The sequence below is a fragment of the Acetobacterium malicum subsp. dehalogenans DSM 11527 genome, from assembly GCF_000472665.1.
Lineage (GTDB): Bacteria > Bacillota > Clostridia > Eubacteriales > Eubacteriaceae > Acetobacterium > Acetobacterium malicum.
This window is the reverse complement of the sequence record NZ_AXAC01000034.1, coordinates 1-56305: the sequence shown is the minus strand read 5'-3', so window position 1 is coordinate 56305 and position 56305 is coordinate 1. Positions and strand designations below refer to the sequence as shown.

61 protein-coding genes, 1 pseudogene and 2 riboswitches are annotated in these 56305 nt (G+C 42.8%); of the genes and pseudogenes, 16 read left to right on the top strand and 46 right to left on the bottom strand.

What is annotated here, in order from left to right; genetic code table 11:
• Positions 1–438 (top strand): IS256 family transposase (locus A3KS_RS0113720; protein ID WP_026395388.1); only part of this gene is annotated, 438 nt, incomplete at its 5' end.
• 143 nt (positions 439–581) lie between these two features.
• Here the strand turns inward: A3KS_RS0113720 and A3KS_RS23560 are convergent.
• The 5 genes from A3KS_RS23560 to A3KS_RS0113695 form a co-directional block, all read right to left on the bottom strand.
• Positions 582–743 (bottom strand): response regulator, encoded by a 162-nt coding sequence (locus A3KS_RS23560; RefSeq protein WP_156913291.1) that lies wholly within the window; start codon positions 741–743, stop codon positions 582–584.
• 260 nt (positions 744–1003) lie between these two features.
• Positions 1004–1129, bottom strand: coding sequence for a MetS family NSS transporter small subunit (locus A3KS_RS24300; protein ID WP_156913289.1), 126 nt, complete (start codon positions 1127–1129; stop codon positions 1004–1006).
• Between the two features lie 34 nt (positions 1130–1163).
• Positions 1164–2699: a sodium-dependent transporter gene (locus tag A3KS_RS21370; RefSeq protein ID WP_035356339.1), complete on the bottom strand. Its 1536-nt coding sequence runs from the start codon at positions 2697–2699 to the stop codon at positions 1164–1166.
• A gap of 131 nt (positions 2700–2830) precedes the next feature.
• On the bottom strand, positions 2831–4213 hold the full coding sequence (locus tag A3KS_RS0113700) for a tryptophanase (protein ID WP_026395387.1): 1383 nt from the start codon (positions 4211–4213) through the stop codon (positions 2831–2833).
• A gap of 65 nt (positions 4214–4278) precedes the next feature.
• The gene (locus tag A3KS_RS0113695) at positions 4279–4662 is read right to left on the bottom strand and encodes a RidA family protein (protein ID WP_026395386.1); all 384 of its coding nucleotides are present in this window, start codon (positions 4660–4662) and stop codon (positions 4279–4281) included.
• 432 nt (positions 4663–5094) lie between these two features.
• Between A3KS_RS0113695 and A3KS_RS0113690 the strand changes: the two genes are divergently transcribed.
• A complete protein-coding gene (locus tag A3KS_RS0113690; protein WP_026395385.1) occupies positions 5095–5769 on the top strand; it encodes a helix-turn-helix transcriptional regulator in 675 nt (224 codons plus the stop codon).
• Between the two features lie 275 nt (positions 5770–6044).
• Positions 6045–7103 (top strand): chitobiase/beta-hexosaminidase C-terminal domain-containing protein, encoded by a 1059-nt coding sequence (locus tag A3KS_RS0113685; RefSeq protein WP_026395384.1) that lies wholly within the window; start codon positions 6045–6047, stop codon positions 7101–7103.
• A gap of 291 nt (positions 7104–7394) precedes the next feature.
• Here A3KS_RS0113685 and A3KS_RS0113680 read toward each other — a convergent pair whose 3' ends face one another.
• From A3KS_RS0113680 to A3KS_RS0113615, 14 genes are all read right to left on the bottom strand, one after another.
• Positions 7395–8237 carry an MORN repeat-containing protein gene (locus A3KS_RS0113680; RefSeq protein WP_026395383.1) on the bottom strand — a complete coding sequence of 281 codons (843 nt, stop codon included), beginning with the start codon at positions 8235–8237 and terminating at the stop codon, positions 7395–7397.
• Positions 8238–8308: 71 nt separating this feature from the next.
• Positions 8309–9070, bottom strand: coding sequence for a creatininase family protein (locus A3KS_RS0113675; protein ID WP_026395382.1), 762 nt, complete (start codon positions 9068–9070; stop codon positions 8309–8311).
• 92 nt (positions 9071–9162) lie between these two features.
• Entirely contained in the window at positions 9163–9876 is a 714-nt protein-coding gene (locus tag A3KS_RS0113670) for a type 1 glutamine amidotransferase (RefSeq protein ID WP_026395381.1), read from the bottom strand.
• A 487-nt stretch (positions 9877–10363) separates the two neighbouring features.
• Positions 10364–10548, bottom strand: a riboswitch (cobalamin riboswitch).
• A gap of 50 nt (positions 10549–10598) precedes the next feature.
• A complete protein-coding gene (gene cbiT / locus A3KS_RS0113665; RefSeq protein WP_026395380.1) occupies positions 10599–11177 on the bottom strand; it encodes a precorrin-6Y C5,15-methyltransferase (decarboxylating) subunit CbiT in 579 nt (192 codons plus the stop codon).
• Positions 11170–11796, bottom strand: coding sequence for a precorrin-6y C5,15-methyltransferase (decarboxylating) subunit CbiE (gene cbiE / locus A3KS_RS0113660; protein ID WP_026395379.1), 627 nt, complete (start codon positions 11794–11796; stop codon positions 11170–11172). Before cbiE ends, cbiT begins: the two co-directional genes overlap by 8 nt.
• Entirely contained in the window at positions 11784–12929 is a 1146-nt protein-coding gene (gene cbiD, locus A3KS_RS0113655; RefSeq protein ID WP_026395378.1) for a cobalt-precorrin-5B (C(1))-methyltransferase CbiD, read from the bottom strand. Before cbiD ends, cbiE begins: the two co-directional genes overlap by 13 nt.
• 12 nt (positions 12930–12941) lie before the next feature.
• Entirely contained in the window at positions 12942–13673 is a 732-nt protein-coding gene (cobI, locus tag A3KS_RS0113650) for a precorrin-2 C(20)-methyltransferase (protein WP_242834770.1), read from the bottom strand.
• Between the two features lie 2 nt (positions 13674–13675).
• Positions 13676–14305 carry a precorrin-8X methylmutase gene (locus A3KS_RS0113645; RefSeq protein WP_026395376.1) on the bottom strand — a complete coding sequence of 210 codons (630 nt, stop codon included), beginning with the start codon at positions 14303–14305 and terminating at the stop codon, positions 13676–13678.
• 57 nt (positions 14306–14362) lie between these two features.
• On the bottom strand, positions 14363–15247 hold the full coding sequence (locus A3KS_RS0113640) for a GHMP family kinase ATP-binding protein (RefSeq protein WP_026395375.1): 885 nt from the start codon (positions 15245–15247) through the stop codon (positions 14363–14365).
• Positions 15244–16608, bottom strand: a complete 1365-nt coding sequence (locus A3KS_RS0113635) for a cobyrinic acid a,c-diamide synthase CobB (protein ID WP_026395374.1) — start codon at positions 16606–16608, stop codon at positions 15244–15246. Before A3KS_RS0113635 ends, A3KS_RS0113640 begins: the two co-directional genes overlap by 4 nt.
• Positions 16609–16705: 97 nt before the next feature.
• On the bottom strand, positions 16706–17998 hold the full coding sequence (locus A3KS_RS0113630) for a heme ABC transporter ATP-binding protein (RefSeq protein ID WP_026395373.1): 1293 nt from the start codon (positions 17996–17998) through the stop codon (positions 16706–16708).
• Between the two features lies 1 nt (position 17999).
• Positions 18000–19031: a FecCD family ABC transporter permease gene (locus tag A3KS_RS0113625; protein WP_035356335.1), complete on the bottom strand. Its 1032-nt coding sequence runs from the start codon at positions 19029–19031 to the stop codon at positions 18000–18002.
• A 92-nt stretch (positions 19032–19123) separates the two neighbouring features.
• On the bottom strand, positions 19124–20080 hold the full coding sequence (locus tag A3KS_RS0113620) for an ABC transporter substrate-binding protein (protein ID WP_242834769.1): 957 nt from the start codon (positions 20078–20080) through the stop codon (positions 19124–19126).
• A 105-nt stretch (positions 20081–20185) separates the two neighbouring features.
• Positions 20186–20370: riboswitch (cobalamin riboswitch) on the bottom strand.
• Positions 20371–20380: 10 nt separating this feature from the next.
• Positions 20381–21175 carry a sugar phosphate isomerase/epimerase family protein gene (locus A3KS_RS0113615; RefSeq protein ID WP_026395370.1) on the bottom strand — a complete coding sequence of 265 codons (795 nt, stop codon included), beginning with the start codon at positions 21173–21175 and terminating at the stop codon, positions 20381–20383.
• A gap of 146 nt (positions 21176–21321) precedes the next feature.
• Here A3KS_RS0113615 and A3KS_RS0113605 point away from each other — a divergent pair, with 146 nt between their 5' ends.
• Positions 21322–22062: a hypothetical protein gene (locus A3KS_RS0113605; RefSeq protein WP_026395369.1), complete on the top strand. Its 741-nt coding sequence runs from the start codon at positions 21322–21324 to the stop codon at positions 22060–22062.
• Positions 22063–22236: 174 nt separating this feature from the next.
• Here the strand turns inward: A3KS_RS0113605 and A3KS_RS0113600 are convergent, their stop codons facing one another.
• The 7 genes from A3KS_RS0113600 to A3KS_RS0113570 form a co-directional block, all read right to left on the bottom strand.
• Positions 22237–23205, bottom strand: coding sequence for a glycosyltransferase (locus tag A3KS_RS0113600; RefSeq protein WP_051355890.1), 969 nt, complete (start codon positions 23203–23205; stop codon positions 22237–22239).
• Positions 23202–24368 (bottom strand): FAD-dependent oxidoreductase, encoded by a 1167-nt coding sequence (locus A3KS_RS0113595; protein ID WP_051355889.1) that lies wholly within the window; start codon positions 24366–24368, stop codon positions 23202–23204. Before A3KS_RS0113595 ends, A3KS_RS0113600 begins: the two co-directional genes overlap by 4 nt.
• Position 24369: 1 nt before the next feature.
• The gene (locus A3KS_RS0113590; RefSeq protein ID WP_026395366.1) at positions 24370–25482 is read right to left on the bottom strand and encodes a DegT/DnrJ/EryC1/StrS family aminotransferase; all 1113 of its coding nucleotides are present in this window, start codon (positions 25480–25482) and stop codon (positions 24370–24372) included.
• A 16-nt stretch (positions 25483–25498) separates the two neighbouring features.
• Positions 25499–26236 carry a glycosyltransferase gene (locus A3KS_RS21365; RefSeq protein ID WP_051355888.1) on the bottom strand — a complete coding sequence of 246 codons (738 nt, stop codon included), beginning with the start codon at positions 26234–26236 and terminating at the stop codon, positions 25499–25501.
• Between the two features lie 22 nt (positions 26237–26258).
• Positions 26259–27290 carry an S-methyl-5-thioribose-1-phosphate isomerase gene (gene mtnA / locus A3KS_RS0113580; protein ID WP_026395365.1) on the bottom strand — a complete coding sequence of 344 codons (1032 nt, stop codon included), beginning with the start codon at positions 27288–27290 and terminating at the stop codon, positions 26259–26261.
• Positions 27291–27292: 2 nt separating this feature from the next.
• Positions 27293–28048 carry an S-methyl-5'-thioadenosine phosphorylase gene (gene mtnP / locus A3KS_RS0113575; protein WP_026395364.1) on the bottom strand — a complete coding sequence of 252 codons (756 nt, stop codon included), beginning with the start codon at positions 28046–28048 and terminating at the stop codon, positions 27293–27295.
• A 382-nt stretch (positions 28049–28430) separates the two neighbouring features.
• On the bottom strand, positions 28431–29858 hold the full coding sequence (locus tag A3KS_RS0113570) for a DUF2284 domain-containing protein (RefSeq protein ID WP_084505008.1): 1428 nt from the start codon (positions 29856–29858) through the stop codon (positions 28431–28433).
• 278 nt (positions 29859–30136) lie between these two features.
• Between A3KS_RS0113570 and A3KS_RS0113565 the strand changes: the two genes are divergently transcribed.
• Positions 30137–30829: an iron-sulfur cluster assembly scaffold protein gene (locus tag A3KS_RS0113565; RefSeq protein ID WP_026395362.1), complete on the top strand. Its 693-nt coding sequence runs from the start codon at positions 30137–30139 to the stop codon at positions 30827–30829.
• Between the two features lie 11 nt (positions 30830–30840).
• A complete protein-coding gene (locus A3KS_RS0113560; RefSeq protein ID WP_026395361.1) occupies positions 30841–31839 on the top strand; it encodes a GGGtGRT protein in 999 nt (332 codons plus the stop codon).
• Positions 31840–32024: 185 nt separating this feature from the next.
• Here the strand turns inward: A3KS_RS0113560 and A3KS_RS0113555 are convergent, their stop codons facing one another.
• The 5 genes from A3KS_RS0113555 to A3KS_RS23540 all read right to left on the bottom strand — a co-directional run bounded on the left by A3KS_RS0113555 (position 32025) and on the right by A3KS_RS23540 (position 37899).
• Positions 32025–33059: a PDDEXK nuclease domain-containing protein gene (locus A3KS_RS0113555; RefSeq protein ID WP_026395360.1), complete on the bottom strand. Its 1035-nt coding sequence runs from the start codon at positions 33057–33059 to the stop codon at positions 32025–32027.
• Between the two features lie 341 nt (positions 33060–33400).
• Positions 33401–33556, bottom strand: coding sequence for a hypothetical protein (locus A3KS_RS23545; RefSeq protein ID WP_156913285.1), 156 nt, complete (start codon positions 33554–33556; stop codon positions 33401–33403).
• Between the two features lie 171 nt (positions 33557–33727).
• The gene (locus A3KS_RS0113540) at positions 33728–36283 is read right to left on the bottom strand and encodes a hypothetical protein (protein ID WP_051355887.1); all 2556 of its coding nucleotides are present in this window, start codon (positions 36281–36283) and stop codon (positions 33728–33730) included.
• Positions 36284–36641: 358 nt separating this feature from the next.
• A complete protein-coding gene (locus tag A3KS_RS0113535; RefSeq protein ID WP_156913283.1) occupies positions 36642–37424 on the bottom strand; it encodes a hypothetical protein in 783 nt (260 codons plus the stop codon).
• A gap of 310 nt (positions 37425–37734) precedes the next feature.
• Positions 37735–37899, bottom strand: a complete 165-nt coding sequence (locus tag A3KS_RS23540; protein ID WP_156913281.1) for a hypothetical protein — start codon at positions 37897–37899, stop codon at positions 37735–37737.
• Positions 37900–38456: 557 nt separating this feature from the next.
• On the opposite strand from A3KS_RS23540, the gene A3KS_RS22760 reads away from it, so the two are divergent.
• Positions 38457–39341, top strand: coding sequence for an Ig domain-containing protein (locus tag A3KS_RS22760; RefSeq protein WP_051355886.1), 885 nt, complete (start codon positions 38457–38459; stop codon positions 39339–39341).
• Positions 39342–39651: 310 nt separating this feature from the next.
• Here A3KS_RS22760 and A3KS_RS0113515 read toward each other — a convergent pair whose 3' ends face one another.
• The 5 genes and pseudogenes from A3KS_RS0113515 to A3KS_RS0113495 form a co-directional block, all read right to left on the bottom strand.
• Positions 39652–40023, bottom strand: a complete 372-nt coding sequence (locus A3KS_RS0113515; protein WP_026395357.1) for a hypothetical protein — start codon at positions 40021–40023, stop codon at positions 39652–39654.
• 223 nt (positions 40024–40246) lie between these two features.
• A pseudogene (locus tag A3KS_RS21350) lies at positions 40247–40504 on the bottom strand (Txe/YoeB family addiction module toxin).
• Complete coding sequence (locus A3KS_RS21345; RefSeq protein WP_341349850.1) at positions 40497–40709, bottom strand: type II toxin-antitoxin system RelB/DinJ family antitoxin; 213 nt, start codon at positions 40707–40709, stop codon at positions 40497–40499. Before A3KS_RS21345 ends, A3KS_RS21350 begins: the two are co-directional and overlap by 8 nt.
• Before the next feature lie 341 nt (positions 40710–41050).
• Complete coding sequence (locus A3KS_RS0113500; protein ID WP_026395356.1) at positions 41051–41440, bottom strand: hypothetical protein; 390 nt, start codon at positions 41438–41440, stop codon at positions 41051–41053.
• A 61-nt stretch (positions 41441–41501) separates the two neighbouring features.
• Complete coding sequence (locus A3KS_RS0113495) at positions 41502–41747, bottom strand: type II toxin-antitoxin system prevent-host-death family antitoxin (protein WP_026395355.1); 246 nt, start codon at positions 41745–41747, stop codon at positions 41502–41504.
• 262 nt (positions 41748–42009) lie between these two features.
• Between A3KS_RS0113495 and A3KS_RS22755 the strand changes: the two genes are divergently transcribed.
• Positions 42010–42786 (top strand): hypothetical protein, encoded by a 777-nt coding sequence (locus A3KS_RS22755; protein WP_051355885.1) that lies wholly within the window; start codon positions 42010–42012, stop codon positions 42784–42786.
• Here A3KS_RS22755 and A3KS_RS23535 read toward each other — a convergent pair.
• Complete coding sequence (locus A3KS_RS23535) at positions 42685–43146, bottom strand: alpha/beta fold hydrolase (RefSeq protein WP_156913279.1); 462 nt, start codon at positions 43144–43146, stop codon at positions 42685–42687. The genes A3KS_RS22755 and A3KS_RS23535 overlap by 102 nt on opposite strands.
• A gap of 240 nt (positions 43147–43386) precedes the next feature.
• On the opposite strand from A3KS_RS23535, the gene A3KS_RS0113485 reads away from it, so the two are divergent.
• Positions 43387–43653, top strand: a complete 267-nt coding sequence (locus A3KS_RS0113485; RefSeq protein ID WP_026395354.1) for a glutaredoxin domain-containing protein — start codon at positions 43387–43389, stop codon at positions 43651–43653.
• A 336-nt stretch (positions 43654–43989) separates the two neighbouring features.
• Here the strand turns inward: A3KS_RS0113485 and A3KS_RS0113480 are convergent, their stop codons facing one another.
• Entirely contained in the window at positions 43990–44469 is a 480-nt protein-coding gene (locus A3KS_RS0113480) for a YbaK/EbsC family protein (RefSeq protein ID WP_026395353.1), read from the bottom strand.
• Between the two features lie 213 nt (positions 44470–44682).
• Here A3KS_RS0113480 and A3KS_RS0113475 point away from each other — a divergent pair, with 213 nt between their 5' ends.
• From A3KS_RS0113475 to A3KS_RS24295, 4 genes are all read left to right on the top strand, one after another.
• On the top strand, positions 44683–45264 hold the full coding sequence (locus tag A3KS_RS0113475) for a helix-turn-helix transcriptional regulator (RefSeq protein WP_026395352.1): 582 nt from the start codon (positions 44683–44685) through the stop codon (positions 45262–45264).
• Positions 45245–45958: a 4Fe-4S binding protein gene (locus A3KS_RS0113470; RefSeq protein WP_026395351.1), complete on the top strand. Its 714-nt coding sequence runs from the start codon at positions 45245–45247 to the stop codon at positions 45956–45958. The genes A3KS_RS0113475 and A3KS_RS0113470 overlap by 20 nt, the downstream gene beginning before the upstream one ends.
• A gap of 342 nt (positions 45959–46300) precedes the next feature.
• Positions 46301–46618, top strand: a complete 318-nt coding sequence (locus tag A3KS_RS0113465) for an SOUL family heme-binding protein (RefSeq protein ID WP_026395350.1) — start codon at positions 46301–46303, stop codon at positions 46616–46618.
• Positions 46561–46812, top strand: coding sequence for a heme-binding protein (locus A3KS_RS24295; RefSeq protein ID WP_084505007.1), 252 nt, complete (start codon positions 46561–46563; stop codon positions 46810–46812). The genes A3KS_RS0113465 and A3KS_RS24295 overlap by 58 nt, the downstream gene beginning before the upstream one ends.
• Before the next feature lie 227 nt (positions 46813–47039).
• On the opposite strand, the gene A3KS_RS0113455 is transcribed toward A3KS_RS24295, so the two are convergent.
• The 4 genes from A3KS_RS0113455 to A3KS_RS0113440 all read right to left on the bottom strand — a co-directional run bounded on the left by A3KS_RS0113455 (position 47040) and on the right by A3KS_RS0113440 (position 48906).
• A complete protein-coding gene (locus tag A3KS_RS0113455) occupies positions 47040–47492 on the bottom strand; it encodes a hypothetical protein (RefSeq protein WP_026395349.1) in 453 nt (150 codons plus the stop codon).
• The gene (locus tag A3KS_RS0113450) at positions 47489–47830 is read right to left on the bottom strand and encodes a TfoX/Sxy family protein (RefSeq protein ID WP_026395348.1); all 342 of its coding nucleotides are present in this window, start codon (positions 47828–47830) and stop codon (positions 47489–47491) included. Before A3KS_RS0113450 ends, A3KS_RS0113455 begins: the two co-directional genes overlap by 4 nt.
• Positions 47831–47900: 70 nt before the next feature.
• Positions 47901–48431 (bottom strand): cysteine hydrolase family protein, encoded by a 531-nt coding sequence (locus tag A3KS_RS0113445; protein WP_026395347.1) that lies wholly within the window; start codon positions 48429–48431, stop codon positions 47901–47903.
• A 58-nt stretch (positions 48432–48489) separates the two neighbouring features.
• Complete coding sequence (locus tag A3KS_RS0113440; protein WP_026395346.1) at positions 48490–48906, bottom strand: secondary thiamine-phosphate synthase enzyme YjbQ; 417 nt, start codon at positions 48904–48906, stop codon at positions 48490–48492.
• A gap of 289 nt (positions 48907–49195) precedes the next feature.
• Here A3KS_RS0113440 and A3KS_RS0113435 point away from each other — a divergent pair, with 289 nt between their 5' ends.
• Positions 49196–49561 carry a winged helix-turn-helix transcriptional regulator gene (locus A3KS_RS0113435; RefSeq protein ID WP_026395345.1) on the top strand — a complete coding sequence of 122 codons (366 nt, stop codon included), beginning with the start codon at positions 49196–49198 and terminating at the stop codon, positions 49559–49561.
• Positions 49562–49709: 148 nt separating this feature from the next.
• Positions 49710–50261: a cysteine hydrolase family protein gene (locus A3KS_RS0113430; protein WP_026395344.1), complete on the top strand. Its 552-nt coding sequence runs from the start codon at positions 49710–49712 to the stop codon at positions 50259–50261.
• Between the two features lie 53 nt (positions 50262–50314).
• Here the strand turns inward: A3KS_RS0113430 and A3KS_RS21335 are convergent, their stop codons facing one another.
• Positions 50315–51526, bottom strand: a complete 1212-nt coding sequence (locus A3KS_RS21335) for an aspartate aminotransferase family protein (RefSeq protein ID WP_035356330.1) — start codon at positions 51524–51526, stop codon at positions 50315–50317.
• A gap of 141 nt (positions 51527–51667) precedes the next feature.
• Between A3KS_RS21335 and A3KS_RS0113420 the strand changes: the two genes are divergently transcribed.
• A complete protein-coding gene (locus A3KS_RS0113420; protein WP_026395343.1) occupies positions 51668–52108 on the top strand; it encodes a MarR family winged helix-turn-helix transcriptional regulator in 441 nt (146 codons plus the stop codon).
• A gap of 47 nt (positions 52109–52155) precedes the next feature.
• On the opposite strand, the gene A3KS_RS0113415 is transcribed toward A3KS_RS0113420, so the two are convergent.
• The 3 genes from A3KS_RS0113415 to A3KS_RS0113405 all read right to left on the bottom strand — a co-directional run bounded on the left by A3KS_RS0113415 (position 52156) and on the right by A3KS_RS0113405 (position 55923).
• Positions 52156–54420, bottom strand: coding sequence for an ABC transporter permease (locus A3KS_RS0113415; RefSeq protein WP_026395342.1), 2265 nt, complete (start codon positions 54418–54420; stop codon positions 52156–52158).
• 9 nt (positions 54421–54429) lie between these two features.
• Complete coding sequence (locus A3KS_RS0113410; RefSeq protein ID WP_026395341.1) at positions 54430–55128, bottom strand: ABC transporter ATP-binding protein; 699 nt, start codon at positions 55126–55128, stop codon at positions 54430–54432.
• 174 nt (positions 55129–55302) lie between these two features.
• Positions 55303–55923 carry a TetR/AcrR family transcriptional regulator gene (locus tag A3KS_RS0113405; RefSeq protein ID WP_026395340.1) on the bottom strand — a complete coding sequence of 207 codons (621 nt, stop codon included), beginning with the start codon at positions 55921–55923 and terminating at the stop codon, positions 55303–55305.
• Positions 55924–56305: the final 382 nt, after the last annotated feature.

The following is a 56305-nucleotide window of genomic DNA, read 5'->3' as shown; positions in this document are numbered from 1 at the left end:
ATCCACCAGATCAGAAATACCACCCGGTTTGTTTCCTATAAAGATATCCGGTCACTCATGGCCGATCTGAAGCGGGTTTATACGGCGCCAACTGAAGATGCTGCTTTGAGCGAACTGGCTACATTTGAGGGAAAATGGGGCAAAAAATATCCTAAAATTCCGGATTCCTGGCGAAACAACTGGCCGAAACTCGCGACCTATTTCAAATATCCGCAGGAAGTTCGAACCCTCATTTATACGACCAATTCCATCGAGGGATTCAACCGGCAGCTCCGAAAAGTAACGAAAAGCAAAACCGTATTCCCAACGGATGATAGTCTCTTTAAAATGCTGTATCTGGCAACCATGGATATCACCCAAAAGTGGACGGGTCGGAGGAAAGATTGGGGCCAGATTCACTCCCAGCTGGAAATCTTTTTTTCTGAGCGGCTGGATTAATTCCTAAAAATCACATCCGTGCATTCCAGAGTTAGATTCAGTCTTGCTTTTTATTGACATGCAATCAATTCGGATTATAATACAGGTAAGGGGCAAGCGTCATTTTAATGCCCTTGCCCCTTAATTAAATTCTCTATTCTACATCAATTTTCGCAAATACACAAAACTTGAAACACTCCCACAAACTGATCCAGAATATGATGAAAATCCTCAACTATTTGGGTTTCAAGTTCCCATTTGTCCAAATGATTTTTCAGTGCCTTGGCAATAATCTGATCGTCTTCTATAATTAGTATTTTATACATGCGAACCTCTTTTCTTTATTTAAGGGCATTGCGCGTGATTTTTTATCCTAAATATCATAACATATTCTATTTATTTAGTATTGAGCTTTCGTTATTCTTTTTTCTCACAATTTTTTGCACATAAAAAAACTGAGGAAGAGTTAAATTATTCAACTCTTCCTCAGTTCTAATATAATCAGTTTCTTTGTACTGCTCAAAATTGTTTCTTGACTTAATTTATCGATTTTTTCGTAGCATTTTTACTATTTTGGAAAATTTCTCTATTTTAGCCTTTCGTCTGCGGCCTTTTTCTTATCCACAACTAACGCGATTGTAATTGCTAAGATTACTCCACCCCAAACGATTCCACACCCGACCACCATCATTGCTATTGCACTTGCCGACATAGTAGTTCCTCCATTTCAAACGTTTACTTAATGGTTATTCTTCATCGGGACTTGTTTCCAATGAATCCAGTTTTACATCTGTAGTCCATTTTCTCTTATAAAACATATATGCTACACCGACCATGATGACTACTGTTCCCCAACCAAATATGATATTCGACAGTACGACAACTGTTTCTGAACTAAACAATCCGGTAACTAAATTAAATGTATTAGTAATAACTACAATTCCAAGTAATAATGGGGTAAAGTATCTTAATAGATAATCCCACCATTTTCCAATTTTGTAATCGGAATACTGATTTGCTTCTTCCCGGAGCTTGCTTGTACCATAAATATAGCTAATTAAAATAACTTCTACCAAACCCAAACTAGCGATAATAATATTTCCAACATAAGCATCGACGATGTCCAAGATAAAATTGAAACCCGCATAGCTCGCAAAACATGCACTTCCTGTTAAACCCACAATGCTAATAATTGAAACCAATTTTGATCTCGAAATACTAAACTTATCCAGCGCTGCCGTTGTGAACGATTCCAACATTGAAATACTGGAGGATATCCCGGCAATAAACAAGCAGAAGAAAAAGACAAATCCCAGCAAACCCTGGACAACTATGTTTGACGACATTGTCGAAATTGCAATCGGGAATGCAATAAATGCTACGCCTGCGCCGGTACCAAAAGATGTGAATTCTACACCCATACTATTTACCAAATAACCAAGAGTTGAAAATACCAATATCCCGGCAATCAGATCAAAACTGGAATTTGCTAAAACGGTTATGACGGCACTGTTGACAACATCTGCTTTTTTATGCAGATATGAACCATATGCAATCATAACACCAACCGCTAAGGTCGTCGAAAAGAATACCTGGGCGTAAGCGGCAACCCAAATGCTCGGATTTAAGATTGTTGAAAAATCCGGTTTAAAAAGCGCTTCCAGTCCGATTGTAGCGCCGTCTAAACGCACTGCATTAATCATAAATACGATCATTAACACCATCAACATAGGGGTGAAGATGGTTGACATTTTTTCGATCCCACCTGAGATACCTTTTTTGACAATAATCCAGTTGCAAAACCAGACTAAAACGACTGCAGCCAAGATATACATACTGATCCCAGCGCCAAAATCCAATGCACTATCTGCGGTACCCGTGACCATACCCATGATAGGTCCCGGATCTGAAAGCCAGTTTATAATTCCAAATGCATGTCCTAATGAAAAGACCATGAAAACAACGGCTACTGCAATGATTGTTGGATAATAAGTCATAACAACAATTGGTACCATAACCTGAATCCAACCTACTACTTCTAATTTTTTCTGTAGTTTGGAAAATGCTTTTACTGATCCACCACGGATTTTTCTGCCATAGGCATATTCCATAATCATTAATGGGATAGCGCAAGTAATCAACGCTACTAAATAGGGTAAAAGAAAAGCACCGCCCCCATTTTTATATGCTTGAAATGGAAATCGCCATAAATTACCTAAACCTATCGCAGCTCCTGCCGCTGCAAAAATAAAGCCTTTCCTGCTCTGCCAAACCTCTCTCATCGATTGCTCCTCCTTGGAAATATCTGCTATTTTTTTTATCGGGGGGGTAATACTTTTTAGTTTGAGGTTTTAACAATAACACCTACGGTTATTGTTAAAACCTCTTGTTTACAACAGAAACCGGTTTTTTTCTATTCTATTGGTGCAAGACTTGCCTGGAAATGTCTGAGAACAGGTGGCTCCCATGTGATTTTGTATCCTTTAATTGAGCTTGATCTTTCTTTTATCGCAATTAAAGCATCTGCCATAATATCGATATGTGATTGGGTATAAACACGTCGTGGAATTGCAAAGCGTGTAAACTCAAATTCTGAATGGAGTTGTTCTAATGTGTCAGGATCGTTCCCTAACATATATGATCCAATATCACATGTTCGAATTCCAGCTTCGATATATAGTTCAATCGCCAGAGCTTGACCAGGGAACTCATAGTATGGAATCTGAGGCAATAAAGCTTTAGCGTCTACAAATACACCATGTCCGCCTACTGGCGCCTGATAAGCAATCCCGGCTTCGTCAAGTCTGCCAGCAAGATATTCCATCTGTCCAATACGATATTTTAAATAATCTTCGTTGAGTCCTTCATAAAGACCAATTGCTAAACTTTCAAGGTCTCGACCAGAAAGCCCTCCATAAGAAATGAAACCTTCAAACAGAATTGTACGTGCTTTACAAAGGGTAACCAGTTCTTTATCATCTTTAATTCCAATTAATCCACCCATATTTACAATGGTATCTTTCTTGGCACTCATTGTAAACATATCCGCAAAACCGAACATTTCTTTTACAATGTCTTTAATCGACACATCTGCATAGCCTTCTTCTCTTTGCTTGACAAAGAAAGCGTTTTCAGCATAGCGAGCTGCATCAATACATAATTTAATTCCATATTTCTTGCAAATTTCAGCTGTTTTTCTGACATTCTCCATGGAAACTGGTTGACCGCCGGCGGAATTGTTTGTAATCGTCATAACAACAAGACCGATCTTATCGACTCCATACTCGTTAATTAAAGATTCCAGTTTTACAACATCCATATTTCCTTTGAAAGGAGCACGTATAGATGGATCCTTAGCCTCAGCAACAACACAGTCAATCGCTCTGGCGCCGGTTGCTTCTACGTGAGCTCTTGTTGTATCAAAAAACGTATTTGAGATCGAGTATTGGCCTTTTCCCATCAATAATTCAAACATAACTTTTTCAGCGGCACGACCTTGATGAACAGGTTGAATATATTCATAACCAAAAATATCTTGTCCTGCCGCCACAAGTTTAAAATAACTTGATGAACCAGCGTAAGCTTCATCACCTCTCATGACACCAGCCCATTGTTCCTGGCTCATTGCGTTCGTTCCACTGTCTGTTAGCAAATCAATATAAACATCTTCACCCTTCAGGTTAAACATATTATATTTTGCTTCGGCAATCTTTTGAATTCTTTCCTCACGGGTAAGCATCTTAATCGTTTCCACCATCTTAATTCTAAATGGTTCTGGTACATATTTTACACTCATTTCAAACCTCCGTTTTTTAAATTATTTAAAAAGCAATCATTTTCAATTTGATAAAACATTGTATATCAACCTTGTAAAGCAATCGCCTCTATTTCTACTAGCGCATCTTTTGGTAATCGGGCAACTTCTACAGCAGATCTTGCCGGAAAGTTATCCGTTCCAAATACTTCTTGATAAATCAGATTCATGTCTCCAAAATTATTCATATCACTCAAAAAAACCGTCGTTTTAAGTACATTTTTCAATTCGGATCCTTGAGCTTCTAATATCTGTTTTAAATTTCCAAGTGATTGCTTTGTTTGTTCTTTGATACTTCCTTTAACAAATTCTCCAGTTTCTGGGTCTATCGGAAGCTGACCAGAGATAAATAATAAACCCGCCCCTACTGTCCCTTGAGAATATGGTCCAATGGCAGATGGAGCTTTTGTAGTTGCAATAATTTTTTTCATTTTTTGCACCTCCTTTCTTATGAAATTATTTTATCACGATAATGATAATTAGTCAACGATATTATTATTTTTTATTATATTAATTATAAACTATTTTTATTCTTGCTAAAAACACGTATTTTTTTGATCTTAGCGGTGTTTTCTTATAATATTATTATCATACAGATAACTTTTTATCTTTTTAATAAATTTTATCAACACATTATTGTAGACTATTTATTAATGTGTTATTATATACTAGAGCCCGCCCATACACCTTTCTATCTTGGATTGTACAATTCACTAGTATTATATGAATATTTTTAGGTTCTCTATAGTAATTAGGATTGATTTTTTATTCGAAATTTACATCTGTTATTTAGTATTCAATCTTAAAATAATTTACAACCCATGACAAGGTGTTTCAATGAATATATTAAAGAAGGTGAAAAAATGACTGATTTTATGTTAAAACAATATAGCATTCTTGTGGATTTTTTGGGAAAATCACTAGGTCCAGACTACGAAGTCGCTTTACACGACATTGGATACGATACCAATTCCATTGTTGCGATTTCCAATGGCAATATCAGCGGTCGAACCATTGGTGCCCCAATGACCGATCTTGCGCTGAGTATTGTTTCAGACAAAAGCTATAGAAACAGCAATTACAAAATCAATTACAAAGGAATTTCTAAAGAACTTCGCATTTTAAGATCTTCAACCATGTTCATCAAGGATGAAACTGATGAGCTGGTGGGATTATTATGCATTAATTTTGATAATAAAAAATACGTAGATATAAGTAATCAGGTTTTAAGCCTTTGTCAGCCTGATAATCTAATTGAACAAAACGTCACTTATGAATCTATCAATTCTCTTTTAGATGATGAAAGCGAAAGTTTCTCCGGTTCTGTTGCTGAGTTAACCGAAACTGTTTTAAATAAGATATTAGCTGACAAAAACATCCCTATTGATCGGTTGACACAAAGCGAACGTCTTGATATCATTGATGTATTAAACAAAAAAGGCATTTTTATGCTCAAAGGAGCAGTTAGCGAAGTCGCAAATCAACTTCGTTGTTCAGATCCCAGCATTTATCGCTACCTCAGCAAACTTAATAAATAAAAATATGCCGCTGTAATGTAACAAGATCTACATTTCTTTCACAAACCTTGAAAAAGACAACCGAAAAGACCATGGCCTTTATTTGGCCGTGGTCTTTTCGGTTGTTTTTTTTATAAAAAATGTCTCAACTGCCATATAAAAGAGATTTATGGGTATAGATTTAATATAGACCCTGATCGATCTTTCCAATTGTAAATTGCTGGCCATTCGTTTCAAATTTTCGCTACCATAACTATTTTGCGTTTTGATTCCAACCCGGACAAGGAGGGTTTAAAATGAAGGATCACGAACACCAATCGAACAACTATGAAGGTACCCCGGCTAACGACGAATTAAATTGGGCTGAACTGGAACGGACTGAAGTTGATTCTGAAATTGTTCCAACCAGACGTCCCCCGCCGAAGAAAAGCAAAAAAACACTGATCATCATCCTGGCAATTGTCGGGGGGGTACTGATTCTGGCCGGTCTCACTTTTTTTCTTTACAATCAATTTGTCGTTTCAAATCTGACCAGTGAAGAAAAAATTGAAAAAACCACGGATCAGGCCGAATTGAAAAAGCTCTATGATGAATTAATCAGTTCCTATCTATCGTCGGGAAAATCTGAAGCCGAGATTCTCGCTTTGCTGGAACGGGCTGCCACAGAAACCGGAGATCAAAGCTATATAACAAATAAGGACAGTTACCTGGTTAAAAAGCCCAACTTCAACCTGGCGCCAGGAACCTATGAGGGCTCCCAGAATCTGGAAATCATCAAAGGCAGTGCTGACGATGCGGTCTATTATACCATCGATGGCAGCCTCCCAAATCAGACTTCCGCTAAATATACCGCTGCGATCCCCCTGGCGATTGGTGAAACTACCGTCAAGGCCATTGCGGTGAGTGCTAAAGGTTTTTCCAGCCCGGCAATTGAAGGGCATTATATCCTGACTAGTCCCCCAACCACGACCCAATCCGTTCTTAGTGAGGAGGAGTTCATCAATAAATTATATGGGATTTGGTATAATTCCGACTCTGGAACAGTTTTATCGGTATCACAAGCCACCTATCGTGAATACATCCCCACGCCGCTCAGTGTGGCCAGCGGTGATTATATTGTTGTCTCAACCACTGAAAACGGCGGTACCATCAAGGTTCTGGATTTCACCTATGATGGTTATAATGCTGGCGATACGCTGGTAGAATTCGATTTTGGAACAATCGGAGACAACCAGATTCAACGCCGCTATGCCGGTAAATCCTGGTTGAATTATACCGCCGCTGAATACCTCGGCAGCGGCCAGTATCGGATTCCTTTCTTATTCGCTGGTCAAGATATCTTCACCTTTGATTAAATTTCTTCGCCACTAACGTCAAAACTCCCAGTCGCGTGTCTGGGAGTTTTAGACTGTCCAAAACGATAACCCAGTACCGACAATTGTTACATCATGTTGTACGCATCGGAGCGGACACGGCAGAGCCTGTCCGATTCTGCGCGAAGGCAACGAGCCAATCACAAGCTTGCTTGTAGTTGGCGACTGCCCGCGACCAATGCGAAAGGAGCAAAGCGGATTTCGCATGGCGCGGCGAACAACAGATTAACAATTGGTCGGTACGGTAGTTTGAGGTGTTACAGCGTTTAAGTTTTACTCCACGCTCCAGGCTTCCACATTGGGGATGGTGTTCTCCTGACCGGCATCGGTGGTGTAGGTATAGAGATATTCAACGGTGCCCCAGACTGTCACCATCTGGCCTTCAACCAGCGGTGATTCTCCGGAGTTTAAGCGATAGTAGACCTGCACCATTTGATTGGGATCATCATTTAAATCCATGATAAAATCACAGAAGTATGGTTGATTTTCAAAGTTTTCATAAACCTGATAAACCCGCCCCGTCATCTTGACCTTATTTCCGGTTTCATTTTTGGCCGCTTCAAGTATTTCGGTATAAGATAATTCCGCGGTCTGAGCTTTAAATGGATCCAATCGGACCTTTCTCTGGACAGCGGTCTCATTGTAGTAGCCCATGTCAAAATCGCCTTCGTAGATCACCTCGCCATAATAATTGTAAAGCGTACCCTGTCCGTCATAACGATTATCGGTGTAATTGCCATCATATAAAAGATTCTTATCAAGATATTCTTGTCCCAGCCCATTTAAAAGATCATTCTGGTAGTTACCTTCCTGCATAAACCCATCTTCCCAGACGGTTTCCCCGACGCCCTGGAAATGACCTTGTTCCCATTCCCCTTCATAGGTCCAGGCCACTTCTTCCTCGTTGGAAACAGTGAAGACACCGGTGCCCTGGGGCAAACCTTTGACCAGCTGCCCGGTATAGGTGCCAGTTTTTTCACCAAATGACAAGGCCAGGGTAATTTCCTGATTTTTCACCGACTCCGATTTATTACCAAAAATCCCCGGGATCAACGAACAGCCTGACAGGAATAAGGCTAAACCAATAGCTGTCAGTATCAACATTAATTTTTTCATGATTGACCACCTCTTTTCTTTTATTCAGAAATGCTTCTTCTGTTTATCAAACCTTTTCTTAAACCTAAAGATTAGTATTCCCAGCCCCGCTGATTCATCTCTTCGATGGCGCTGGCCACCAGATCCACAAAGATCTCCAGCATCTGCTCGCCTTTTTCAATGCTGGCTTTGGTGGGATCGCCGGTGGCACCGGTGGCCGTAAGTTCCTTGATGTCCCAGATAATGTCCGCCTTCTCATTAATCTTAATGACGTTTCCCGGCACCTGGGAAACCGCATCTTCCAGCTTGACCAGTTCCGGCCGTAATGCCATCATGATCGAGGTTTCCCCTTCGCCACCATGTCCCAGTCCATTCCAGACCTCAAAACGGTCACCCATAATCGGTCCAACCTTGGTCCACCAATCCGACAAATACAGGAATTTAGCATCGCCATGGCGATCCTTAACCTTATGGGCGGCGATTTCCAGCGCCGGAATATTGCCGTCATGACCATTTAAAATATAAATGTGTGTGATGCCGTTGTTAATCAGGCTCTCGAAAATATCTTCGGCAATGGCAATTTCCGTTTCGTAGCGCAGCGTAATCGACAGCGGGTAACGGTTATAATGAATCGAGGTCCCAAAGGGGACACAGGGCAGCACCACCACATTGTCCAGCTTCTGCGCCACGCGTTTGGCCACCTCTGATGGCACGAAAAAATCCGGCCCCAGGCAGCAATGCCAGCCATGGCTCTCACAGGAGCCAAAGGTCACAATGGCGGTTACCTGATCGGCATTTTTTAACATCTCCTGAACTTCCAGTGCGGTCATTTCGTTAAGCATTACCTTTTTCATCTTAAAATTCCTTTACACAAAATATTTTAAAACATCCTGGTTTATATTTACCCAAATTTTCAGCAGTCATTTGTTGTGAAAGAAAATTTTTATTAAATCCGGCCTTCCTCAGCCAGTTGTTTCAGTTGATCCAGAAAGGCTGCCATCCACTGATTGTCCTGAAGGATGTATTCCGGGTGGGCCAGGACTTCCTCCGGTAACTGCACATAATCACCGGGAATCATTTCATCACCGCAATTTGCAATCAGATCTTCAATAATCGGCAAGGTGTTTTCCAGGTGAAACTGAAAGCCAAAAACTCTTTGTTGGTAGACGAAGGCCTGGTTTTTACAAGCGGTACTGGCAGCAATGACCGTGGCTGCCTCAGGCAGCTCGACAAAGGTATCGCCATGCCAGTGAAAGACCACCGGATGCTCCGGAAAAAAGGCAAACAGCAGTGACGCTTTGGCTTCTTCCGAAAACGTGATCGGAAACCAGCCGATTTCTTTTTGGTTGTTTTGAACGACCTTCCCGCCGATGATGTCAGCAATTAACTGACTGCCGAGACACATACCAAGGACCACCTTGTTGGCTTCAATGGCGGCTTTGATCAGCGCTTTTTCGGCCTTCAGCCAGGGATATTGCTCTTCTTCATAAATGTTCATCGGCCCCCCCATCACCACCAGCCAGTCAAATTCGTTCACCTCTGGTAGCGCTTCATCGTTATACAATTGCGTTGAGGTGACGAGACCGTTATTGGCTTTTGCCCATTCCAGAATACTGCCGGGGTTTTCAAAGGAGACGTGCTGTAAATAGTGAATTCTCATCTGTGACCTTCCTATCTGATTATTTATCAGTATCTTTGTTTTTTTATGCAAGTATACCATTTTAGGTGCATATTTAAAAATCTTTTTTAAATTGGAAGACCCATACGCGCCAATAAAAAAAGCGCATCCGAAAGCGAATGCACTTCTTTTATTGGTGCTCAAATTTTTGGCCAGAAAAATCTAAGCAGAGGAATAATGTTCTATCAAAAATGTAAATTAATGAAAGCTAAATAAATTCGGGGATGTCACACACCATCCCCGAGGAAGGGCATTAAATACTGACTTGGAGATGTCCTTCTATTCGAAGAGATTCTACTATTGGCTAGGAGAAATTAACCAACTCCCAAGAATCACACACTTCCCGGGTTCGCTTCTGGTCGCTGACGGCTAGAAAACGAAAAAAATCCTTCTCCAATGGAGAAGGATAAAAGAATCATACTTACAAATTTAAATATAATGCTCTTACAGTCCTCTAAATCGGAGGTTTCATAAGAAATCACTACAAACAGGTCTTCTGGCTCAACAATCAACTTTCCATCTGCCTTCCCATTAATTTCTTAACAGTGGCTTTGAGACGGTCATCATGTTTTACAGCTGCGATTACAGCAAAGGATTTACACCTTTTTCCCTTGAATATAGGACAAGTTCACTATTTAATTGAATTCATTTTACACCAGGTCATGCTTCTTGTCAATAGCCTTTTGCACCTTTAAATCGTTAATTTAATTCACGTCGCCAGTAATAATAAAAATCGGGTTGGCGGCCTTCAGCATCGTTAAACCACCGATGCCTTCGCCTCGGCTGATCCCTACCTGAATCAATTCCACATTCTGAAAATACTGGTTCATCAGGGTGGTGGCCTGGGCAGCGTTCTCCAGGGTAACGAAGTTGGCAATGACCCGACCGCCAGCGCGGGTGTTGGCCTTGCACCACTGGAACAGACCTTCCATGTTACCGCCGGAACCACCGATGATGACCCGATCCACCGGTTCTTTGATTTCGACCAGTGCCTCTGGCGCTTTACCGGGAATAATCACTACATGGTCGGCGTTAAAATGCTCTTTGTTCTTTTGGACCAGCTCCAGCGCCGTTTCCTTGGCTTCCACCGCATAGACCTTACCCTGGTCAGCGGCATAGGCCGCTTCCATGGTGAGACCGCCGGTACCGGCGCCGATATCCACCACGACATCGCCAGGATTTATCCCCAGCAATGAAATGGTCAGGATGCGGATTTCTCGTTTGGTCATCGGGGCCTTACCCCGAATATAGGCATCGTCCTTATATCCTGCGATCTTACTCATTGATTACCACCACGACTGCCAGTCCTTCCTCCTGATAGCTCAGGGCTTCTGCCACGGTTAAGCGGGTTATCTTTTCATTGGGATAGGATAACTCCTCGCCGACATAAAGCATGCTGTTTTCACAACCGGCGGATTGAAGAATCCCGGCAATGAATGCGGTATTATTATTCTTATCGGTGAGAATACCCAGCTTTTTATTTTCAGCCAGGGCCGCCGCCAAATCCTGATCGCGGCCATGAAGACTGATCAGCTTGGCATCCTCCCAACTAATTGCCAATTTGGCAAAAAAATACTGCAGCGAACTGATCCCCGGGATACAGACAATGTCCTTTTCCGGCACCACTTTTTTGGCATAGGTCAGCAGACTGTAAAAGCCACAGTCGCCGGAAACTACCAGTGCGGTTTTCCGGTTCTGGTACACCTGGGCAACCTTGTCCATCAGCTCGCTCAGAGGGGTTCCTTTACCGATAAAAAGCATTTCTTTACCACTGGCATCAAAGCTTTCAGCGTGGCGGGTGCCACAAAGGATCACTTCTGCCGCCTCAATTTCTTTTAATGCGATCGGTAATATATAATCCGGATGTCCCGGTCCCAGTCCAATAATTTTTAATGGGTACATAATCGTTTCCTCAACTCTTCTGCATCTTTGCTTTGTCCGAGCAAGCCATGGATCTTGGAAAATAGCACGACTTCTATTTCAATGGTTCCATAAACTCGATCAGTGACCTTTTTTCGTACGACCTCGGCCAGATGATTAAAATAGTCTGGCAGATTTTCGGCCAGAATAATATCGGTCGCTTCATCGGTGGTTTTGGACGCCATAATTTTTGCCATCGTTTCCCGGGTTGCCCCGAGTAAACCGGCATGGGCAGTCAGAATTTCCATCCGGCCGTCGGCAACGCTGCTGTGGGTATTAAAAATCCCCCCCGCCACTTTGACCAGTTTCCCCAGATGTCCGATCAACAGAATTTTCTCAAAGCCCATCCGTTCGGCCTCATCCAGCATAAAACCCATAAAATTGCTGGTCTTCACCAGCACATTTTCATCAAGCCCCAATTCGTCTGAAAAATCTTTCCCATAATTACCAGGGACAAAGATGATTTCTTTAAAGCCTCTGGCATGCAAAACTGACAACTCCAATTTTAATGAAGCTGTCCAGGCCTCTTCGCTCATCGGCTCGACAATCCCGGTGGTGCCGATTATTGACAAGCCCCCTTCAATTCCCAACTTGGGATTAAAAGTACGCTTGGCCAGTTCCACCCCCTGGGGAATTGACAATTCCACCCGCCAGCCCTTGGGTAAATTTGACCGCTGTCGTACCGCGTCAGAATTCAAAATCGTGTTAATCTCCTGAGTAATCATCTCTCTGGGAGTCGGATTAATCGCCGGTTCACCGGGTGGAATACTGAGTCCCACCGAGGTCACGGTGCCGACGCCAAGGCCGGCAGCAAACGCGATTCCGTCCTGATCGGATGGGGTGATTTTCGCAAAGATCTTGACGCCATTGGTCACATCCGGGTCATCGCCGGAATCTTTGACCACTGAACAGGAGGCTTCGTTTTCTGAAAAATTCTGATCGTGCAGCACCAGATCCAGCACCCAGCCCTTGGGCGTATTGATTTCAACCGTTTCCCATTTCTGCTGATTTAAAAACATCAGCAAGGCTGCTTTGGTCGCCGCCGTGGCACAGGAACCAGTGGTATAACCATAGCGCAGGGTTTTACCGTTTTTTTCAATGGTTTTATCTAACATCGCTTACCTCCCTTACTGAAGGGGATAATTCTTTTTGATTAATAGGGTCGATAAGTATGGAATCTTGCCTTTTAACACCTCAATATCCCGGACTACCTGCTGGGTTTCCATCCCGATGTTGGATACCAGCACAAAGCTTTTTTCCAGACCGCGGGCTTCAAGTTCCTCAGCCATCCAGGCATTGTTGGCGGAAATTTTCATCACCACAATATTCTGGTGGGCATCCAGAATCGCCCGGATTTCTTCCACCGGCTGAGTCATCGCCACAATCCCCAAAGACTCTTCCCCCTGGGTCAGCGGAATGTTCAGTTGCGCTCCCAGATTACAGAATGACGGCACCCCGGACAGGGTTATCACTTCGATATCGCGTTTTAACAGATATTCCATCACATAAGAATAGGTACTGAAGACCATCGGATCACCCAAGGTAATAAAGGCGACATCCTTGCCCTGATTGAGCAGCACTTCAATTTCATCGGCATTCTCCTGCCATTGTTTCTGCAGTGCTTCCCGTTCCTGAGACAGGGAAATCATTGGGAAATTCATTTCGATAACCTTGGACAGATCGGAAATATGACTTTTAACAATTTCAAAGGCGACACTGGTGCTGCCCATCTTTTTTACTGGGGTAATCACCATATCGCAGGCATCTAAAACCTTAGCGGCCTTAACGGTGAGCAGATCCGGATCACCGGGACCAACCCCGATGCCATAAAAAATCCCTTTTTTTGCTGCGGTCATCATCCTTACCATTCCCTTCCCAGTTGATAAAGCATGGCGTTAAGAATGGCGGCCACGACTGGGCTGCCACCTTTTCGTCCGTTGATCCGGATGATCGGGCTGTCGATCTGATCCAATGCTTCCTTAGATTCAGCTGCCCCAACAAAACCAATCGGAGCGCCAATGATCAGAGCCGGTTTGGCATTGCCCAGTTTGACCTGTTCAATCAGGGTATATAAAGCGGTGGGGGCATTACCAATGGCAAAGATACCGACGCTGTCGTCCTTCAAGGCTTTTTCCATGCTGACTGTCGATCGAGTCACGCCCCGTTCTTTGGCTTCGGCCGCCACATCGGCGTCGTGGACAAAATTGACAATTTCAATACCGTGATCGGCCAGAGCTTTTTTATTAACGGCAACCTGAATCATCCGGGTATCGGCGTAGATTTTCTTGCCTTGTTTAAGGGCTTCCATCCCGCTTTCGTAGCCATTGTTCAGAATTTCCAATAAATCCGCATATTCAAAATCAGCGGTGGTATGAATGATCCGTTTGACCATCGGGGCAATCGCTTCCGGGAAAACCTTATCGCCCATTTCAGCGGTGATAATCTCAAAACTACGCTCTTCAATTTCTCGGGGGTTGTTAATATATTCCATATTTTCTCACTCTCTTCGTTCAATTTTTTTATTTTTTTGTCATTTAAAGCTCTATGGTCACACCGCGTCGGTGGTAATTTTTATGCCGCCCGGGATCAGGCGATTCTGGTAGATTTCGGCGTAAACCGAATTGGGAACAAATTTTTTGAAGGCCTTGAGGAACTCCTCTTCCTGAAAATCAATCTTGTCATACATAATCCCAATCACCGTGCCACTATGGCCGATGACGGTGCCCAGCCCGCCAAAATCCCGGGACAGACTGATCAGACAATCCAAATAGTTCTTCCGTAACCGTTTCTGGTTAAGCAGAGCACTTTGGGTACAGGCCGCGCCAATATCCTTGAGGTTGTTACTGCGGACGCCTTTTTCAAATTGCGCCACAATTTCGGCAAAGGTATCCAAATCAGCGGGGGAATAGTCATCCTGGGTTTCATTAAAGGTCATCGTATCGATGCCGCCATGAAAATCAATAATCAGGATATCCGCTGCCACGGTGCCCTCAAATTCCTTTAATACCGAACCACTGATATGATTAAATAAATTCAATTCGGTAAACATTAGATTGTCGGACGGCTCAATGCCGGTACACAGCGAACCAATATCCGCCTGGGTCAGATCCAGCCCGAAATAGGCAGAAAGCCCGGCGGCCATGCCGGCAATGTCGGCGGTGCTGCTGGCCATCCCCTTTTCCAGCGGAATGTCGCTGGTCATGGTAACATGCAAATGCTCTTTTTCCCGCTGAGGAATCGCAAAGCGCCGGAAAACCGCTTCGACCTGTTTTCGGGTTTTGGGTTTTAACGTTGCCAGATTTCCCGGTCCTTCGGCGATCGTGATCCGGGAATAGCGATCAATCGGACTGGATACCAGACAGGGATTGCCGTCATACCAGCCCTGAATATATTCGCCGCAGGTGCCCGGGGTTTCGACCCTGACCCGCCTCATGCCTGCCCCGCTTGATGCTCCAGGACGGCATTTAAGAGACTGGTTAAAAACATCGGGTTGCTGTAAAAATGAATATGAGGATAGCCGGCCAGGACGTTTTTCTGGCGGTACCCACAGGTCCAGGTTCTGCCTTTTTTGGTGATCACATAGGCGGTGGGCAAGGCTTCCGCGGTGGTCACCAGACTGTGATGAAATTCATGGCCGCGGATCTCAATGGTTTTACCACCAAGATAGGCGGTAATATTCACATAGCCAAACCGCTGCAGCCGTTTGGTCATCTGGGAATCAGCCGCGAAAAAGCCCACGGCCGGATTGGTTTCACCGCTGTTTAAGGTCATCGAGTTGGTCAGATACATCAGACCGCCGCACTCCGCATAACAGGGCAGTCCGGCTTCCAGTTTGTTTTTGATATCGGCGATCATCGCCGTGTTGGCCGCCAGCTCGGCGCCGAATATTTCCGGAAAGCCACCGCCGATATATAAACCATCGAGATGCGCTGGTAAAGCAGCATCATTCAAGGGACTGAAAGGAACCACTTCCACCCCGGCGTTGGCCAGGGCCATAAAATTGTCATCATAGTAAAAATTAAAGGCCCGGTCTTTAGGAACGCCGATCCGCAGCCCCTGATATTTGTCAGCATAGCCTGAAAAAGGATCCATAAAGGGACTCACCACCTGGTCATGCTGACTGATTTCCAATAATTTATCGAGATCAATATGGGCTTCAGCCAGTTCCCCAGCCTTATCCACCTTGTCCCGGAAATCGGCAATCTCTTCGACCGGTACCAGTCCCAGATGACGGCTGTCCATGACAATGTCGGGATTATTGGGAAAATAGCCCAGGCAGGTCACATCATTATAGGCTTCAATCATTTCTTTTAATAAAGAATAATGGGATTCGGATGAGATCCGATTGATGATGACTCCGACGATATTAGCCTCGGGATCAAAATCGACATAGCCTTTTACCAGCGCCGCAGCACTTTTAGCCATGCCCCGGCCATCGATGATCAAAATCACCGGTGCCCCAATGGTTTTGGCCAAATAGGCACTGCTGCCCACGTCCGATTCCAGACTATGACCGTCATAGAGACCCATGACCCCTTCCGCAATACCCAGATCATCCGACTCCAGCCGCCTAAAAAAGAGGCCCCGGATCGTTTCTTCGTCTAACATCCAGGTGTCCAGATTAATCGAGGGTTCGCCGGTTACAAAGCGATGAAACATCGGATCGATATAATCCGGACCGGTTTTAAAGGGTTTTACCCGCAGGCCCCGTTTCTTGAAGGCCGCCATGATGCCCATGGTAACCGTTGTTTTGCCGACATTACTGCTGGCTCCGGCCAGCATAAAATAATTCATAATTCTGCCTCCTTTTTTAATGACACGATCTATCTTAGCAATTTCGCAAAGCGGCGGCTGCTACCAGCATACCGACCCCTTGCCAAACTATTTTTCTTCAATTTGAGTCAATGCTTTTTTCTTCAATCAGGGTCAACGCTTTGATTATTTCGATAAATTCCTGATGATCATCAATTTCGTTGACCTTCTTTTGCTTTTTAATCGCCGCCAGTCGCTTTTTCAGCTGGCCTTCGGTGAAATCATTGTTCAGACAATTGCGGTGAAAATAAATCTCCCCGGTCAGCTTTTCCAGACCGATCAGGTTAGCAATGTTACCGTGACCAAAAGGCAGATCGGAAATCAGAATCACGTCACTCTCCGCCATCACGGCCAGATTTTCGGCCTGTTTTTCGCTGCTGATGGCGGTAAAGGGGCTTTCTTCAATCATCGGAATCCCCAGCACATCACAGATGGTCCAGTCGTCACTGCCCTGGTTGACCACCCCGGCAGTAACCTGATGGCCCATCGCCTCCAGTTCTTCCAACACCTGGGAAGCCTTGTTGCTGCCGCAAATGACATGAATCCGCAAACTACGGTAATCTTCCGATTCTTTAATCACCCGCAGCGGAATAATCTCCGGTTTTCCAAACAGCTTATTCTCCTGAATAAACATTTTCATCTCATAGACTTTTTTGAGATTGGCTTCGGTGATCACATCTTTAGGGGTGCCGTCCACAACCACCCGGCCATCTTTCATTAAAATCAGCCGGTTGCAGTAACGGGCCGCCAGATTAATATCATGCAGCACGGCTACCACGGTCATTGATTTTTTTAAATTCAGATTGCGGATCAACTCCATTACTTCAATCTGGTGGTGGATATCCAGGGCCGAGGTGGGTTCATCCAAGAGAATGATATCCGGTTCCTGAGCAATCGCCCGGGCAATAATCACCCGCTGTTTTTCGCCGCCGCTGAGATTATTGTAGAGCCGTTTTCGAAACTGGAGGGTCTTGGTAGCCCGCATCGCCTCGGTCACAATCGTATAATCATTCTGGCTTTCCTTGGTTCGATAACTCAGATAAGGGTTTCGTCCCATCAGAACGATGTCCTCGACGGTGAAATCATAGTCGATATCAAAGGACTGGGGCACCACTGCAATCATCTGGGCCCGTTCCCGTTGGGTATAGCTGGTGTTGTCCTTTTCTTCCAGGGTAATGACCCCGGATTTCACCGGCAACAGTCCCGATAAACATTTTAACAGGGTCGACTTGCCGGTGCCGTTGGGACCGATCAGTCCGACAAACTCGCCCTGGCAGATAGTGGCGTTAAAGCCCTGCAGGATATCTTTTTCACCATAGCCAGATACCACATCCTTGAAATCCAGCATGATTCTTGGCATTAACCGTTCCATCTCAGGCACCCCCTTGCTTGCGTTTTCTCAAGAGATAAACAAAGAAGGGACCCCCGAAGGCGGCGGTGATAATCCCTACCGGGATCTCCTGTCCGGCCACGGTGCGGGCCAGGGTATCGCACAGAATCAGAAAGGCCCCGCCAAACAACAGCGAAAAAGGAATCAACACCCGGTGTTTGGGCCCGGTTACCAACCTGACAATATGCGGTACCACCAATCCGACAAAGCCGATGATCCCGGTCACCGAGACCACGGCGGCGGTCAGCAGCGATGAGGTAATCAGAATTTTCTTTTTTAACCGCTCGGTATCCACCCCCAGCTGGGTGGCCGTTTCCTCGCCCAAGAGCATGATATCCAGCTCCCGCACCGAGGTCAGCATGATCACCCCGCCAACCAGCACATAGGGCAACACCGTTAAAACCTGGCCCCAGCCCTTGCCATTTAAACTGCCCATGATCCAGAACATAATCTGGGTCATTTCTTCCTGATTGAAAATCATCAGCAAATACATAATCGCACTGATGGTTTGGCCGATGGCGATGCCACTGAGCAGCAGCGTCGCGACCGGCACCTTGCGGCCGACTCGGGAAATATTATAAACCACCAGAATTGATGCAAAAGATCCGACAAAGGCTAAAATCGCCGTGCCATTCATCCCGAACAAACTGCTGGAAAAATTCATGACAATGCCGATGGTTGCCCCCAGAGCCGCCCCGGAGGACACCCCTAAAATATAGGGATCGGCCATGGGGTTTTTAAAAATGCCCTGGTAGGCGGCGCCGCAGATGGCCAGCACTCCACCGGTAATAAAAGCCAGAATAATCCGCGGCAGCCGGACATTCCAGATAATCGCAACGGCGCCGGCACTGATATTCTCCATGCCCAGATCGATATGAAAGAGCTGGTCCAACAAAATTTTATTGGCATCCCAAAAAGATATCGATGCCACCCCCAATAAGGTACAGACGTAAATGATGATGATACAAATGGCAATGGATATGATGATACTGTATTTTTTGACGCTATTTTTCATGATTTCTCCCATTGATCGTTTTGTCTGTTCACCCCCTGGGCCTCTCATTAAGAAAACCAGGGGGCGAACAGCCTTCGCCCCATAAGACAGGTTTATTTAGTAAATATTTCCGGATAAATGCTTTCCGCAATCAGGGCCATTCCGTCAATAATCCGGGGACCGGGGCGCTGAATCATATCGCTTTCCGGGGTCAGATATTCAAAGTAGACCAGTTGATCATTGATAATCGCATTGATCTTGTCAAAACCAGGAGTGGCCTTAACATCCTCTGGTTTTGTGTATAGCGAAATATAAACATCCGGGTTGTCGGCAATGATTTCTTCGGTGCTAAGCTGCGGCCACTGTTCCGCTCCGTCAGCCGCAATATTCACCGCGTTCAAATCAGTCAGCATCGAGTCCAGGGTGGAACCGGGGCCGGCGGTGTAGAATTTTCCGATATCAAAGAAGACTGATTTTGGGGTTTTAGCGGTTTTAGCCTTTTCGATTAAGGCTGCTCGGTCGGCGGCCATTTTTTCGACGATTTCGGTCGCTTCATCATTGGCATTGGTCACTTCGCCAGCCTGGACAATATTGGCCAGCACCCCGTCGATATCGGCCGCATTAAAGGTGATGACCTTAGCGCCGGTGGCTTCCAACTGTTGTTTGATATCATCGGAAACAAAGTCTGAGGCCACCACAATATCCGGAGCCAGCTCAATGATTTTTTCCAGGGTCGGTGCGTTAAAGCTGCCAATATCCGTTACCGCCAAAGCGGCTTCGGGATAATCACAGTATTTGGTCCGTCCCACCACCTTGTCGCCCTGATCTAGGGCAAAGAGGATTTCGGTTGTCGCCGGCGATAGCGAGACAATCTTTTGGGGTTCCTTATCAATGGTCACGGAATTGCCGGCATTATCGGTTACCGTTACCGGGTAAGTGGTTGAGCCGCTTTTTGTTTCGACGCCTGCTCCAGCCCCTGTCGTTTTGCTTTGCTGACATCCCGTAAAGGATACCATCAGGGTTAAAACAACTAAAACAGCAAACAGATTTGTCATGCTTTTCTTTTTCATTTTCTTCCTTCTTTTTCTTTATTTTTTTGCATTTTTTGCAAAAATAAATCCAGCTTCCTGTGGAGGCTGGATACTAAACAAAAGGTTTAATCCTGTTCTTCCCACCGAAGAATTTCAATGATTATGAGTGTCCTGACTTATGCGTATCCTTGGTTCTCCCTTCCCGTCCTGAGACAGTGGTACAAGAACCGCGTTGGCAATTACAGTAGCGGGGGCTGTAGGGGTCTTCCACCCCTTTCCTCATCAATTTTCTATTATATTAGTGGCAGTGTATCATAGAATCGGCAACTTTTCAATTGATTATTTTTGCCGTGGTTTTCCATCGTTTACTGCCAGACTGTGAAGCACTGCCCGGGCAAAATCCCCAGGCTCTTTTTCCTGCCAGGCTTCGTTAGCCAGCACCTCATAAGAAATGGTTGTAATGGTTGGGACTGTCAGAATTTCGGCCATCACTTCATCCAGTGGGATCTCACCTTCGCCGGGGATCCAATGACGGTCGGCCTGAAAGTCATTGTCAGAAAGGTGCAGGGCCTTGATCCGGTGCTTGTGTGTTTTTAAAATCCGGCCGCAGTTCTGCTCTTCCAGAAAATCGTGGGAGCTGTCATAACACATCCCAAACCGGGGGGCATCAATCTGCTCCAACAGATAACTAAGCAGATGCTGCCGGGAGACGTTTTCCACCGCCAGATCAACATCGTATTTTTCAGCGGCATCCGCCAGCTCCGAGAAAAAAGCGCGCCCCTTATCAAGATCCGGCTGAAATTCATCAAGATCATTGGTATGCATCACCATCGCCGGAATCTCAAAAGCCTGGCAGTCTTTTAAATAATCTTTGAACATCTGCAGCTTGGGCTGAATCTCCATCCGCGAGGCTGTCCAGATATCACTATAACCGATAAAGGGGGCATGAATATTGGTGATCTCCAACCCGTTTTTTCTGACCAGCTCCGGGAATTCCTCTTTCTTTAAGGCCCAGGGTTCAAACTCATCCTCCCAGGAAATCATCGCTTCTTCAAAACCGGCATCGGCAATGACTTTAATCCGATCCTCAAAATTCATAAAATAACCAAACCAGGAAAACATACTATAGTTCATAACGATCTCTCATTCTAAAATAAATTTTACCAAACAAAATTTTATTGCTTATATTTACCCCACGACCACAATTGAAACGCTGGTCAACTTTTTTAAACTGCGTTATAATACAATCAAAATCAAACATACAAAATTGGAGATAATCTATGAAAAAATATTCCAAGGGCATCCTGATCGGCATCGGCTTTATCACCTTATCCGCCATTCTTTATTATGCACATTTTTTAATCTTTAAAGATTCCCATCATATCTTTCTCTATCTCCTTGGCGACATTGCTTTTTTACCAATTGAAGTGCTGCTGGTTTCGGTAATTTTCCACAAAGTCATCGAAGATAAAGATAAAAAGGAACGTTTGAAGAAAATCAATATGGTCCTCAGTGTTTACTTTTCCGAAGCCGGCGTCGAACTGATGCAGTTCTTTTCCCGGGAAGATGACAATTTATCTGATTTTCAGGAATTCCTGTTAATTAAACCCCAATGGGATACCAGAGATTATAAAAACGCCCTAAAAAATCTGAAAGCGATCAACCATCATCTAAATTTTAGCGGGCCCTGTCTGATCAGTCTCCGCGACTTCCTCACATCTCACCGGGATCTTTTCCTAAAACTGCTGGAAAATCCGTTTCTGGTTGAGCATGAAACCTTCACCGACCTGATTATGTCACTTTCCCATGCTGAGCAGGAATTGTCCAGCCGCAAGAATCTGCTGGAACTCAACGAGAATGACTACCGCCACCTGATGACCGATATTGAACGGGCCTATAAACTGCTGCTGGTGGAATGGCTGCTGTATATGAACCATCTGCGGAAGTCCTATCCCTTCCTGTACTCCTTTTCGATTCGGACCAACCCCTTTGATCCCAATGCCGAAGTCGAAATTCAATAACCAACGTTCTTCTCAACCTTTAGGGTTATCGATCAACTACCGTACCGACCAATTGTTAATCTGTTGTTCGCCGCGGAATCGGACAGGCGATGCCATGTCCGCTCCGATGCGTACAACATGATGTAACAATTGTCGGTACTGGGTTATCTTGAGACAACAAATAGCTTTTTGATCTTACTCGCTGATCGTTTCCACCGACTCGATGGTGTATTTCTGTTTGCTGAAAACCAGTTCCATCAGCATTGATAAGTATTTGATGATGACGGCCAGAATCACAAAGACGCCGAAGAAGCCAAAGACGATGACCAGCATCATCGAGGTATAGCCGGACACCACTTCTTCGGTAACATAGCTGACCAGGGTATAGATGCCGATGCCAAAGGTGGCCACCATCATAAAGACCGCCGCCAACAGGGTCATCTTATAGGCCACATTAGTGAACAGGATCAGTGAATCAGCGGCCATTTCTTTACGCTGATGCCGGGTTTCCTTGTCGTAGGCCTTGGTGCAGGACAGATCATTGTCGTACTCGATGGTGTCGATCTTCAGGCCGCAGTTGGCATAAACCGCCTTGCGGTAAGGGATCGTCTTGCTCATCGAATGAACCCGATTAATCGCCCGTCGTGACAGCACCCGGAAGTTTTCGGTCCGCAGTGGATGGGGGCTGTGGGAATAACGGTTGAAGACCGTGTAAAAAAGCCGGGAGGTCTTGCGCCCGCATTTTTTCGGGGCGGCATTGACGATATCAAACCCGGTCAGACTGTGATGATAGACTTCCATCATCAGCTCAGCCTCATAATCCATGACCATATTGTCAAATTCAAAAACAAAATCGCCGATAGACAGATCAATGCCGGCATTCATAGCCAGTTCGACGCCCTGGTAAAAGCTCATATTGACGACGTTGATGACCGTTCCGGCGATACTTTTGCCGATCTCCCGGATCACTGCCAGACTGTTATCATCCGAGGCGTCATTGACGCAGATAATCTGATAGTTCTCAAAATTGGCGTTTAACACCCCGTTAATTTTTCCCAGAAAATCCCGAATCCGCTCTTCATCATTATAAATGTAGATCACCGCCGAGACAAAGTTCTTTTCTTTATCCGGCCCGACCCCTTTATTTTCTTGCTGTTTTGTCATGTTTTCAATACCTCATCCAAATCATAAACCGTATTTATTTTCCCCGACAATACCGAGACAAAGGTCGGTTTTTCACCGACCTTGCGGACCACCGTGGGCCGCGAGTCGTCCACCTCGGAAGCCTTTAGGATCGGCTTCATCGAATAGAGCGAGCCGGCATAGCTAAAGCCGTAATCTTCCTTTAGATATTTCTCAGCCATATTGGACATATAGGGCCAGGCGGATTGTGGTTTGGCAATGCAATCATTGCAGTTTCCCAGTTGTTTGGGACTGCAATAACCGCGACTCTTTTCCTGACAGTTAAATTTAGGCAAACTGTCAAAGGACGATACATGGGGCGTAAAAGTCACCGAGGTCAGGGAATGATAGCCGCTTTTACCAAAGGGCATCACCGAAAAAAAAGGCCCGTCCATCACCGTGATGCCCACCTCGGGCAGCTTCTTTTCCGGCTGACAGAGAATGATTTCACAGAGCTCATACTTAATTTTAAACGGCTCAAAACCAGCCAGATCGAGGATCTGATTGGTTGACCCGTAGGTGGCGTTCAAAAGAAAAGCGGTTTCTGCGACCGCGCCGCCTGCCAGTGTCAGGGCATAAACATCACTGTCCTTTTCAATCCGTTGCAGCCGGACCCCGTATTTAATTTCGACATTCTTCATTTTTGCCAGCGCATCGACAAAATACTGACCCAGAATCCCGGCGTCATAGGTATATTCCTTGGTCAGGTAGGCACCATCACAAAGCCCCTTTTTAAAATATTTCTCAGGAAATAATTCTTCACAGGGAATCTCCGCCGCCTGACAAAATTGGGTAAACTGTTCCCGGTTGGTCCAGCTGAAACTGTCGCTGGTGGCGTAAACCTGATCAAATTCACTGTGGATGCAGAAATCATAATCCTTAATGAAACGATTAAAATAATGGGCCGATTTGATCGCCGTCGCATAGGACCGGGGGTAGTGGTAACCCATATGAACCCGGGCCTGGTTGATATAGGTGGCGCGTTTAAAGGGCGCGTCTTCCCATTCCAGAACCAGCACCCGCTCACCCCGCTCGCCACAGGTCTTCGCGGCATATAGACCGTAAAGACCGGCGCCGATGATTATTTTATCCCAAATGTTTTTGTTTGATTTATTTTTGTTTGAATTGTTTTTATTTTGGATCATCTTATGACTCCAGCAACCTGGGCACAAAAGCATTGATGGCAGCCACAACGGTGTCAATTTCGGCATCGTTCATCCCATAATATAACGGCAGCGAAAGAACCTCGTCGGCCAGCTTTTCGGTAATTGGCAGACTGCCGCGGCCAATGTTCAGATCGGCATAGGCTTCCGACAAATGGGGTGGAATCGGATAATGGATGATGCTGCCGATGCCCGCGGCTTCCAGATAATCCTTTAGTTCATCCCGATAGGGGGTGGTCACGACAAACTGATGCCAGACCGTGGTGGCCTGGTCCCGCAGTTTAGGCAACTGGATCACCGGGTTGTTGATCTTGTTTAGATAGGCTGTGCAAACGCGGTTACGGTCAGCATTAAGCTGATCCAGATAGTTCAGCTTGACGTTTAGCAGCCCGGCCTGGAGCTCATCCAGCCGGGAATTGGTGCCGACGACCTTATTATAATAGCGCTTTTCACTGCCGTAAAAACGATACATCCGAAAGGCCTGATCCAGTTCGGCACTGTTGGTGGTAATGGCACCGCCGTCACCAAATGCGCCGAGATTTTTTGACGGATAAAAGCTGAAACAGCCGATATCGCCAAACGAACCGGTCATCTGACCCTGATAAGTGGCACCATGGCTTTGAGCGCAATCTTCCACCAGCCGGAGATTGTATTTTTGGGCAATCGCGACAATCTTATCCATTTCGCAACTGGTGCCGTAAAGATGGACCACCAGAATGGCTTGGGTCTTTTCGGTGATCTTCGCTTCTATTTTATCGGCATCAATACTATGGAAAGCGTCCGGCTCGACAAAAATCGGGGTGGCCCCATTGATCGTGATGCCCATCACGCTGGCAATATAGGTGTTGGCCTGAACAATGACCTCGTCGCCGGTGCCAATGCCCAAAACACGAAAAGAAAGCCATAGGGCATCTAAACAGTTCCCCAGGCCAACGCAGTAATTGGTGCCAATATAGTTGGCAAAATCTTTTTCAAAGCGGTCCACTTCATTCCCGAGAATGTAGTTGCCGCTTCTTAAAATTTCCAATGCTTTATTTTCATATTCTTGCTGATGTTCTTCAAAATGTCGTAGTAAATTATTTGCTGGTACCTTCATCTTGTCTCCTCTGCTGTCAGGATTTAGTCTTTTGACGATCTTCTCTGATAAATTCTGACTTTAAAAATTTAATCTGCTTGAGATAGGATACCACAGTTTTAACAACCTTTACCTTAGTATCATAATCATCTTCCCAGATCACCGGAATATCATGCACTTCAAGGCCTAGGCGCTCGGCGCGCAGCAGCAGCTCAACGCAATAAAACCAGCCATTGTCCTGGCTGGAAGCAGCAATCAAGTCGTCAAAGGTCTCTTTACGATAAAAATCAAAGCCGCAGAGGGCATCGGTAAACTGATTTTTAAACACCACATGCAAGAGGCCATTGAGTCCCCGGGAGGTAAATTCCCGGGTCGGCTTCCGTCCCATCACGGTGGAATTTTTCATTAGCCGGGAGCCCTTGATAATTTTTATCTCCGGCTGGTTTTCAAAAATATCCTTAACCTGTCTGAGATGTTCAATATTGGTGGACAGGTCAATATCCATATAGCCAATCACTTCACAGCGATTGTCCGCTGCGCCGGTTCGCAGGGCGACTCCCACTCCCCGCTGTGGGGTTTTCAGATAATGAACCTCGGGATGCTTTTGGCACAAACGACGGCTGATGGCCTCAGTGGCATCAGTGGAACCGTTATCGATGATGGTCAGTTGATAATCAAACAGCTTGTTTTTTTTGAGGAAAACCAGGGTTTTCAAAATCCCCTTTTCCAGGCGCCGCTCTTCATCAAGAACGGGAAATAATATATTTACTTTCATGATTCATCCTTTAGCTTTATTCTTATTCTTTCAGCTTGGGAATATTAATGTCATAGGGGGGATAGACCACACCCTTTTCGGTGATGATGGCGGTGACATTCTGGTGCGGCGTGACATCAAAGGCCGGATTTTCCATGGCGACCCCGTCCGGTGCCACCTGAATTCCACAGATATGGCTGATCTCCCGGCAGTCCCGTTGTTCGATGACGATCTCATCCCCAGATTTCATGGCGAAATCAATGGTTGAGGTCGGCGCTGCCACATACATCGGAATGCCATGGGCTTTGGCCAATACCGATACCGAATAGGTCCCGATTTTATTGGCCACATCGCCATTAGCAGCAATCCGATCCGCACCGACAATAACACCGTCAATTTTGCCCAGTTTCATCATCCAGCCGGCCATGTTATCGGTGATCAACGTCACCGGAATACCGTCGGCGTGCAGCTCATAGGCTGTCAGTCGGGCGCCCTGTAAAAAAGGCCGGGTTTCATCAGCATAAACGGAAATATTTTTGCCCGCTTCGTGGGCCGCCCGGATCACGCCCAGAGCGGTACCATAATCGGCGGTCGCCAGGGCGCCAGCGTTGCAGTGGGTCAAAATGGTATCATTCTGATGGATCAGTTCGGCACCATGCTTGCCCATATCCCGACACATCTGAATGTCTTCGGCACAGATGGCCCGAGCTTCATCCTTCAGGATCGCAACCAACTGAGCCGGTTCTTTATCAACATTAGCCGCCATCACGTCTTCCATCCGCTTAATCGCCCAGAATAAATTCACGGCGGTGGGACGGGTAGACGCCAGTAATTCGCAAACTTCTTTCATTTTATCATAAAAAACGTCTTTTGGCTCATTTTGATATTCCAAGGCACCAAAATAAACACCGTAGCCAGCGGTTACCCCGATGGCCGGTGCTCCGCGAACGATCATATCGACAATGGCTTGGGCAATTTTGCGATAATCCGTATACGAATGGACAATAAACTCGGTGGGCAGCTTAGTCTGATCAATCAGCTTCAGCTCCCCAGCTTCTAAATAAACGGGTTTCAAGCCTACACCTCTAATTTATCGATGAGCTTAAAGATCAGCGCTTTTACTTTTTCAGTATTTTCGTTTAAAACCCGGATAACGTCCTCATTGGTGACCGGTTTAATATCGGGATGGCCTTCCAGACCGGCATCATAATCAGTGATCAGGGCAATGTTCACCACCGGGATTTCCTGTTCCAAACACAGATACCCTTCGGGATACTGGGTCATATTAACGACATCGGCACCCATCATCGCAAACATCCGGCTTTCGGCGACGGTCGAAAAACGGGGACCGTTGATAACGATCACGGTACCGCCGAAATGGGCGGTAATGCCACACTCTTTCGCCGCTTCCATGGCCATGACACGTAGCTTATGGTCATAGGGATGGGCCGAGCTGATATGATTGACCTTGGGCTTTTCAAAAAATGTGTCTTTACGGCCAGAGGTCATATTAATAAACTGATCAGTAACCACAAAATCACCGGGTTTCATGTCAAACTTCAAACTGCCGACACAACAGGGTGAAATAATCGCTTTGACCCCCAGGCTTTTTAAAGCATAGATGTTAGCCCGATAATTAATTTCGGAAGGGTTCAATGTATGTTCTTTGCCGTGTCGCGGCAAAAATGCCACGGTTTTTTCGCCCACCTTGACCAGGCTGATATCATCCGAGGGCTTGCCGTAAGGGGTATCCACTTCAATTTTCTTCACGTCTGCACTTAATTCATAGAGACCTGAACCGCCAATAACGCCAATATCTGCTGAATAATACATGATTTCTCTCCTTCAAATTGTTTTATTTAGGTAATTTAAAATTACTGCCTTGAGCTTTACGATCAGTTTCGCACAAAACAATTGTTACACTGTGCGGCGGACAGTTCCAGGAACTGTTCGCCTACACGTTACACAATTGTTTTCGTGAAGGCAACGAGCCATTCACAAGCTTGCTTGTAATTGGCGACTGCCCGCGAACCAGAAGAAATTCGCTTAGCGATTTCTTCTGGTTGTGGAAACTAAACGCAAAGCAATAATTGTTCGATGTTTATGAGCTTCATTGTCTATTTATCAAAAATAGTGATGACTGCCATAGCGCAAATTAGATTGTGCCCGGGACGATACACCCATCCCAAACACAATCTAGATCATCAATTTTATTTTATTCGGGAATTTTCAGGCTGGCCAGGCTGGATTTTTTAACGATTGGTTCATCGTCATCCAGCGGGGCCTTAAAGCCCAGCCACTGATATTTGGAGTCGTCTTCTTCCTCAACTGGTTCTTCGACTGGCATTTCAACAACTTCCGCAACCGCTTCTTCAACTGCTGCCACACTGACCGCCGGTTCTTCCATCGCTGCGTCATCCGCTGCCATTTCCGCATCGGTTTTATCATAATATGGGGTGCAATCTTCTTCGGGAACAACTTCCGGAGCAACTTCAGCCGCTGCGGCCGGTTCCTGAGTATCTTCACCGGCTGGCACTTCTTCACCATCCAGAATCAGTTCGGTCATTTTGGGGATCGGGCGTTTGACGATTTCGTCGTCATCAAGGGACGCTTTAAAGCCCAGCCATTGATACTTGGTATCATCCTCTTCTTCAACCACTTCCGGCTCAGGGGGCGCTACTTCGACAACCGCTTCCACGGCCGCTTCTTCGGCTTTGACATCCGGGGCACACTCTTCGTCATAGATTTTTTCAGCTTCCATTTCTTTCGCTGTTTTTTCTGCAATCAGCTCTTCTTCACCTTGAATCGTGACAGTGTAACCCTTTTTCATGGCATCATCTTCGGGGTTCTTTTCAGCCTTGTAGCCAACCCAGCTTTTCTGGGGCCGATAAGGCGGAATCTCATCATCAATGATTTTGGCCTTGGCCTGAACCGCCGCACTGCCGCCGTGGATGGTTTCTTCCGGCTTGATGGTTTCTGAGGTATGAAATTCTGTCTCGGGATTTCGCTGATCTTTCTTTTCCCAGCTTTTCTTTTTATCCGGGAAATATTTCTTCAGGATATCTTTAGGAATTTCTTCATTGCAGAGGATCGCCGACACCGACGTCAGCACCTCCGGCAGACGGTAGGTGTCGCCCCATTTAATCGTCATCCCGACTTCGTATTTTAACAGATCCGCCACATTAAAGCCCAACGACTCCAATGAAAAACGCATCAGCTTGGGGTTACGACAGGGCTGATTGATTTTTCGGGCACATTCCATCCCCTGGGTTTCACAGATCGGGCAATTGCCGGGAATCAGGCCGATGGCCCCATCGACCTCGTCTTCAATTTCCAGCAGCGTTTTCCAGGTCATCACCTTGATCGCCTGGAGTTTATCGGTACAATAGTTTTTAACCGCCTCGGGATCACGAACATTCCTGAGATCTTCCCGGGGGACCTCCATCTGTCTGCCGATAATATGCATATATTTAAACTGTTTTAAAAAGATTGCTTCATCAAATGCGTAAGGAGGGCAGGACCAGTATTTGGAAAAATTTGGACATGCCTTACAAAAGCCCAGCGCTTTTTCGCGATTGAAATACTCTTCCATTAAGTACTCCACTCGTTTTGCTCCCAGGCTAAGTTTGTTTTTCAATTCCATTCGTTTACATCCCTTCTCAATCAATCCGCAGATCAATCGACCAAATATGTATCAATATGTTTAATTAATTTTTAAGATAAGTTCCCGAACCAAAGATAAAATTCACCTATTTTAGGTTCTTGCCCTATTCTACATCGATTTCCCCATTTCATCAATTAAACTTTTTGTCCAATTCGGGTATTTTTCCCCGTTTTTCCAAAATAACAAAATATTACCTGTTTTTTTTGAATTTTAAAGTTTATAATTAAAGGAGTAATTTTTTGAAGGGAGATTAATGAATGGAATATTCTCACGAAATTAAAAGAATGTGTACCGTTGGTAATAATGCAAACCACGGTTGTGCCCCAATCCCAGAGGAGGGAAAATGGGTTCAGGCAAAAGATGTTACCGACATCTCCGGTTTAACTCATGGTATTGGCTGGTGTGCCCCGCAACAAGGCGCCTGTAAATTAACCCTTAATGTAAAGGATGGCATCATCGAGGAATGTCTGATTGAAACCATCGGTTGTTCGGGAATGACTCATTCAGCTTCGATGGCCTCTGAAATTATGCCAGGAAAAACTATTTTAGAAGCGCTTAACACAGATTTAGTTTGTGATGCAATTAATACCGCGATGCGGGAATTGTTTTTACAAATCGTATATGGCCGTACCCAAACGGCTTTCTCCGAAGGCGGATTGCCAATTGGTGCCGGACTTGAAGATTTGGGCAAAGGTTTACGAAGCCAGGTTGGGACTACCTATGGTACCCTTGCCAAAGGACCGCGTTACCTTGAAATTGCCGAAGGTTATATCCAGAAATTGGCGTTAAACAAAAACGACGAGATTGTTGGTTACTCCTTCGTTCATCTTGGAAAAATGATGGAAAGTATCAATAACGGCGTTGAGCCAGCAGCTGCTTTGGAAAAAGCTTCTGGTAAATACGGACAATTCGACGATGCTGTCAAATACATCGATCCAAGAAAAGAATAGGAGGAAATCACATGGCATTATTTGAAAGTTATGAAAGAAGAATTGCTAAAATTGAAGAAGTTTTAGCTGCCAACGGCATTGCCTCTTTAGAAGAAGCAAAAGCTATCTGTGATGAAAAAGGCATTGATGTAGCTGGCATTGTTAAAAGCATTCAGCCCATCTGTTTTGAAAACGCCTGCTGGGCTTACACCTTAGGTGCTGCCCTGGCGATTAAACGCGGCATTACCAATGCTGCCGACGCATCCGAAGTGATCGGCGAAGGCTTACAGGCTTTCTGTATTCCCGGTTCGGTTGCTGAACAACGTAAGGTTGGTTTAGGTCACGGTAATTTAGGCGCGATGCTCTTAAGAGAAGACACCGAATGTTTTGCCTTCCTGGCCGGCCACGAATCCTTTGCTGCTGCTGAAGGTGCCATCGGCATCGCCCGCTCAGCCAACAAGGTTCGGGTCAAACCGTTACGGGTTATCTTAAACGGTTTAGGCAAAGACGCGGCGCTGATTATTTCCCGGGTCAATGGCTTTACCTATGTTAAAACCGATTATGATTTTGCCACCGGCGAACTTAACATTGTATCACGAACACCTTATTCCGATGGCGAACGCGCTGCGGTTAACTGTTACGGATCGAATGATGTTCAAGAAGGCGTTGCCATCATGCATCACGAAGGGGTTCATGTTTCCATCACCGGAAACTCCACCAACCCAACCCGTTTCCAACACCCTGTTGCCGGTACCTATAAAAAGGAAGCCCTGGAACAAGGCAAAAAATATTTCTCCGTTGCCTCCGGCGGCGGTACCGGCCGAACCCTCCATCCTGACAATATGGGCTCAGGCCCTGCTTCCTACGGGATGACCGACACCATGGGCCGAATGCACTCCGACGCTCAATTCGCCGGTTCTTCATCTGTTCCTGCCCATGTTGAAATGATGGGACTGATTGGAATGGGTAATAACCCGATGGTTGGCGCAACCGTTTCGGTTGCGGTGGCGATTGAGGAAGCAAGTAAGTAGAGGTCAACACAAAAACTGAATTATTTCAGACCCAAATCTTGATTGTTCTAATTTTAATGGTATAATGACATTAACAGAGTTGCCCGAGACGTTTTACGTCCTGTCGGGGACCAGGGCCGGCGTTTATGCTGGCCCTTTTTATTTGGCGGAAATCGAATGGGATTAAAACCACCCTTGTCTTCTTGTCAGTCCAAAATTTTCTTGTTTTTTTCGCCAATTTCATTAAGAACTGATTGGACCTGTTCAATTAGTTCTTGTTTATTTGGAATATAGTAGACGTATTTGGAAGCAAAAATCTGATTTTCAAGTCCACCCAATGCATATTCTGCAACGATCTCAGATGTATCCGCACACAGAATGATACCCATTGGTTTTTCATCGTCCTCGTCATTTACTTCACTAGCATAATAATTAACATACATATTCATTTGCCCAATATTTTCAGGTTTGAGACTTCCCATTTTTAGATCAATCAAAACATAAGCCTTCAGTATTTTATTGTAAAAAACCATATCCACATAATAATGTGTGTTCCCAAGCGTAATTCTCTGCTGAGAACCAACAAACATAAATCCTCTCCCAAGTTCAAGTAAAAAATTTTCAATCTTAATAATTAGCGCTTTTTCCAGGTCTTTTTCTAGCATAGGCTTGTTTTCCGGTATTCCAAGAAATTCAAAAACATAGGGATCTTTTAAAATATCATTCGGTTTCCGATAAACGATACCTTCTTTAGCTAACATCAATACCTTCTCTTTATTCGTTTTTCCTTCCGAGAGAAGCATTCGCTCGAAAAGCGACGTATCAATCTGTCTTTTCATTTCACGCACTGACCAGTTTGAATTCAATGCTTCTTGTTCATAAAAAGATCTTGCGTTTTTATCAGATACCGTAAATAATTCGCAGTAATGGGTAAAACTCAATTTGCCAGACAGTGACTGGCAAATTGGATAACTTAAATATAATAATCGCATGTTCTGTAGATTCGAACGCGAAAACCCTTTGCCCAACTCCCGGGTCAGTTCTTTTGATAATGACTTCAATAACTGCTTTCCATACTCTGCCTTTTCCGAACCAGCCTGTTCATTCTCAACAATGATTTTGCCGATGTTCCAGTAAGCGAATAAAAGCTCATTATTAACAGCTCTTGCAACATTTTCCCGAGCTGATTGTAGTATTTGTCTGATCTCATTAATAATTGCCTGATTTTGAAGCTCTGACATTTTTTACACCCTTTCACTTTGACAGCTAGCTATTTTATTAATACTTGAACCGCATCCATATCATCAATAGTTTACCTTGAAGACCACTTTTTAAAAAATTTAATTTCTTTAAGGGAACCATCTGGATTTAGGACTCTAAGATAGACGCCATCTCCTTTGCCAACAGCCTATATGGCATTGACTGAATTTTTCTTTTTAGTAATCTGCTTGTCAAAGATGCATTTCTCAAAAGCACCTTTGACAAGGCCAAATTCTTGTTCATTTTTGCTCTTTCGATTGGTTTCATAACTGAAAATAAATGATAGCCACATAATTCGCCATAATTACCGGCGATGGTCGCTTCATCGGTTGGCTGGCATAAGGATGAAAATAGCGGCCATTATTTTTAAAAACAGTCCCCCCACTATGACCTGATTGAGTTCAGCCAGTTTCAGGAAGAAGAAGTGATCGATGACGAAGCAGTTGACGCCATTGCCAAACGCATTCTTAAAAAACATCAGGCTGCCTTTGAGGAATTGGCCAAATGAAAGGTCTAAACCAGCGGCAGTGATGGCCTCCGGGATGAAGGACAGCTGGATTCTGCTCTTGGCCGACTTATTCTGATAAGTTTATAAGTTTGTGTCGGGCACAGTTCCTTTAGCCATTTCTTAACTTTTGGCAATTTTGCACTACTTTTCTAAAAAGCGTAATTCATAAACCAATGGTTCCATTTTTGTCGTGAGTACTTTCATTGCCACGTCAAATTCTTTTTTTAGATCCGGCTGAAAAGATAGTAATTTTTTTATTTGCACCCAACCTGCATCCCACGTATTTATGCAGATTTCTTCGTTTTCCTGATCATAGTTATTTCTAAACTCAAATGTAACTCTAACAATTTTCGAAGCAACCGCAATTACCGCTTGAGCCTCTTTCGAAACAGCGCCTTCAGCTTTTTTCGTGGCAAGGTAACGACTTACAAAACGTTCTCCCGTTCTATCATTGTACTCATCAAATCCGACTTCTTTATTGATGTGCTTAGGAGAATCGGCAAGTTCCCGTATTTCGCTTCTAGACATCCAGAACCATTGATTTTGCACATTGAAAGTGTTACCTTTATATTCAACATTTCTTAGTGATGTTTGATATGATGCCGGTCCGAATACAGCGTAGACAACACTATCCGTCGTCCATTCTGCATAGCGAATATCCTTTGTATTGGGTATATGAAATTCATCTTTATCTGTAATCCAGTTTTTTATTGACAACTTTCTTGCCGCATAATTCGAACAAACACGCTCAAAATTCTCGTCTAACACTGCTACTCCATGTCCCATATAAGCTGCGCCAGATAATATGAATACATCATTTTCACTCTTATAAATATTATTAGCAACATTTACTAAATAACCAATCGAACCTTTTTTCAAATTGCCGCTACAAGTGTTTTTTTCGTTCACATTAAAAGCAGAACTAAATTGTGGATACAACAAAGGTTCATCTTGAACATTTTGTACTGGTTCCCTTATCCATGCAGAACACGCCTCTTCTTTTGAAAAAACACGAAAGTATTTTTCACCTATTTTTCGTATCCCATTTTCATAAGTTTCTTCTATGCCCAGTTTCCATAATTCAGGATTAATAGCGTTTTGTTGACTTTTAAAAATTGAAAAAGTAATGCCCCACTTATTTGAACAACTATCAAATTCTGAAGCATTAAAGAGATTCCCCTTCAAGAACACAAATTCAGAGAAAAATCGGTCTCTAAACTTCTTATAATATTCATTACTTGCTAAAAAATTTGGCTTGACGAAAAAAGCTATTACAACATTTGTCAGGTTGAAATCCTTCTTTATTTTTAAAATTCTCCAAATAAATTGCGCATAAAGTTGCTGAGAGGCTTTACCAGCATCTTCTTTTTTCATAAGATCATTAATTTTAGTTTTACTAGCGACTCCAGTCTTAGCAGTTCCTTTAGCTCCTGAATTATTAGCCGTTGCATAAGGTGGATTAGCATAAAATATTATTGGTTTATCTTCCTTTAAAGCATCAAACAGATCTACAGGTATCTTTTTTAAATCCGCTACTTGTGTTGTTGGATTTATCTCTATGTCATCATTAAGAAAATCATATTGGAATTTCGTTGACTTTGAATTGTATTGTTCTCCTAATTCCAGTTCTTCTTCAAACAATGTTGATGCGTATAATTCTCTATAATCGTAATCCCTTGTTAGATTTAAACTTCCACAACAAGGATCCCAAACAATATATTTATTACGATAGTCTTCACCTAATGATTCTTCCATCATTTCATTTGCTCGATCCGCCCAAATTGAGGGTGTCCAAAAACTTCCTTGAAATCGTCTGTCTGTTTCTACTAAAAGTCGATCTGCTATACTACTGAAACTCAAAAGGTCCGTTGTACTGTAATTTCTATTGAACTGACTGAAAAAAGCATAACAGGCCGGCCCGTACACTTTAATTTCCGAACCATTTGGGAGATGTAACATATTTTTCTTTGTGGGTACAAGATAACAATTTTCAGGGTTTGTCATAGACTGAATGAAAATTGTTACAAGTTGGTTTGTTGTGTAATCTGATTCTTTGATTATTACGGTTCGTAAAAAATCATCATATATTCTTCGAAGATTATGTTCCGTAACATCAAGTTTAACAAATGCCCCGCGAATTGCAATTGCATCAATTAACTCACATACATCTTCAAATTCGAAATTGTTATTAATCGCAAACACAAATGGACTTATGTTCATATCTTCAACCATCTTCATGATAATTGGACTGTTATTCTTTGCTGAAGCTGATGGAGCAATCGACCAATCTATATCTTCATTAAGATACCCATACAAAACACTCCCTGAAACGACAAAAGCTTCGTTTTTGTCTGCACAAAAAATAACATTAGGTAACGACTCTCCTGATTCTGAGAATTGCTTAATATAGTACAATGCCTGAAGCAGCGTCTCACATTGGATAGTTTTTTTATAAAAATCTTTTTCATGTTTTGCTTCTAATAAAAGTCTTAAAAACATTGAATTACTAAAGTAACCATCGCAATTATGCGGCGAAGAAACACTAGTAAAATCGTCAACATAGACATCATGAAGGATGGCTCTATAAGCATTTTCGACATCTTTTTCGCAAGTAGCTGTTTTCAACATTGTCTTAAATTGTTTCGTTCTTTTTTTTGTTGCTTTTCTTCTGTTTAGTTTTTCTATTTTTTCTTTCATTAACTAACCTTTCCTTGTTCATTTTCCAAATTGTTTAGATAACATATTGTGAGACATCGGGGTCGTTTCATTTGTCACATTATCGTTACCATAAACCCCTGTAAATATATGATTTCTCCAAGATATGGGGACGTTTTCTTTGTCATGTTCATCATTTCACAACACCAGCTCCACCATGATCTTTCAGCCTAAAACCGTCTCACTTGGGGGGTCACTGGCACCAATTGACTAACGAATATGTCAGACAATTGGTCTCCCATATCATGCGTTATCAAAAATATAGTAGGGAAGACCGGCTTAATCATCGGTCTTTTTATTCGACTAGATTGGGTTCTTTTTGAACAATATCAATTCTCCATTAAAATATTTTTTTAATAAATCTTGACCCATTTTCATGTATATACAAATCTTTAAAATTTGCCCGACCGCTAAAATTTAGATCATCATCTTCCTTTATAATAAAATCAATATTGCAACCATACACATAATCAGTTTCAATAAATCCATTATTTAGGTCGCTGTAAAATGAAATTTGAAAAGATATATATAGATCTTCATAATTAATTTCTCTTAGTTTTTCGTCGGCAATATCAATGTTGCAATTAAACCCTTTTTCATTCAAATCAATAATATCAGCTGGATCTTTCTGATATTTTAGATCGTCGCTTAATATCATTTTATTTTCTTTTAAAGTGCGAATGGTAATACTTTTAATTCTGAATTGTTTTGGTATAATTCCATTTGCAGTAACGAATCTAACCTTTAAAGAAAGTGCTGCTTTTGAATCTTCATTTGCAAATACTATAAAAATGTTTTTTGGTATTGATCCAAGTCTATACAAATAACTTTTTTCGATTTTATTATATTTTTCTTCATGCACTTCTGGTATTTTATATAATATTACTTTATGACTCAGAACCAAATCATTTTTTCTAAAAATGCTTGTTTGCCCTAAAGCCACTATTCCAAGAAAAAAAGTTGCTACTCCAGAAAAAGCACTCCAAAATATTGATAAATCAAATTGACCAGATGTATTTCTAAACAGGAATAAAAAAACATTTATAATCCAAGGAACTAAATACGGACTAAAACAGCCAAACAATATCAATGAAATTATAATAAAAAATCGTTTCTTATTCATCATACAAACCTTTTTCAATCTTTTTTATTTCAGTATACTCCAAAAAATAAAAAAAAACCACCCGAAGGTGACCCAACTAACCTAATTCAGGGAGACATCGGGGACGTTTCATTTTTCACATTCCCCCAGCCCCCTCTAAAAATATGATTCCCCCAAAACAGTTGAGACGTTTCGGAACCCGAGAAAAAGGCTTTTTTTACTGAACTCAAAAAATTAAAAAAGGCCGGACTTTCCGAACCTCTGTCTTTAGTCTGAAACCCAGGTTTAAAAACCTAGGGTTATTTTATATAACGTCCTCGTTAAAACAACTTCATCGTTCAGAACGTTGATACCGGTTTTTCAATTCATCAAAAACTTCATCAAAATCGTAGCGGTCATTGTTCTGCACATCTTTTAAACCAGTATTGACAAAGTTTCTTATTTCCATTTTTGCTATTTCTTCCAGTGTGTATAAAACTCTTTCCGTTGCGCCCATTTCATACCCTCCATCTCATCGCTCTTAACTACATTATAGACGGTTATTCTAAAATTTAAAATTGCTTTTTCAGAATTGCCCCGATGTCAAAGTGACACTTATTCCATCAGATCAAGCTGACCCTCAATCAAAACTTTGGAAATATTCATCGCTTTGATTAAATTTTTATTACGGCGATAATGAACGGTTCCTTCTGCAAATTTACTCTGTGCTTTTTCACACTTACTGATTACCGAAATCACTGGTCTGAGTGCTTCTGTTAATTCTATTTTCTTTATGATCGATACTCATTCCAGGTTCAACGCAAATTCCGCTGCATTCCTTAAATCCTCACTGTTTGGTCGGCCTATGTTCATGCCACCAAAGAATTTAAGAAAACTGTTGGTATTAAACCCTTTGCCGTTAAACGCCCCCATGTCATATGAAATTTTTTCAAATTAAAAATAAATCGATTTTAACGTCTAAATGGCTTTTTTATGATTAAAAGAAACATTATTGTGAATATATCTTTATAAGCCCGCGTTTAAATAGCGGCAGAAGAGAAGGAGGGAAAACGTGTGAAAAAAAGTATTCAAAAGTTGATGGTATTCCTGTTGGTTGCATTGATGTGCGGCGGCGGGTTTTCTATCACCGCAATGGCAGAGGTGGTGCCATCGGTGTCTTATTGCACCCATGTCCAAAACGAGGGCTGGCAGAAATACGTCAGCAACGGTACCATGAGCGGTACCGAAGGAAAGTCTTACCGGTTGGAGGGGATCAAGATCAAACTGGACAACCAGGGTTATGATCTGGGCCTCACTTACCAAACCCATATCCAAAATATCGGATGGGAAGCCGAAACTACCAGAGGCTGGAAAACAGATGATTTGATGAGCGGCACCGAAGGCCTTTCCTATCGCCTGGAAGCGATCCAGATTAAACTGACTGGCGCTGATGCCGATCAATTTGATCTGTACTATCAGGTCCATGCCCAAAATATCGGCTGGATGGGCTGGGCCAAAAATGGTGAATCAGCTGGCACCGCTGGTTATGCTTATCGACTGGAAGGTATCCGGATCAAAATCGTTCCCAAAGGCAGTGTGGCCCCTGGGTCAACCAGCAATGCTTTTGTCCAACCCTCTTCCGTGGAACAGCTGCTCAATAAAATGAATGGTGATTGGGTCTATCAGTCCAGCAAGGGTAAAACGATTCTCAGAGTTACCAAAACCAGTCCGACGACCGGACACATGGGCTATGAGCAATATATCGGCGGCGGTGACAGCATGGAATTTGATTTCAAGATCAACGGTGTTAATTCAGATGGTACCGCAACCCTTAATATGGATATGAATAGTGTAATTGATTATGGTATTACACCGAATTTTTCTACCATACCAGTAAAGGCGCTGATGGATCAACCGAATGCGATCATCTTTTTTAACGCGACGTTTACCAGATTATGAATGAACGTTGTATGACGTAACGGCTTTATTAAAATAAAAAAAGACAAAAAAAAAGCACTGACTTGCAATCTCAGGGCTTTTTTTGTGTCTATTTTCCTTTAAATAATGAGGAAATTTATGACATAAATCGTGAATATATTATAAACATTTTCATTCTATATTTCAACAGTTTTTTTTGCAAGAGACCTCGGGGACGTTTCGTTCGTCATATCCCTCACTTTGGGAGACATAGTGGGGAGACAGGGAGACATCGGGGACGTTTCATTTGTCACATTCCCCTATCCCCCTCTAAAAATTTGATTTACCAGCGTCAGCCTTTTGGCCTCACAATATTTTGAAACCATTTGAAACCAAATAGTGTCCCCATTGCTACGAAAGGCACCAGCAGTAATAACCCCAGCCAATTGTTATTCCCAATAATCAGGATCATCATAATCTGAAACGACACCACTGCCGAACAAGCCAGGGTTGCCATCATATTGGCTTGTCTGGCACCTTGAGCGGTGTAATACAGGGCTTTAAAGGCTGTCAGCGAGTGCAAAATCGCCAACACAAAAAATACCGCTGCTGGTAAAACAATTAAGTCGCCAACGGTCGATTGATACACAAATTGCAACAGTTTTGAAACTGCTGAAAGCAGCACTCCAATGGCAAGAAATACTATGTTTTTTCTGTCTTTCATTGTTTCCGATCCCTCGTTTTTCTTTTTCTTCTATGACCTGGGGATGTTTCGTCATATCCCAACTACACATCATAAGTTAGCATCAAGCCGCGACTATTAAACCGGAATGTATCGGGCACGGATTTATTCAGCCACACTATCTTATCTGCGATTTTTCATTTCCAACAAACGGGGCCTTTTTTATTTAGGCCCCATTTGTTGGTCATCATTTTGCTATATCCGTTTATTTATAGTGAAAACGACATTGCACAACTTCAATTTGACCGTCTTTTATCGGTATACAATACGATTGGTGTCATCAATTCGGCGACTCCAAAAGCCCTGAAATTCATACCTTAATGGTTCCGGTTTCCCAATTCCTTCATAACCATTCCGATCAATGTCCTGCAAAAGTACATTGATTCGCTTTAATGTCTTTTTATCCTGTTTTTGCCAATAACAGGTAATCTTTCCAAGCCTCATCCGTCCAGACCTTATTCATCATCAGCCTCAATTAGCTCCTGAACGGTTCCCTTGCCAACCTCAAGACTTGCGATGGATTTTCTTAATCTTTCCTGGTTTGCTTCACTATAGAAAAAATCATCATTAATTGTCAAATCAAAGGGAATCCCATGCTTACGAACCACCGCTCTTGCAAAAACATTGATCACTGCTGTCATATTTAAGCCCAGTTCTGTACAAATCATATCAAAGTTTTTTTCAATTCTTCATCCATCCGAATGTTGATATTTGTTTGTGCCATAATTTGTCACCCCTTTTCTTAATATTTAAAGATATTACAGTCCATTTTATTGACATTGTCCTTAAATATAATTACATTGCGCATTTTATTCACCCATTATTTTATTCAAAGTCGCCATTTTTATCCATTTGCATGTCTAAAGGACGTTACCGGTCCTGTGAAAAAGGCTTTTTTACTGAACTCAAAAAATTAGAAGAATTCGGAGACATTTCGTTCGTCATATCCGTTCCACACTAAGGGGCTGATTTCTTGTTTTATCCATTTGTATTTATTACAAATCACCACTCATTCCAGCAAAGTAAGCTGATCCTCGATCAAACCTTTAGAAATATCCATTGCCTTGATTAAATTTTCAAGACGCCGATGATGTGAGGTTCCTTGATCAAATTTCATCTGTGCTTTTTCACACTTGCTAATTACCGAATCAACTGGCCTGAGTGCTTCGGTTAATTCTTCTTTTGTATACTGCCCCAGACTATCTGTGATTTTTTCCTTTTGGGATAGTTCACTTTCAATCAAAAGCTTTGAAATAACCATTGCTTTAATTCTATTTCTAAGCAGTGAACACTGGGAGGTTCCTTCCGCAAATTTGCCTTGCATTTTTTCGCATCTGCTAATCGTTGACGCTACTTGCCGAAGCGCTTCATTTAATTCTTCGTTGGTGTATTTATTCACACTGGCTCCTTTTGTTGTGGAATCATCTCTTGCTTCTGGAGAAATCTGAAGCCTGGTCATTTTAAATTTCCAACTCCGATTCCACCGCATCGATGGTCAGCCAGCCCTTTTCACGACCTGCCTGTTCGCCTTTCGATAGCTGTGACATGAGCTTCAGAGAAGCCTTCAATGATTCATATTCATTGATATCAATAATGGCAAACTTACCTCGACCATTTTTTGTTAAAAAGACTGGTTCGCCCACCGCAACATCCCGCAATACTTCCGTATAGTTTCTTAAATCTGATATTGGTTTGATATTTGGCATTGTCAAAAACTCATTTCCTGTTGATTGAATTGTACCCTTATTTGATGTTATATTCAACAGCAAAACGCAAATGCCTCAATTCGTTACTTTGAAACTCCATAGCATGGATCTTAAAGATCTACAGCACAAGGGGACGGTTCGAGAGCAGTAACATTGCGGATTAAATGTTGGCGATATTAACGAAATTAGAATTATTGCCGATAACAGAAATAGATATTGAACATCAAGACACACTTATTCACAAAAAGGGGGCCATGTTTCGATGAAAATAAATGCTGTTGTTAAAAATTTCTATAGCAGCTCCAGTCAAATGACCGAAAGGCAAAAATCGATGGCGAAAAGCCAACCATCCAGCCAGGCAGTTTCAAAAAAAACGGATACGCTTGATATTTCAAAAGAAGCCTATAAAACGCCGGTAAGTGACGAGACGATGAGTGCCACATCAGGAAAAGACTCACTTGGAATAACAAAGGGCGAGAAAGCAAACAGTTATGTGATCCATTTTTCTGATTCAGCAATGGTAAGCAGAGCTATTTCGAGGGGCTATCTTACCGTTAACGGTGTCGATATCCCGCTTTCTGATGATTTGAAAAAGCAATTAACTGAAATAGATAAACAGGCACAAGCTGACCGTGAAGCCGCATTTTATCAATCTACTATGGCGCATGATCTGGCGGTCGCCAAACAACAAAGTGAAGCATGGGCAAGTGCCTACAAAGATTTAGCGGAAGCGATTGAAATAGCCGCCAAAATTTCCGCGGGTAGAAAAGTATCCAGTTCTGACCTGAAAAAATTGATGGAGACAAGTCCACAGCTTTATGCGATGGCAATGGCTGCAAAGGCTATAGCTGAAAGCCAAGAAAAACAGACTGAAACTCAAATAACAGGCAATAAAGAAACAAGTAAAAGCGACGCTGCTACTCAAGGTGTTAGCTGGTCAGATTTTGAATGGAAATCTTATGAAACACAGATGAGTGTCACAATAGATGGTACGCCATCCGTTACCGGTATCGAAAAAGGAGAAGTTATTCTCCAATAAAAGAAACGCTGAAAACCCATTATTTATGCAGGTTTCCAGCGTCTTTGGGGGGAGTATTTCAAGTCTGTTTTGAGCAATTATCTCAACCACAATTGTAGCCCCCAGCGATGCGCCGCAAATTGCAAAGACAAGTTTCCCATATGTTTGTAAAACATTATCACTTATATCGGCAGCCGCTTTTTCAACCGTCGTAAACGTCGAATTATTTTCTATGTCATGTCCATCCAATACCGGCACAATAACAAAATAATCATTACTTAAAACATCTATTTGAGGTTTCCACATTCGCCAGGATATGCCATATCCATGGATGAGAATGATCGCTTTATTCTGCTTATTTCCAAATTCTTTAAATAACATCCCGTTGCTCTCCTAATCCATGCCTATAAAATCTTCATTGTTTCAAATTGGTTTTGCTCGTGAATTTTTTTAGATTATACCACCGCCAGGATGTTTCCGTCTCAACCAATTGCGAAGTTTTCTTTAGTCTCGATTATTTCCCGAAATTTTTGACCGAAATACCTAGGTGTTTTAAATAGTCATCGGTGGGTAGAATAATAGCATCAAAGTGATTCCTGTTTATGTCAAGAAAGGAGACCCATGAAAAAAGAAATAAAACTGTACACCTGGCCTTTTTGTCCTTATTCCAATGGTGCCAAAAAACTGCTTGATGACAGAGGTATTGCCTATACAGATGTCGACATCTTCAAAAATGATGACCTTCGCTATCAGTTGCAGGCAGAAACCCATCATTACAGTATCCCTTTTGTTTTTATCGGCGATACCTGCATTGGCGGCTTTTCTGACCTTAAAGAACTTGACGAAAAGGGTGAATTGTCTACTTTAATTGATGAAAAGAAGGATTAATCAAAAAAACTGCTATCACACAATAGCAGTTTTTTTGTCTTCCGACTGAGATGATTCAATTTGAAAGATACACGCATTGCAACCGTTTCGAATCTGCTAAAAGCAGCATTCCAACGGCAAAAATGCTATATTTCGGGGTTTTTCACCATTTCTGATCAATCATTTTTTCTTTTCTTCGGCTTGGGCATTATCGGTTGATAATACGGCGCTGCATACTTGCCACCTCATCCCATACCGCTCTTTATTTTAAGCCCCTTTGTTTTTTTTCAATTCTGTTTCTTACCTCTTTTTAGGCATTATATTTGTGTTCGCTATTATTTTATTTTCAGTGGCTATTTATGAGACCGGTTGCCAGCCCTTACACAGATCAAACCAGCCGGCACAGTTGGAATATTTTTCCAGTTCCGCTATTGTCAGCTCAATCGCACTATTACTACTTCCGCAGGCCGGAAAGACCGTATCAAATCGTTTCAGTGAATCATCCAGATAAATATCCACATTGCCGTTGACGGCAAAGGGACAGACGCCGCCAATACCATGCCCAACAAGGTGCTCGACCTCTTCCGCTGAAAGCATTTTTGCCTTCGTTTTAAAATGAGCTTTAAATTTTGAATTATCGATTTTGGCATCACCGGCCGTCACGATGAGAACACATTTTTCCGCTAGTTTAAAGGACAAGGTTTTGGCGATTCGTTCCGGGGCACAACCGACCGCTTGCGCCGCCAGTTCCACCGTTGCCGATGAGGTCTGGAATTCCAGAATTCGGCTTTCAATATGCCATTGTTTGAAATAATCTCTGACTTTTTCGATTGCCATTTAAATTTACTCCTGTTCTGATAAAGTGGGATCTATTGATTGTCCTTCCAATTCTATCATAAATATTTTTTTATGACATGAGAATAACACGAAATTATTTGGTTTGTTATCTCCGTCCTACGCCCTATGTTAAACTGCGATTTATTTATTGACAAATCCACCCGTCTGCGCTAATATATCATTATGATACATTAGCGCAGACGGAGATATGTAATGAAAAAAGATACGGGAAAAACCAGATATATTTTATTGGGATTGATGTCCAAACGACCACAAACTGGCTATTCAATAAAAAAATCAATCGAAAATGAGTTTCGGCATTTCTGGCAGGAAAGCTTTGGACAAATTTATCCGACCTTAAAGCTGCTGGTTGAACAGGGTTTGGCAGAAACGACTGAAACTGAAATCGTCCAGAATGGACGACAGACAATCACCTACACGATCACCGAAAAAGGCCGGGCCAAACTAAAACGATGGTTATCAGAAGCGCCCGATGTTGAAAAACTGAGATATGAAATTCTGCTGAAAGTATCTTTTGGTACCGCAACAGATCTTGACACCATTGATCAGCATCTGGACGCATTCATTGGACGTAACGAAAAAGCCCTTGCCGAAATGGAAGGCTTCCTGGCTTTTTTAAACGGCCTTGAAGACCAAGGTTGTGAGCGATTGGGGAGCGAACTGACAGCGCTTTGCGGGAAATATTTATACACCGCCATGAAAGATTGGGCTGTGGCAGCGAAAAAAAAGATCTTGGATCAGAAGGAGTTAGAACATGAAACAAAAAATACGTAAAGGAATTCTCACCTATTCGGCCCTGCTTTTTCCCTTAACCTTTTTCTTTATGTCGCCTTATGTCATTATCATGTCGGCCGCCTATGGTATCGTAAACGGCAGTGCCTTATTTTTTGGATTCTTGCTGCTGTTCTCAATGATCGGAAGTCGCCTGTTCTGTGGCTGGCTTTGTCCGGGAGGCGCCATTCAGGAACAGGCCGCGCATTCCAACAACAAAGCCTGGAATGGCAAATGGAAAAACAGCTCAAAATACATAATCTGGTTTTTCTGGTTAGCTTTTGTTGTCTTTTTATGGATCAGCAACGGTCCCCTCGCTGTCAATTTTTTCAATATGTATAGTCTGGATAGCCACATTTTTGTCATCTATATGATTGTTGTCACCCTGATCTATGTCTTTGCCTTGGCAACAGGAAAAAGGGGTATGTGTCATAGCTTATGTTGGATGGCACCTTTTATGATCATCGGAGAAAAATGCGCTGATTTCTTGCACATTCCCCGATTCAGACTTAAGGCTGAAACTGAGAATTGTATTTCCTGTGGACGCTGCAGCAAAAAATGCCCGATGAGCCTTGATGTTGTGGAAATGGTTAAAACCAGTCAAATGGATTCAAATGAATGTATCAGCTGTCTGGAGTGTGCCGATATCTGCCCCAAACAGGTAATTAAATTTGGAATCAGCGCCAAAGTTAAATAATAACTGATTGCTCAAAGATTCTTTTAAGTCATTAACAACCGCATTCAAATCCATCATTCCGACTTTGTTATCATTATTCCGATAGTAACTATCTATCACTGTCATATCAACCAATCCATCAACGACACCGCATTCATCATACCTTTCTTGTCTGGCTTCAACCAGAACATTATCGGATTCTTTATTCGCAATCGCACGCGTAATTCTGTTCATTGAATATTCCAGATATTTGTTCAAATGTGTTTCATGAAGGATTCCTAGCTTTATCATCTAAAAAATCAATTGTGCAAAAATCAAATTTGAGGGTAATAATAAGTTTATAAACTACGAGGAGGACATATCATGTCAAATTATGAAACCCCTGAATACGCAGTTGTTGAAAAAGATGGTGAATTGGAGCTTCGCACTTACAAAAGCTATCTGACGGCCTCTATTGAAGATCTTAAAAGCGAAAGTCCCAGCGGATTTAATCAGATCTTTGATTACATCAGCGGAAACAATTCCAAACGGGAAAAAATTGCTATGACAGTACCAGTGTTCAATGAGCTCGGCGCAGGCATCTCAATAACAGCCTTTGTTCTTCCCGCTAAGTATGCCAACGAATCCCCCCTGAACCTGGTAATTCAAGAATTATTATTCAAAAGATCCCGGAAAAATTAAGTGCTTCAATTACTTTTTCCGGTTCAGTGAAAAAAGAAAAGCTTGATGCACTGGAATCGAAATTACTCAAATGGCTTCAGGGTAAAAATCTGAAGACAAATGGCAATTTCCGTCTGGCACGTTATAACTCACCCTTTACACCTTCATTCTTAAGGCATAACGAACTATTGATTGATGTCGAGATGACACTCTAAAAATCATTATCTATTCGATATGGATATTTATGACAGTGTATCTGGCATTCTCTTGGATCAATATTTAAAGAAAGGAACCCCATGAAAAAACTGCTACCTCACAATAGCAGTTTTTTGTCTTCTGTCTGGTATAATCCAATTATAATGATATTCTCCATAATTTTAAGGTTCATTAGTGAATCATTCTGCATCCGTTTTCCATACCCACATCAAATTTGACTAATTTTTTAATTAAAACGGATCGGTATGGTCTTGATCGCTGCTGCAACAATGGCTGATGCTACCACAACAATATCAATCAACATCGGCAATCTAAAAAATGAACTGATTACTATGTAAACACAACAAACCAGTGTCATTTTTAAAAACACGCTTAAATGTGCGCCTGCATAGGCTTTTCTTTTTTCACTGCCCGCTGCTTTTGCTTCCTCAAAGCTGGGGCCGCCATTAATCCAATAGACATATTCCCCCGCATAAATCATCCACATTAAACCATCAATTGAAATAACCATAAACATCAAGATCACTCTAACCTCGCCACCCTCACCCCAGGTTATCTGGAACAGCTGCTCAAATATTTGATTAATTAACATTGGTATCAAGGTACACACTGCTATGAATAATATCATCCACAGGATCAATGGTTTATAGGTTTTTTTATAAGACTGCTGATCGATCATTTTTTCTTTTTCTTGGGCTTGGGCTTGGGCATTGGCAGTTCCTGATAACTGGCCCGCAGCAATTCAGCCAACCATTCCCGGTCATCCAGTGAATCAATCAAAAACTGTGGCTTGGCACCCGGATATGGCAGACCTTCTTCAACGGTTCCCAAGTGATCTTCAATCATGACTTGCCCCGCTTCTGTTTTCTTGAGAAAAAACTGATTATCGCAGATCAGTCCGACAATCTTTTCGTCAAGATAAACGCCATATTCACCAAACATTTTTTTGCAGCTGATATTTCCCGCTGCTATTAACTGATCACAGACATAGTCCGCAAATTCCTTACTGGTTCCCATTGTGTCCTCCTAGTGTTTTGTTTATCATAACTTAGCAATTTCAGCTGAGAAAATTGAAATTTTGCTTGCTTCATCTTCGGTTAATTATATGGATCTGCATGCTTGCCATCACTTCCAGAGCCGCCTCATTAAGACGGTCTTCATTGCTGGCGACGCAGCTGGCATCGACAATAATCTCCGCTTCCGGCAGCGCCGCCTTGGCCAGCACGGCGTCCGAGATCAGACAAATGTTTGACACTACCCCGACCAGCTCGACCCGGTCATACTGGTTCGCCGCCAGAAACTCAGCCAGTTCCATTGATCCAAAGGCGATTTTTTCGATGCAGGTGTCAGTATCACGCCGCAGCTGAGCCACCTTGCCATAAAGCTCCCACCCGGCGGTTCCTTTGATACAATGAACAACCGGTAAATTTCTGCCTTCCTGGGTATTTAGATAATCGGCGGTATGGGTGTCATAGGTAAACAGAATTTCCTGGCCGTTCTGACGATATTCCATTATTTTTTGGGCAATCGGTTCCTCAAGACGAACCGCCTGGGGAAAGCCAAGGGCCCCATCGACAAAATCTTGCTGGTAATCAATTACTAATAGGATGTTTTTCATCTATTTCAATCTCCCCTTTTTTCTTATGCTGATCCTATTGATGAGCCTCTAAATCACCTTACTCACCAATGATTTTGACCAGCACCCGCTTGTCCCGTTTGCCGTCAAATTCGAAATAGAAGATCTGTTCCCACTGGCCAAAATCCAGCTTGCCGGCGGTGACGGCCACCACGGTTTCTCTGCCCATAATCGTTCGCTTCAAATGGGCATCGGCGTTATCTTCATAACCATTGTGACGATACTGGCTATAGGGTTTTTCCGGCGCCAGTTTTTCCAGCCAGACCTCATAATCCTGATGTAAGCCACTCTCATCGTCATTAATAAAAACACTGGCTGTAATATTCATCGCGTTGACCAAAATCAGCCCTTCCTGAATACCACTTTCTACCAGGACTTTCTCAACATCTCTGGTAATATTGACCAGCCCTCTTCGTCTGGGTAAATTAAAATGCAACTCTTTGCGATAAGAAATCATTTCTCACTCTCCTTGTTTTTCTTTATTCTACTACTTTTCATCATAAAATCCAGCAATATTTCAAAAGATGTTGATATCGTCAGAGTTATATAATAAAGCCCCGAACAAAGCCGGGGTTGAATAAACAAAAAAACTATTACCGTTTTATTTGTTATGGTCAGAATTGTATCTGTTATAATAATCTCAAACACGTTTGGCAATCATGGTTTTACCTCACGATAAATTGCCTGATCCTCGGTTCACCAGGGTACTTTAGCCAAAGTCTTTTTTTAATTTTTAGGAGGTTTGAATGAAAATCCGCACTGATTACACCTGCCCGCTCGAGATTGTCCACGATATTATCAAAGGCAAATGGAAAACAATTATCATTTTTCAAATGAGAGCTGGTTCTGTTTCTCTTTCTCAACTGGAGAAAAGCATCACTGGCATCAGCCAAAAGATGCTCTTGCAGCAATTAAATGAGCTTCGGCATTTTGGTCTTGTCGCCAAAAAAAATGCGCCGGGTTATCCGCTTCATGTTGATTACTCTCTTACTGAACGTGGCAAACAGATCCTCAAAGCCATCGAAATTATGCAAGAAGTCGGAATTGACTATATGGTTGAACACCACCTGACTAACAGCTTAGAGCAAAAGGGAATCTGTTATCCCAAATAATTGCTCTGATTTTTCCATACCTATAAACATACCCACCAAAAGTGGGTAACAGACTGTCAAAAAAGATAACCTAGTACCCACAAAAAAGTGGGTAATTTACCTCCTGATCAAGATGACTTATACTGTCAAAAACGAGGAGGTTTAATAAATGAAAAAAGCACTTATTCTAATTGATATTCAAAATGATTATTTTCCGGGTGGCCGTTTTGAGCTTAATCAGCCGGATGCCGCTGCCCAAAACGCCAAAAGCGCGTTAGCCTATTTTAGGAAAAAAGAGCTTCCCGTCTTTCATGTTCAGCATATCAGCATAAACGTAGAGGCTCCTTTTTTTATCGCTGATACCGAGGGGGGCAATATCAATGCCCTGGTATCACCCTTTCCCGGGGAACAAATAGTTATCAAGAATACCCCGGATAGTTTCTTCAATACGGATTTGTTTCCGCTTTTGAAAGAATTGGGCATCGGACAGCTGGTAATCTGCGGCATGATGAGCCATATGTGTGTTGACACAACGGTCCGTTCCGCCAAAAGACTGGGATTCGAAATTGAATTATTAAGCGATGCCTGTACCACCAGGGATTTAATCTGGGAAAATACCCCGGTTCCTGCCAAACTTGTTCACGCCGCTTTTATGGCAGCCCTGCAAAATACCTTTGCCGATGTGAAGACAACCCTGACGTTTATAAACTCTGATTCCTGAATAAACGCCGGATAAAATGTGAGGCCGTTCGTCGGATTGCCCGAGTTCCACTCTCATTGAGCATCGTTGTCGCTCATTTTCATACTCGCATCCAAACTGCGTTTCAAGATCCTAATCATTTCATCGATCTGTTTTTCCTCGATCACTAATGGCGGTAGGAATCGCAATACATTTGGTCCGGCGGTGATAATGATCAGTCCCCGTTCCTGGGTTTTTGCGATGATGTCTGCAACCGGTCGATCCAGCTCAAGAGCCTGCATTAATCCCATCCCGCGTCGTTCCTTTACCCCCGGATAATCGCTGACCAGCTCATCCAGTTTCGCTTCCAGATAGCTGCTGACCACTTTTACATGATTAAGCAAAGCAGTCTGTTCATAGATATCCAACACCACATCAACGGCTGCTCCAGCCAAGGGATTAAAGCCATAGGTGGTGCCGTGATCCCCCGGTTCTAATACCGCTGCGGCTTTGCCCCGGGCCGCAAAAGCACCGACAGGAATTCCGCATCCGAGGGCCTTGGCTGCGGTAATCACATCTGGGATGACGCCATATGCCTGGTAAGCAAACATTTCTCCCACCCGTCCCATACCGCATTGGATTTCATCCAGCATCAACAGTAAATCATGTTCTTCGCAAAGCTTTTTCACCCCGCTTACAAACTCGGCGGTGGCCGGATACAGGCCCCCTTCGCCCTGAATGGTTTCCATTAATATGGCACAGGTTTTGTCATTGATCTGCGCTTTGACACTGGCCAGATTATTAAACTGGGCAAACTTGATATTTGGCATCATCGGCCCGAAAGCTTCCTGATATTTGGGCTGTCCGGTAACCGCCAATGCCCCCATGCTGCGGCCATGAAAGGAATGATCCATGGCAATAATTTCGCCTGCGGGACTGCCGGTCTTATTAAAATAATATTTACGGGCAATCTTTAACGCCCCTTCAATGGCTTCTGTTCCGGAATTGGTAAAAAACACCTTTTCCATTCCCGATACCTGGGCAAACTTCTCGGCCGCCTCGGCGGATGGCTTGTTATAAAACAAATTGGAGGTATGAATGAGTTGATCGATCTGTGTTTTCAAGGCTTCGTTATATGTTTTGTTTTGATAACCTAAGGCAAACACGCCAATGCCCGCTACAAAATCAAGATATTTTTTTCCCGCATCGTCAACGAGATAAACACCTTCACCGGATTCTAATACAATCGGATAACGATTATATGTTTTCAAAAAATAGTTGTCAGCTTTTTTAATGGTCTGATTCATTATTTTACACGTCCTTTCAAATTTGTTTGTAATTGTAACACATGGTTATTTTAATTGCAAGTAGCAATTATTGCTTATATCAAACATTGCAAATGCAAATTAATCATGCTACAATATACCCATCTTAAAGGAGGTGCTATTATGAATCCTGCACAACCAAAACAATTTCGAGAACAAATCCGAATCCTGGAGCGAAAACTGGGACTCTTAAAAAAAAATAATGGCAGCTGCTGCGCCGCCGTTCTGACTCTGGCCCAATGCCATGCCTTAGTCGAAATCGGCCGTGTTAACAGCATTTCTTTAAAGGACTTAGCCGTCATCCTGGCCATCGATATAAGCACCACCAGCCGCACCGTGGACGGACTTGTAAAAAAGGGATATGTCCAACGCATCCCTTCACTTGAAGATCGGCGCAGTGTTGACATATCCCTGACTGATTCTGGTATGGTTATATTTGAAACGATTGAAAGCAATAACGACACTTTCTTTGCCGATATTTTTGATAACATCCCCAATGACGAAAAAATGAATGTCCTTCACGCCCTTGACGTCATTCTGGCAGCTTTTGATCAGGAATCTTAAGCCCGGTTGCGATAATTAAGTCCTCCCCCCCTGCTACTCGCGTTCTTTTAAAATCTCTGCCTGGAAATCTTTTTCAAATGTCTGCCAACCATAAAATTCACGATGGCGTAAGCACTTAAAATAACCGCCACCATGATCAGATAGGATTGGGGTGACATGGTGGCATTCATCCCGGCTGAAACATTGGATACCATATAGGGGTAAATCTTATTAATAATCATTTTAGAGGCCGGAATGGCAATGAGGGTCGTCAGCGCAACCGTATAAAAGGTGGTGCCAAGGTATAGTTTTTTTATTTCCCGTTCATTATAACCAAACACCTTGATTAACGAAATGCTGAAGGCTGATTTATCAATCATCATTTTTACTAGTAAATACATCACAATCGCAAAGAGCAGTACCGATGCACCCAGAATGGTAATAACCAACCCATACATCATGGTGAACATTTGTCTGGCAGCAGCGACCATTTTATCGACCGTTATGACCGTGGCAATTCTTCCCGCTTCAATATCCAGTTCCTGATCAGACATCAGCGTATTATAATAGTCATCTTTCTGCCCAAACAGCTCGCGCATGTCTTTAATGTCCATGAAAATATAGAGGCCACTGGCAAAATCCACAACTTCTTTAACTGTAAAGTTGTAATTTCGATCGGCAAGATTATCAGACAATGTAATCTCATCGCCCACTTTATAACCGAACTTATTGGCAACTGAATCAGAAATGATCACCTCATTTTTTTCGCCATCCAACGGGAAATCAAAATAGGGGTTTTCATCATCAATTCCCTGGACCGTCACGTCCATCTCGCTCCCAGTTAAATAAAGGTCTGCCGTCAAGGACTCGGTATAAGCTTTAGTGACATCGTTGGGGGCGGTTTCCATGGGATATTTCAGCAAGTAAAGATAATTGTACTCGACATCGGATGCCACATTATTGACATAGGCACTAATGCTCCCATAAATACTAAATCCAAAAACCATGAGTAGAATGGCAATAAACAGTCCAAAAAACATAGTGATATTTCCCCGAATTTCTCGCAGCAACTGGCGAATCCGATAGCGATTAATAAAGCCCATCTCCTTCAGGTCGATATTTGCCAGCTGAAGCTGTTTCTTTTCCCGTCTGAGCAATTTAAGTGGTGCTAAGGATAATTTGCTGTTGATAACTGTATAATTGACAAGCAAAGCAATCAGTACTGGTATTAAAACCCCATAAATTAAAAGATATGGTGGAAATACCATGGTATAACCGGGGTAAGAATAATAGGCAACATTCTCTTTAATATTTTCGCCAATCAGCAGAAACCCTAAGCCGGTCCCCAGCATTGCTGATACGGTGACAACCAGCATCGGCAGGATCATAAAATGTCTGAGCAGTTCTTTTTTTACATAACCCATTGAATAAAGCGCCCCGATCACGGCACTTTCCTTATCGATGGTATGAATCACAAATACTGAAATCATATAGGCAATTAAGGTGATAATAATCATCCCTGCTATTAAAGCAGAGTTTTTATTGATGGCGGCATCGCTTTTACAGCTTGTAATCCGTTGATTATCATCAGCTTCTAAAAAAATGATCAGATTGACATATTGATAATCCATATTTTTATTGATAAAATCGGTGACCTTTGTTTTATCAAAATCCAGATCAACTAATTTTTCTTTAAGTTCTGAAGCAGTCAGATTCCCATCCAACTTATAGCTGTAATTATATTCGACATTGATATCTTCTGCTAACAGTTGATTAAATTCCACTTCAGATACAAATCCAATGCTGAATTGTTTTAAATCCGCCAACACGTCCGAAACATTTTGGACCACATTGGAATAATCCGGCGCTGTTCCGATCCCCGTTACCTGATAGTTTTTTTGATTCACTTCAATAGATTGGCCAACCCTAATTCCATGCTTTTCGGCATAGTGTTTCTCCAGAACGATTTCACCCCTTTGATCGGCCAGTCGTCCCTCTTCCAGCTCAATGGTATTGATACTATTTCGATTCTTAAAAATCCTGAGAACCGATTTTTCTGGACCAGACAACTCAACATAGAAGGCTGCTTCGGTTCTTGCGCCCATTTTTTCAAGTTCCTGCTGCTGGTTTTCGGTTAGGGGAACATAAACCGAAAATTCTCCATCTTCCAGTTGATTCTTTTCATTATTTTTATCAATCGTATAATTGACCACATCCGTAGAGCCAGCCATACTCACGACCAACCCCAGCGAAAAGATGATTAAAAATGCCAATGCTCCATATCGTACCCAGTTTTCTTTTAACTCCCGGATGATTCGCTTATTCAAAATCATTGAAATAACCTACCATTCCAGTTGACTGGCCGGTTTCAATACCGTATTGGCATAGTCTTCACTGATTTGACCGTCTTTGATTTTGATGACGCGATGAACCATCTCTTTAATCGCAGTATTATGGGTAACGATGAGCATGGTGGTACCATATTTTTTATTAATCTTCTCAATCAGCTTCAGAATCTCCCGGGATGCCTGATAGTCCAGCGCTCCGGTCGGTTCGTCACACAATAGCAGCTCGGGATTCTTAATCAGTGCTCTGGCAATCGCACACCGCTGTTGCTGCCCCCCCGATAATTGGGAGGGAAATTTTTTCTGATGCTCGGTTAACCCCAATACTTCCAGCAGTTCATTAATATCCAGCGGTGTTTTTGTCAGGTATTCGCAAACCTGGATATTTTCTTTAACCGTAAGATTGGGAACAAGATTATAAAACTGAAAAATGAAACCCAGCAAATTTCGTCGGTATAGTGATAATTCTTTGGGATTCAGCCTGGTGATTTCAATGTTACTTATTTTTATACTACCGCTATCGATGGTATCCAACCCGCCGATGGTATTAAGCAGCGTCGATTTCCCCGATCCGCTTGGCCCCAATATCGCACAGATTTGACCTTTTTGAATGCCTGTGGATACCCCTTTAAGCACTTGGACATAGCTGCCTCCTTCGCCATAACTTTTTTTAATATCATTCACTTCAATAAACATTTTTGCCCCTTTCATATTTTGAATATCAATCGCTTATTCTATAACTTATTTTTGCAGACAAGTTTAAATATTTGATGTTTGCGTAGCATAACAGTGTTATGTTCAATGCAAAAATAAAATTGAATTCCAGATTCGAATTCAATCGTATTTTTCTTTGTTAATAATTTTATCATCTTACTTTTTTAGTATTTCCAGCCAACCTCCGGTCAGGTATTTGGCAATGACCTCTGCTTGAATCAAGGCTTCTTCTAAAGTCAATCCATGGGTCAGCAATTGGGCAAAGGAAGACGTCTCCAGATGAGCCAGCCAATGCATGGTATAGGGTTTGATACCATTTTCTTTGCCATTTTCAAGAGTTATGTGATCCAGAAATTGCAGCGTATTTTTTTCCATTAAGTCGACCAGTTCATCATAGAAATTCTCATATGCGGATCCATTGGCTTTACTGAGAAGTAAAATAAACGCATCTTTATTGGCATACATATAGGTTACGAACTCTCGACCCTGTTGAATCCCATCGGCGATTAATGCCTCTGGCGTCGTTTTTTCATCCACATAGATTGCTTGCTCTTTTTCAGTATGATGGATAATGACCATTTTAATTTCATCCGCAACTTTTTTTACTAATGCTGCAAACAGGTCATTCTTATCTTTAAAAAAGAAATACAAAGCGCCTGTTGTAACCCCGGCTTTTTTACAAATCTTTCGCATTGAAGCTTTTTCATAGCCCAATTCAAGAAACTCATCCTTCGCAACTTCTAACAATCGTTCTCGTGTTTCTGTTTCATTCCCCATTTTTCACCTTTAGTCTAACTATTTTAGATAACAGTGTTATGTTACCACGATAAGCCGCCCATGTCAATCCTTGCGGACTCAAATTAGCGTTTGAACCGGACCACAAGGGAACAAGCAGTGAGAAATCCGGGATCGAGTAGCTAGAAATCCGGGTAATTAGTCCGGATTTCTTTGCTCTCACAGAACCGTGCTTACGTTTGCCGTACACGGCTCCTGAAATCTCTCACCGAATTAATAATAATTCGACAGTAACCCAACTTTATATTGACATAAATCGATGAGTCCCAGATCTTCAAAGTACTGGTTTGGGAGTAACATATGGATGATATGGACATTTGAATTCTTCCATTTCGTCACGGCCATCTTTTCACCACTACCTTTG

What these genes read in the sequence shown, in the direction of transcription:
- A3KS_RS0113675 (WP_026395382.1), bottom strand. Translation starts at nt 9,070, where the DNA reads ATGAAAAAGGTAATGCTTAACGAAATGACCGCACTGGAAGTTCAGGAG.
- cbiD (WP_026395378.1), bottom strand. Translation starts at nt 12,929, where the DNA reads ATGTTAGATAAAACCATTGAAAAAAACGGTAAAACCCTGCGCTATGGT.
- A3KS_RS0113455 (WP_026395349.1), bottom strand. Translation starts at nt 47,492, where the DNA reads ATGATCGATCAGCAGTCTTATAAAAAAACCTATAAACCATTGATCCTG.
- A3KS_RS0113420 (WP_026395343.1), top strand. Translation starts at nt 51,668, where the DNA reads ATGAATCCTGCACAACCAAAACAATTTCGAGAACAAATCCGAATCCTG.
- A3KS_RS0113695 (WP_026395386.1), bottom strand. Translation starts at nt 4,662, where the DNA reads ATGAAAAAAATTATTGCAACTACAAAAGCTCCATCTGCCATTGGACCA.
- A3KS_RS0113555 (WP_026395360.1), bottom strand. Translation starts at nt 33,059, where the DNA reads ATGTCAGAGCTTCAAAATCAGGCAATTATTAATGAGATCAGACAAATA.
- A3KS_RS0113605 (WP_026395369.1), top strand. Translation starts at nt 21,322, where the DNA reads ATGAAAAAATATTCCAAGGGCATCCTGATCGGCATCGGCTTTATCACC.
- A3KS_RS0113560 (WP_026395361.1), top strand. Translation starts at nt 30,841, where the DNA reads ATGGCATTATTTGAAAGTTATGAAAGAAGAATTGCTAAAATTGAAGAA.
- A3KS_RS0113670 (WP_026395381.1), bottom strand. Translation starts at nt 9,876, where the DNA reads ATGAGAATTCACTATTTACAGCACGTCTCCTTTGAAAACCCCGGCAGT.
- A3KS_RS0113485 (WP_026395354.1), top strand. Translation starts at nt 43,387, where the DNA reads ATGAAAAAAGAAATAAAACTGTACACCTGGCCTTTTTGTCCTTATTCC.
- A3KS_RS0113615 (WP_026395370.1), bottom strand. Translation starts at nt 21,175, where the DNA reads ATGAACTATAGTATGTTTTCCTGGTTTGGTTATTTTATGAATTTTGAG.
- A3KS_RS0113480 (WP_026395353.1), bottom strand. Translation starts at nt 44,469, where the DNA reads ATGGCAATCGAAAAAGTCAGAGATTATTTCAAACAATGGCATATTGAA.
- A3KS_RS0113495 (WP_026395355.1), bottom strand. Translation starts at nt 41,747, where the DNA reads ATGCCAAATATCAAACCAATATCAGATTTAAGAAACTATACGGAAGTA.
- A3KS_RS0113450 (WP_026395348.1), bottom strand. Translation starts at nt 47,830, where the DNA reads ATGGGAACCAGTAAGGAATTTGCGGACTATGTCTGTGATCAGTTAATA.
- A3KS_RS0113590 (WP_026395366.1), bottom strand. Translation starts at nt 25,482, where the DNA reads ATGAAGGTACCAGCAAATAATTTACTACGACATTTTGAAGAACATCAG.
- A3KS_RS0113700 (WP_026395387.1), bottom strand. Translation starts at nt 4,213, where the DNA reads ATGAGTGTAAAATATGTACCAGAACCATTTAGAATTAAGATGGTGGAA.
- A3KS_RS0113685 (WP_026395384.1), top strand. Translation starts at nt 6,045, where the DNA reads ATGAAGGATCACGAACACCAATCGAACAACTATGAAGGTACCCCGGCT.
- A3KS_RS0113540 (WP_051355887.1), bottom strand. Translation starts at nt 36,283, where the DNA reads ATGAAAGAAAAAATAGAAAAACTAAACAGAAGAAAAGCAACAAAAAAA.
- A3KS_RS0113680 (WP_026395383.1), bottom strand. Translation starts at nt 8,237, where the DNA reads ATGAAAAAATTAATGTTGATACTGACAGCTATTGGTTTAGCCTTATTC.
- A3KS_RS0113690 (WP_026395385.1), top strand. Translation starts at nt 5,095, where the DNA reads ATGACTGATTTTATGTTAAAACAATATAGCATTCTTGTGGATTTTTTG.
- A3KS_RS0113625 (WP_035356335.1), bottom strand. Translation starts at nt 19,031, where the DNA reads ATGAAAAATAGCGTCAAAAAATACAGTATCATCATATCCATTGCCATT.
- cbiE (WP_026395379.1), bottom strand. Translation starts at nt 11,796, where the DNA reads ATGTACCCATTAAAAATTATTGGACTGGGACCGGGACATCCGGATTAT.
- A3KS_RS0113405 (WP_026395340.1), bottom strand. Translation starts at nt 55,923, where the DNA reads ATGGGGAATGAAACAGAAACACGAGAACGATTGTTAGAAGTTGCGAAG.
- A3KS_RS23540 (WP_156913281.1), bottom strand. Translation starts at nt 37,899, where the DNA reads ATGGGCGCAACGGAAAGAGTTTTATACACACTGGAAGAAATAGCAAAA.
- A3KS_RS24300 (WP_156913289.1), bottom strand. Translation starts at nt 1,129, where the DNA reads ATGTCGGCAAGTGCAATAGCAATGATGGTGGTCGGGTGTGGAATCGTT.
- A3KS_RS0113435 (WP_026395345.1), top strand. Translation starts at nt 49,196, where the DNA reads ATGAAAATCCGCACTGATTACACCTGCCCGCTCGAGATTGTCCACGAT.
- A3KS_RS0113445 (WP_026395347.1), bottom strand. Translation starts at nt 48,431, where the DNA reads ATGAAAAACATCCTATTAGTAATTGATTACCAGCAAGATTTTGTCGAT.
- A3KS_RS21345 (WP_341349850.1), bottom strand. Translation starts at nt 40,709, where the DNA reads ATGATTTGTACAGAACTGGGCTTAAATATGACAGCAGTGATCAATGTT.
- A3KS_RS0113440 (WP_026395346.1), bottom strand. Translation starts at nt 48,906, where the DNA reads ATGATTTCTTATCGCAAAGAGTTGCATTTTAATTTACCCAGACGAAGA.
- A3KS_RS0113640 (WP_026395375.1), bottom strand. Translation starts at nt 15,247, where the DNA reads ATGAGGCGGGTCAGGGTCGAAACCCCGGGCACCTGCGGCGAATATATT.
- A3KS_RS0113635 (WP_026395374.1), bottom strand. Translation starts at nt 16,608, where the DNA reads ATGAATTATTTTATGCTGGCCGGAGCCAGCAGTAATGTCGGCAAAACA.
- A3KS_RS0113570 (WP_084505008.1), bottom strand. Translation starts at nt 29,858, where the DNA reads ATGGAATTGAAAAACAAACTTAGCCTGGGAGCAAAACGAGTGGAGTAC.
- A3KS_RS21370 (WP_035356339.1), bottom strand. Translation starts at nt 2,699, where the DNA reads ATGAGAGAGGTTTGGCAGAGCAGGAAAGGCTTTATTTTTGCAGCGGCA.
- mtnP (WP_026395364.1), bottom strand. Translation starts at nt 28,048, where the DNA reads ATGTATTATTCAGCAGATATTGGCGTTATTGGCGGTTCAGGTCTCTAT.
- A3KS_RS0113515 (WP_026395357.1), bottom strand. Translation starts at nt 40,023, where the DNA reads ATGAAAGACAGAAAAAACATAGTATTTCTTGCCATTGGAGTGCTGCTT.
- A3KS_RS0113645 (WP_026395376.1), bottom strand. Translation starts at nt 14,305, where the DNA reads ATGGAATATATTAACAACCCCCGAGAAATTGAAGAGCGTAGTTTTGAG.
- A3KS_RS0113410 (WP_026395341.1), bottom strand. Translation starts at nt 55,128, where the DNA reads ATGTTTATTGAAGTGAATGATATTAAAAAAAGTTATGGCGAAGGAGGC.
- cobI (WP_242834770.1), bottom strand. Translation starts at nt 13,673, where the DNA reads ATGATGACCGCAGCAAAAAAAGGGATTTTTTATGGCATCGGGGTTGGT.
- A3KS_RS0113430 (WP_026395344.1), top strand. Translation starts at nt 49,710, where the DNA reads ATGAAAAAAGCACTTATTCTAATTGATATTCAAAATGATTATTTTCCG.
- A3KS_RS0113475 (WP_026395352.1), top strand. Translation starts at nt 44,683, where the DNA reads ATGAAAAAAGATACGGGAAAAACCAGATATATTTTATTGGGATTGATG.
- A3KS_RS0113620 (WP_242834769.1), bottom strand. Translation starts at nt 20,080, where the DNA reads ATGAAAAAGAAAAGCATGACAAATCTGTTTGCTGTTTTAGTTGTTTTA.
- A3KS_RS22755 (WP_051355885.1), top strand. Translation starts at nt 42,010, where the DNA reads ATGAAAATAAATGCTGTTGTTAAAAATTTCTATAGCAGCTCCAGTCAA.
- A3KS_RS0113630 (WP_026395373.1), bottom strand. Translation starts at nt 17,998, where the DNA reads ATGGAACGGTTAATGCCAAGAATCATGCTGGATTTCAAGGATGTGGTA.
- A3KS_RS23545 (WP_156913285.1), bottom strand. Translation starts at nt 33,556, where the DNA reads ATGTTTTTTAAGAATGCGTTTGGCAATGGCGTCAACTGCTTCGTCATC.
- A3KS_RS0113465 (WP_026395350.1), top strand. Translation starts at nt 46,301, where the DNA reads ATGTCAAATTATGAAACCCCTGAATACGCAGTTGTTGAAAAAGATGGT.
- A3KS_RS0113565 (WP_026395362.1), top strand. Translation starts at nt 30,137, where the DNA reads ATGGAATATTCTCACGAAATTAAAAGAATGTGTACCGTTGGTAATAAT.
- A3KS_RS21365 (WP_051355888.1), bottom strand. Translation starts at nt 26,236, where the DNA reads ATGAAAGTAAATATATTATTTCCCGTTCTTGATGAAGAGCGGCGCCTG.
- A3KS_RS23535 (WP_156913279.1), bottom strand. Translation starts at nt 43,146, where the DNA reads ATGTTATTTAAAGAATTTGGAAATAAGCAGAATAAAGCGATCATTCTC.
- A3KS_RS0113535 (WP_156913283.1), bottom strand. Translation starts at nt 37,424, where the DNA reads ATGAATAAGAAACGATTTTTTATTATAATTTCATTGATATTGTTTGGC.
- cbiT (WP_026395380.1), bottom strand. Translation starts at nt 11,177, where the DNA reads ATGAGTAAGATCGCAGGATATAAGGACGATGCCTATATTCGGGGTAAG.
- A3KS_RS0113415 (WP_026395342.1), bottom strand. Translation starts at nt 54,420, where the DNA reads ATGATTTTGAATAAGCGAATCATCCGGGAGTTAAAAGAAAACTGGGTA.
- A3KS_RS23560 (WP_156913291.1), bottom strand. Translation starts at nt 743, where the DNA reads ATGTATAAAATACTAATTATAGAAGACGATCAGATTATTGCCAAGGCA.
- A3KS_RS0113595 (WP_051355889.1), bottom strand. Translation starts at nt 24,368, where the DNA reads ATGATCCAAAATAAAAACAATTCAAACAAAAATAAATCAAACAAAAAC.
- A3KS_RS21335 (WP_035356330.1), bottom strand. Translation starts at nt 51,526, where the DNA reads ATGAATCAGACCATTAAAAAAGCTGACAACTATTTTTTGAAAACATAT.
- A3KS_RS0113470 (WP_026395351.1), top strand. Translation starts at nt 45,245, where the DNA reads ATGAAACAAAAAATACGTAAAGGAATTCTCACCTATTCGGCCCTGCTT.
- A3KS_RS0113600 (WP_051355890.1), bottom strand. Translation starts at nt 23,205, where the DNA reads ATGACAAAACAGCAAGAAAATAAAGGGGTCGGGCCGGATAAAGAAAAG.